Annotated in this window: 63 protein-coding genes and 2 tRNA genes (2 of these 65 cut by a window edge); 54 read left to right on the forward strand and 11 right to left on the reverse strand. The window is 35.1% G+C overall.

What is annotated here, in order from left to right:
* Positions 1-560, reverse strand: the 5' portion of a protein-coding gene (locus tag U8521_RS03100) for an RluA family pseudouridine synthase (RefSeq protein ID WP_334351843.1). It extends 355 nt beyond the left edge of the window; the window shows 560 of its 915 coding nt (coding positions 1-560); it begins with the start codon at positions 558-560; its stop codon lies off the left edge, out of view.
* A 90-nt stretch (positions 561-650) separates the two neighbouring features.
* On the opposite strand from U8521_RS03100, the gene U8521_RS03105 reads away from it, so the two are divergent.
* The 5 genes from U8521_RS03105 to U8521_RS03125 are packed head-to-tail and all read left to right on the forward strand — an operon-like array spanning position 651 to position 7,662.
* A complete protein-coding gene (locus U8521_RS03105) occupies positions 651-2,723 on the forward strand; it encodes a PBP1A family penicillin-binding protein (RefSeq protein WP_334333038.1) in 2,073 nt (690 codons plus the stop codon).
* Positions 2,724-2,732: 9 nt separating this feature from the next.
* Positions 2,733-3,074, forward strand: coding sequence for a YlbF family regulator (locus U8521_RS03110; protein ID WP_334333037.1), 342 nt, complete (start codon positions 2,733-2,735; stop codon positions 3,072-3,074).
* Positions 3,075-3,134: 60 nt separating this feature from the next.
* The gene (locus U8521_RS03115) at positions 3,135-4,295 is read left to right on the forward strand and encodes a metallophosphoesterase family protein (RefSeq protein WP_334351844.1); all 1,161 of its coding nucleotides are present in this window, start codon (positions 3,135-3,137) and stop codon (positions 4,293-4,295) included.
* 2 nt (positions 4,296-4,297) lie between these two features.
* Positions 4,298-6,724, forward strand: a complete 2,427-nt coding sequence (locus tag U8521_RS03120) for an ATP-binding protein (RefSeq protein ID WP_334351845.1) — start codon at positions 4,298-4,300, stop codon at positions 6,722-6,724.
* Entirely contained in the window at positions 6,721-7,662 is a 942-nt protein-coding gene (locus U8521_RS03125) for a 3'-5' exoribonuclease YhaM family protein (RefSeq protein ID WP_334333055.1), read from the forward strand. The genes U8521_RS03120 and U8521_RS03125 overlap by 4 nt, the downstream gene beginning before the upstream one ends.
* Positions 7,663-7,941: 279 nt before the next feature.
* Here the strand turns inward: U8521_RS03125 and U8521_RS03130 are convergent, their stop codons facing one another.
* From U8521_RS03130 to U8521_RS03140, 3 genes are all read right to left on the reverse strand, one after another.
* Positions 7,942-8,844, reverse strand: a complete 903-nt coding sequence (locus tag U8521_RS03130; protein ID WP_334333034.1) for a peptidylprolyl isomerase PrsA — start codon at positions 8,842-8,844, stop codon at positions 7,942-7,944.
* A 106-nt stretch (positions 8,845-8,950) separates the two neighbouring features.
* Complete coding sequence (locus tag U8521_RS03135; protein ID WP_334333033.1) at positions 8,951-9,244, reverse strand: hypothetical protein; 294 nt, start codon at positions 9,242-9,244, stop codon at positions 8,951-8,953.
* 1 nt (position 9,245) lies between these two features.
* A complete protein-coding gene (locus U8521_RS03140; protein WP_334333032.1) occupies positions 9,246-9,674 on the reverse strand; it encodes an HIT family protein in 429 nt (142 codons plus the stop codon).
* A gap of 90 nt (positions 9,675-9,764) precedes the next feature.
* Here U8521_RS03140 and U8521_RS03145 point away from each other — a divergent pair, with 90 nt between their 5' ends.
* The 3 genes from U8521_RS03145 to trmB are packed head-to-tail and all read left to right on the forward strand — an operon-like array spanning position 9,765 to position 12,380.
* Entirely contained in the window at positions 9,765-10,499 is a 735-nt protein-coding gene (locus U8521_RS03145; protein WP_334333031.1) for an ABC transporter ATP-binding protein, read from the forward strand.
* Positions 10,499-11,716 (forward strand): ABC transporter permease, encoded by a 1,218-nt coding sequence (locus tag U8521_RS03150; protein WP_334351846.1) that lies wholly within the window; start codon positions 10,499-10,501, stop codon positions 11,714-11,716. The genes U8521_RS03145 and U8521_RS03150 overlap by 1 nt, the downstream gene beginning before the upstream one ends.
* Positions 11,717-11,732: 16 nt before the next feature.
* Entirely contained in the window at positions 11,733-12,380 is a 648-nt protein-coding gene (gene trmB, locus U8521_RS03155; RefSeq protein WP_334351847.1) for a tRNA (guanosine(46)-N7)-methyltransferase TrmB, read from the forward strand.
* Between the two features lie 8 nt (positions 12,381-12,388).
* Here trmB and U8521_RS03160 read toward each other — a convergent pair whose 3' ends face one another.
* Positions 12,389-12,703: a hypothetical protein gene (locus U8521_RS03160; RefSeq protein ID WP_135371555.1), complete on the reverse strand. Its 315-nt coding sequence runs from the start codon at positions 12,701-12,703 to the stop codon at positions 12,389-12,391.
* A gap of 128 nt (positions 12,704-12,831) precedes the next feature.
* Here U8521_RS03160 and U8521_RS03165 point away from each other — a divergent pair, with 128 nt between their 5' ends.
* From U8521_RS03165 to U8521_RS03305, 29 genes are all read left to right on the forward strand, one after another.
* Entirely contained in the window at positions 12,832-13,158 is a 327-nt protein-coding gene (locus U8521_RS03165) for a thioredoxin family protein (RefSeq protein WP_135371554.1), read from the forward strand.
* Positions 13,159-13,180: 22 nt separating this feature from the next.
* Positions 13,181-13,813: a YtpR family tRNA-binding protein gene (gene ytpR, locus U8521_RS03170; RefSeq protein WP_334333028.1), complete on the forward strand. Its 633-nt coding sequence runs from the start codon at positions 13,181-13,183 to the stop codon at positions 13,811-13,813.
* Between the two features lie 8 nt (positions 13,814-13,821).
* Positions 13,822-15,153 carry a UDP-N-acetylmuramate--L-alanine ligase gene (gene murC, locus U8521_RS03175; RefSeq protein WP_334333027.1) on the forward strand — a complete coding sequence of 444 codons (1,332 nt, stop codon included), beginning with the start codon at positions 13,822-13,824 and terminating at the stop codon, positions 15,151-15,153.
* A gap of 58 nt (positions 15,154-15,211) precedes the next feature.
* Complete coding sequence (locus tag U8521_RS03180; protein ID WP_442886118.1) at positions 15,212-16,615, forward strand: MFS transporter; 1,404 nt, start codon at positions 15,212-15,214, stop codon at positions 16,613-16,615.
* Positions 16,616-16,786: 171 nt separating this feature from the next.
* Positions 16,787-19,441: a DNA polymerase I gene (polA, locus tag U8521_RS03185; RefSeq protein ID WP_334351849.1), complete on the forward strand. Its 2,655-nt coding sequence runs from the start codon at positions 16,787-16,789 to the stop codon at positions 19,439-19,441.
* Positions 19,442-19,452: 11 nt separating this feature from the next.
* The gene (gene mutM / locus U8521_RS03190) at positions 19,453-20,280 is read left to right on the forward strand and encodes a DNA-formamidopyrimidine glycosylase (protein WP_334351850.1); all 828 of its coding nucleotides are present in this window, start codon (positions 19,453-19,455) and stop codon (positions 20,278-20,280) included.
* On the forward strand, positions 20,277-20,870 hold the full coding sequence (gene coaE, locus U8521_RS03195) for a dephospho-CoA kinase (protein ID WP_334333023.1): 594 nt from the start codon (positions 20,277-20,279) through the stop codon (positions 20,868-20,870). The genes mutM and coaE overlap by 4 nt, the downstream gene beginning before the upstream one ends.
* Before the next feature lie 21 nt (positions 20,871-20,891).
* Positions 20,892-21,365 (forward strand): transcriptional regulator NrdR, encoded by a 474-nt coding sequence (gene nrdR, locus U8521_RS03200; RefSeq protein ID WP_135371547.1) that lies wholly within the window; start codon positions 20,892-20,894, stop codon positions 21,363-21,365.
* Between the two features lie 11 nt (positions 21,366-21,376).
* Positions 21,377-22,741 carry a DnaD domain protein gene (locus U8521_RS03205; RefSeq protein WP_334351851.1) on the forward strand — a complete coding sequence of 455 codons (1,365 nt, stop codon included), beginning with the start codon at positions 21,377-21,379 and terminating at the stop codon, positions 22,739-22,741.
* 2 nt (positions 22,742-22,743) lie between these two features.
* Complete coding sequence (gene dnaI / locus U8521_RS03210) at positions 22,744-23,652, forward strand: primosomal protein DnaI (RefSeq protein WP_334351852.1); 909 nt, start codon at positions 22,744-22,746, stop codon at positions 23,650-23,652.
* Positions 23,653-23,946: 294 nt separating this feature from the next.
* Complete coding sequence (gene thrS / locus U8521_RS03215) at positions 23,947-25,905, forward strand: threonine--tRNA ligase (protein ID WP_334333020.1); 1,959 nt, start codon at positions 23,947-23,949, stop codon at positions 25,903-25,905.
* Positions 25,906-25,961: 56 nt separating this feature from the next.
* On the forward strand, positions 25,962-26,945 hold the full coding sequence (locus U8521_RS03220) for a zinc-binding dehydrogenase (protein ID WP_334351853.1): 984 nt from the start codon (positions 25,962-25,964) through the stop codon (positions 26,943-26,945).
* A gap of 63 nt (positions 26,946-27,008) precedes the next feature.
* Positions 27,009-27,335, forward strand: coding sequence for a bacteriocin immunity family protein (locus U8521_RS03225; protein WP_334333018.1), 327 nt, complete (start codon positions 27,009-27,011; stop codon positions 27,333-27,335).
* A gap of 259 nt (positions 27,336-27,594) precedes the next feature.
* On the forward strand, positions 27,595-28,128 hold the full coding sequence (infC, locus tag U8521_RS03230) for a translation initiation factor IF-3 (RefSeq protein WP_135371541.1): 534 nt from the start codon (positions 27,595-27,597) through the stop codon (positions 28,126-28,128).
* Between the two features lie 13 nt (positions 28,129-28,141).
* A complete protein-coding gene (gene rpmI / locus U8521_RS03235; RefSeq protein WP_025084493.1) occupies positions 28,142-28,339 on the forward strand; it encodes a 50S ribosomal protein L35 in 198 nt (65 codons plus the stop codon).
* Between the two features lie 35 nt (positions 28,340-28,374).
* The gene (gene rplT / locus U8521_RS03240) at positions 28,375-28,731 is read left to right on the forward strand and encodes a 50S ribosomal protein L20 (protein WP_025084494.1); all 357 of its coding nucleotides are present in this window, start codon (positions 28,375-28,377) and stop codon (positions 28,729-28,731) included.
* Positions 28,732-28,805: 74 nt separating this feature from the next.
* Positions 28,806-29,333, forward strand: a complete 528-nt coding sequence (locus U8521_RS03245) for a YqeG family HAD IIIA-type phosphatase (protein ID WP_334333017.1) — start codon at positions 28,806-28,808, stop codon at positions 29,331-29,333.
* Entirely contained in the window at positions 29,320-30,435 is a 1,116-nt protein-coding gene (gene yqeH, locus U8521_RS03250) for a ribosome biogenesis GTPase YqeH (protein WP_334333016.1), read from the forward strand. The genes U8521_RS03245 and yqeH overlap by 14 nt, the downstream gene beginning before the upstream one ends.
* Positions 30,436-30,445: 10 nt before the next feature.
* Complete coding sequence (locus tag U8521_RS03255) at positions 30,446-30,760, forward strand: YhbY family RNA-binding protein (protein ID WP_334333015.1); 315 nt, start codon at positions 30,446-30,448, stop codon at positions 30,758-30,760.
* A gap of 16 nt (positions 30,761-30,776) precedes the next feature.
* Entirely contained in the window at positions 30,777-31,421 is a 645-nt protein-coding gene (locus U8521_RS03260) for a nicotinate-nucleotide adenylyltransferase (protein ID WP_334333014.1), read from the forward strand.
* Positions 31,408-32,010 carry a bis(5'-nucleosyl)-tetraphosphatase (symmetrical) YqeK gene (gene yqeK, locus U8521_RS03265; protein ID WP_334351854.1) on the forward strand — a complete coding sequence of 201 codons (603 nt, stop codon included), beginning with the start codon at positions 31,408-31,410 and terminating at the stop codon, positions 32,008-32,010. Before U8521_RS03260 ends, yqeK begins: the two co-directional genes overlap by 14 nt.
* Before the next feature lies 1 nt (position 32,011).
* Entirely contained in the window at positions 32,012-32,368 is a 357-nt protein-coding gene (gene rsfS, locus U8521_RS03270) for a ribosome silencing factor (RefSeq protein ID WP_334333012.1), read from the forward strand.
* Positions 32,368-33,096, forward strand: coding sequence for a class I SAM-dependent methyltransferase (locus U8521_RS03275; RefSeq protein WP_334351855.1), 729 nt, complete (start codon positions 32,368-32,370; stop codon positions 33,094-33,096). The genes rsfS and U8521_RS03275 overlap by 1 nt, the downstream gene beginning before the upstream one ends.
* Before the next feature lie 8 nt (positions 33,097-33,104).
* Positions 33,105-34,202: a nucleotidyltransferase gene (locus U8521_RS03280; protein ID WP_334351856.1), complete on the forward strand. Its 1,098-nt coding sequence runs from the start codon at positions 33,105-33,107 to the stop codon at positions 34,200-34,202.
* Positions 34,202-34,753 (forward strand): YceD family protein, encoded by a 552-nt coding sequence (locus U8521_RS03285; RefSeq protein WP_334333009.1) that lies wholly within the window; start codon positions 34,202-34,204, stop codon positions 34,751-34,753. Before U8521_RS03280 ends, U8521_RS03285 begins: the two co-directional genes overlap by 1 nt.
* Positions 34,754-34,876: 123 nt before the next feature.
* Positions 34,877-36,298, forward strand: coding sequence for an NADP-dependent phosphogluconate dehydrogenase (gene gnd / locus U8521_RS03290; protein WP_334333008.1), 1,422 nt, complete (start codon positions 34,877-34,879; stop codon positions 36,296-36,298).
* A gap of 197 nt (positions 36,299-36,495) precedes the next feature.
* Complete coding sequence (locus U8521_RS03295) at positions 36,496-37,182, forward strand: response regulator transcription factor (protein WP_135371531.1); 687 nt, start codon at positions 36,496-36,498, stop codon at positions 37,180-37,182.
* Positions 37,179-38,264, forward strand: coding sequence for a sensor histidine kinase (locus tag U8521_RS03300; RefSeq protein WP_334333007.1), 1,086 nt, complete (start codon positions 37,179-37,181; stop codon positions 38,262-38,264). Before U8521_RS03295 ends, U8521_RS03300 begins: the two co-directional genes overlap by 4 nt.
* Before the next feature lie 86 nt (positions 38,265-38,350).
* The gene (locus U8521_RS03305; protein ID WP_334351857.1) at positions 38,351-39,244 is read left to right on the forward strand and encodes a hypothetical protein; all 894 of its coding nucleotides are present in this window, start codon (positions 38,351-38,353) and stop codon (positions 39,242-39,244) included.
* Between the two features lie 235 nt (positions 39,245-39,479).
* Here the strand turns inward: U8521_RS03305 and yidC are convergent, their stop codons facing one another.
* The gene (gene yidC, locus U8521_RS03310; RefSeq protein ID WP_334333005.1) at positions 39,480-40,466 is read right to left on the reverse strand and encodes a membrane protein insertase YidC; all 987 of its coding nucleotides are present in this window, start codon (positions 40,464-40,466) and stop codon (positions 39,480-39,482) included.
* Between the two features lie 58 nt (positions 40,467-40,524).
* A complete protein-coding gene (locus U8521_RS03315; protein WP_135371526.1) occupies positions 40,525-40,800 on the reverse strand; it encodes an acylphosphatase in 276 nt (91 codons plus the stop codon).
* A gap of 65 nt (positions 40,801-40,865) precedes the next feature.
* On the opposite strand from U8521_RS03315, the gene U8521_RS03320 reads away from it, so the two are divergent.
* The 13 genes from U8521_RS03320 to U8521_RS03380 all read left to right on the forward strand — a co-directional run bounded on the left by U8521_RS03320 (position 40,866) and on the right by U8521_RS03380 (position 52,757).
* The gene (locus U8521_RS03320; protein WP_334333004.1) at positions 40,866-41,627 is read left to right on the forward strand and encodes a TrmH family RNA methyltransferase; all 762 of its coding nucleotides are present in this window, start codon (positions 40,866-40,868) and stop codon (positions 41,625-41,627) included.
* A gap of 295 nt (positions 41,628-41,922) precedes the next feature.
* On the forward strand, positions 41,923-42,969 hold the full coding sequence (gene pheS / locus U8521_RS03325) for a phenylalanine--tRNA ligase subunit alpha (RefSeq protein WP_334333003.1): 1,047 nt from the start codon (positions 41,923-41,925) through the stop codon (positions 42,967-42,969).
* A 4-nt stretch (positions 42,970-42,973) separates the two neighbouring features.
* Positions 42,974-45,376: a phenylalanine--tRNA ligase subunit beta gene (pheT, locus tag U8521_RS03330; protein ID WP_334351858.1), complete on the forward strand. Its 2,403-nt coding sequence runs from the start codon at positions 42,974-42,976 to the stop codon at positions 45,374-45,376.
* 53 nt (positions 45,377-45,429) lie between these two features.
* The gene (gene mltG, locus U8521_RS03335; protein WP_334333001.1) at positions 45,430-46,578 is read left to right on the forward strand and encodes an endolytic transglycosylase MltG; all 1,149 of its coding nucleotides are present in this window, start codon (positions 45,430-45,432) and stop codon (positions 46,576-46,578) included.
* Positions 46,579-46,682: 104 nt separating this feature from the next.
* Positions 46,683-47,159 (forward strand): transcription elongation factor GreA, encoded by a 477-nt coding sequence (gene greA, locus U8521_RS03340; protein WP_334333000.1) that lies wholly within the window; start codon positions 46,683-46,685, stop codon positions 47,157-47,159.
* A gap of 50 nt (positions 47,160-47,209) precedes the next feature.
* Positions 47,210-47,506 carry a HesB/YadR/YfhF family protein gene (locus U8521_RS03345; RefSeq protein WP_334332999.1) on the forward strand — a complete coding sequence of 99 codons (297 nt, stop codon included), beginning with the start codon at positions 47,210-47,212 and terminating at the stop codon, positions 47,504-47,506.
* 24 nt (positions 47,507-47,530) lie between these two features.
* A complete protein-coding gene (locus U8521_RS03350; protein WP_334332998.1) occupies positions 47,531-49,639 on the forward strand; it encodes a peptidoglycan D,D-transpeptidase FtsI family protein in 2,109 nt (702 codons plus the stop codon).
* An 88-nt stretch (positions 49,640-49,727) separates the two neighbouring features.
* Positions 49,728-49,877: a 50S ribosomal protein L33 gene (gene rpmG, locus U8521_RS03355; RefSeq protein WP_010019383.1), complete on the forward strand. Its 150-nt coding sequence runs from the start codon at positions 49,728-49,730 to the stop codon at positions 49,875-49,877.
* Positions 49,878-49,930: 53 nt separating this feature from the next.
* Positions 49,931-50,488 (forward strand): 5-formyltetrahydrofolate cyclo-ligase, encoded by a 558-nt coding sequence (locus tag U8521_RS03360; RefSeq protein ID WP_334332997.1) that lies wholly within the window; start codon positions 49,931-49,933, stop codon positions 50,486-50,488.
* Entirely contained in the window at positions 50,481-51,152 is a 672-nt protein-coding gene (locus U8521_RS03365) for a rhomboid family intramembrane serine protease (protein WP_334351859.1), read from the forward strand. Before U8521_RS03360 ends, U8521_RS03365 begins: the two co-directional genes overlap by 8 nt.
* Positions 51,145-51,378 carry a YqgQ family protein gene (locus U8521_RS03370; RefSeq protein ID WP_135371516.1) on the forward strand — a complete coding sequence of 78 codons (234 nt, stop codon included), beginning with the start codon at positions 51,145-51,147 and terminating at the stop codon, positions 51,376-51,378. Before U8521_RS03365 ends, U8521_RS03370 begins: the two co-directional genes overlap by 8 nt.
* Complete coding sequence (locus U8521_RS03375; protein ID WP_334351860.1) at positions 51,375-52,337, forward strand: ROK family glucokinase; 963 nt, start codon at positions 51,375-51,377, stop codon at positions 52,335-52,337. The genes U8521_RS03370 and U8521_RS03375 overlap by 4 nt, the downstream gene beginning before the upstream one ends.
* Before the next feature lie 12 nt (positions 52,338-52,349).
* A complete protein-coding gene (locus tag U8521_RS03380; RefSeq protein ID WP_334332994.1) occupies positions 52,350-52,757 on the forward strand; it encodes a rhodanese-like domain-containing protein in 408 nt (135 codons plus the stop codon).
* A gap of 46 nt (positions 52,758-52,803) precedes the next feature.
* On the opposite strand, the gene U8521_RS03385 is transcribed toward U8521_RS03380, so the two are convergent.
* Positions 52,804-52,998, reverse strand: a complete 195-nt coding sequence (locus U8521_RS03385) for a DUF3042 family protein (RefSeq protein WP_334332993.1) — start codon at positions 52,996-52,998, stop codon at positions 52,804-52,806.
* 87 nt (positions 52,999-53,085) lie between these two features.
* On the opposite strand from U8521_RS03385, the gene miaA reads away from it, so the two are divergent.
* The 4 genes from miaA to U8521_RS03405 all read left to right on the forward strand — a co-directional run bounded on the left by miaA (position 53,086) and on the right by U8521_RS03405 (position 56,694).
* A complete protein-coding gene (gene miaA / locus U8521_RS03390) occupies positions 53,086-54,012 on the forward strand; it encodes a tRNA (adenosine(37)-N6)-dimethylallyltransferase MiaA (protein ID WP_334351861.1) in 927 nt (308 codons plus the stop codon).
* Complete coding sequence (locus U8521_RS03395) at positions 54,005-55,258, forward strand: methionine gamma-lyase family protein (protein ID WP_334332991.1); 1,254 nt, start codon at positions 54,005-54,007, stop codon at positions 55,256-55,258. Before miaA ends, U8521_RS03395 begins: the two co-directional genes overlap by 8 nt.
* An 89-nt stretch (positions 55,259-55,347) precedes the next feature.
* On the forward strand, positions 55,348-55,479 hold the full coding sequence (locus tag U8521_RS03400) for a hypothetical protein (protein WP_281275481.1): 132 nt from the start codon (positions 55,348-55,350) through the stop codon (positions 55,477-55,479).
* Between the two features lie 231 nt (positions 55,480-55,710).
* Entirely contained in the window at positions 55,711-56,694 is a 984-nt protein-coding gene (locus U8521_RS03405) for a cation diffusion facilitator family transporter (RefSeq protein WP_334351862.1), read from the forward strand.
* A gap of 55 nt (positions 56,695-56,749) precedes the next feature.
* On the opposite strand, the gene U8521_RS03410 is transcribed toward U8521_RS03405, so the two are convergent.
* The 3 genes from U8521_RS03410 to U8521_RS03420 all read right to left on the reverse strand — a co-directional run.
* Positions 56,750-56,823, reverse strand: a tRNA-Arg gene (locus U8521_RS03410).
* Positions 56,824-57,011: 188 nt separating this feature from the next.
* A tRNA-Arg gene (locus U8521_RS03415) sits at positions 57,012-57,085 on the reverse strand.
* Positions 57,086-57,511: 426 nt separating this feature from the next.
* Positions 57,512-57,671 carry the 3' portion of a hypothetical protein gene (locus tag U8521_RS03420; RefSeq protein WP_334332989.1) on the reverse strand. Its footprint extends 41 nt past the window's final position, so the window shows 160 of its 201 coding nt (coding positions 42-201); its start codon lies off the right edge, out of view; its stop codon occupies positions 57,512-57,514.

Below are 57,671 nucleotides of genomic sequence, written 5' to 3' on the forward strand. Positions count from 1 at the left end.
TCTTGGGCAATCGGCAGATCGATTGTTCCTGAAGGAGGAATTGGTTTGTTAAGCTTAACTAAGGCTAAATATTGGCGATGCAAAGTTTTGGAACTCAATTGACGATTAAAAATTGGTACTAGATAAGGAGTCTTTGAGATTAATACTAAACCGGAAGTTTCCATATCGATCCGATGGACCATGTAAGGATGACCGTTTTTTAAATAGTGTTCCACATCATTCATGAGTGAATCCGATTCGTCAGCTTTATTGGGATGAGTTTTTTTCCCGGCGGCTTTGTTGACTACGATAATATCGTCATTTTCATAAGCTACATCGACTTTGTCATTCCCTGGTAAATAAGACTGTGAGCTTCGGGGTGGAAAATTAAAATTAAGGGTAATTTGATCGTTTTCATGGATGATCGTATTGAATGGTTGGTAAATTCCGTTTACCAAAACGTCGTGTTGGATTCTTAAAAAATGCTGCCATTTCTTTGGTATCAACCATTTTTGCAATAATTGCCGCAAAGTTAATTGGTCTTTTGATTGGGAATGGTATACGATATTTTTTTGATACATTAATTGTGGACTCCTTAAATATTAATGAGTAAATTAAAAAAAGTTTCGATAATGTGATAAAATTTGTTCTTATACAGAGGTATTTAAACGATGAATAATGACAACAGGTTTTGGGATTGGCTCAAACCGAAATTACAAATTGCTTGGACTTTCATTAAAAAATATTGGAAGAGATTCCAGATTACACGCTGGCTCATTCTTCTAATTTTAACAATGATTTTAGTTTTAAGTAGTTTCTGGACCTATAAAGCCAAAACTGCTAATGTTCAAAACTTGCAGTCATCACTCCAGACGAAAACAACAGTCTTGGATAAAGATGGTGACGATGCAGGTGAACTTTATGCTAACAAAGGTACTTATGTTAGTTACGATAAGATTTCAAAAAATATTCAAAATGCGGTTATTTCGACTGAGGATCGAACATTTTGGACTAATCCAGGATTTAGTATTAAAGGTTACGCTAGAGCAGCTCTTGGATACTTGATTCACCACGGCATCACTGGTGGTGGGAGTACTTTGACACAGCAACTAGCTAAGAATTCACTCTTGACCCAAAAGCAGACTCTTTCTCGAAAAGGAGAGGAGTTGTTCTTGTCGATTGAAATCAATCGAGTTTATTCTAAAAAAGAAATTCTAACGATGTATTTAAACAATGCTTATTTTGGTAATGGTGTTTGGGGTGTTCAAGATGCATCTGAGAAGTATTTTGGTAAAAATGCTTCAGAACTTAATCCAGCCGAGGGCGCAGTATTAGCTGCTATTTTAAAAGCTCCTAATAACTACAATCCAATCGATAGTATGACTAATTCAAAAGCTCGTCGTAATTTAGTGTTAGATTTAATGGTCGAAAATAATAAATTGACTAGTTCTCAAGCTTCATATTACAAGAATACACCAATCTATTTGAATGATAATTATTCTGGTAATAGTTCTTATAAATATCCTTACTTCTTTGATGCTGTAATTTCTGAAGCAGTTAACAAATATGGCCTTAAAGAAGATGATATTTTGAATAAAGGCTATAAGATTTATACGACACTGGATCAGAATATTCAAACGAAGATGCAAAACTCATTTGATAATAGCTATTTATTCCCGGCTAATGCTGCTGATGGAACGAAAGTTCAAGGTGCTTCAATCGCAGTTGATCCAAAAACTGGTGGTATTTTAGCTGTTATTGGTGGACGCGGTGAGCATACCTTCAGGGGATACAATCGAGCAACGCAAATGAAACGTCAACCGGGATCAACAATCAAACCACTAGCAGTCTATACACCTGCAATTGAGAATGGTTATAGTTATGATTCTGAGTTACCGAATGAAGTTACTAGCTTTGGGAAAAATAAATATACTCCAACTAATGCCGATGGAATTTACTCGAAGACGATTCCGATGTATAAAGCATTAGTTCAGAGTGAAAATGTTCCAGCCGTGGCACTTCTAGACAAGATTGGCGTCAAAAAAGGTGTCTCTTCGGTGGAAAATTTTGGTATCGATGTCCACAAAAATGACCGTAACTTAGCTTTGGCACTGGGTGGATTGGAGACTGGTGTTTCACCATTACAAATGGCACGTGCTTATACAGCTTTTGCCAATGAAGGTAAATTAGCATCGACTCACTTTATAACTAAAATCGTTGATTCAACTGGAACGGTGATTGTTAATAATACCAATACTTCTAATAAGCAGATCATTAGTAAAAATACTGCTAAAGAAATGACAAGTATGATGTTAGGCGTTTATAACGAAGGTACTGGTAAAACTGCAAAGCCTTCGGGATATTCAATCGCTGGTAAGACCGGTAGTACAGAGGTACCCGATACTTGGGGCTATGCTGGTACTAAAGATCAATGGATGATTGGTTATACGCCAGATGTTGTGGTTGCTAGTTGGATTGGTTTTGATTCGACTGATCAGAATCATTTCCTCCACAGTTACAGTGAAAATGGCGTTGCTTCACTCTTTAAGAATGAAATGCAAAATATTTTACCACAAACCAAGGGTACAAGTTTTGGAGTTAAAGATGCTTCAAGCTTGGCAAGTGCTAATCAAGATAAGTCTGACAGTAGTAACATAACAGAAACTATTGAAGATGGAGTAGAAAGTATTAAAGATAAGGCTTCAGAATGGTATAATGATATTAAGAATTTTTTTGGTCAATAGGAGGACTGTATGAACATTTACGATAGTGCCAACCAACTCGAACAAGATTTGAGAAAGACGACAGAAGTTTCTGACTTGAAATTAGCTTTTGAAGCAGTTAAAGCTAACGACCTAGCCTACAAGCTTTTCGATAAAGTTCAAAACAAACAATTTGAATTACAACAAAAACAAATGCAAGGTCAAGAAATCACAGATGATGATATCAAGGCAATGCGTGAGTTGACAGATCAACTTTCAAACTACAGCGAAATTCAAAACTTGATGGAAAAAGAACAAAAAATGAATTCCATGATGGATGAATTGAATAAAATCATTTCAAAGCCAATCGCTGAAATTTATCAAGATAAATAATAAGGACTTAGGGCTTAGGTATTTTGCTCAAGTCCTTTTCTTTTACGGAGGAGTTTTAGAATGAAATTTTTGCATGCGGCTGACCTGCATTTGGACACACCATTTGTTGGTATCAGTAATTTTTCTAAAGATTTACAAGCTAAATTAAAAGAGTCCACTTATGAAGCTGCCAAGAAAATCTTTCAAACCGCCATTGATGAAAAAGTCGATTTCGTCATCTTAGCAGGGGATATTTTTGATGATACGGATAGTTCTTTGAAGGCACAAATGTTTTTGAAGACTCAATTTGAACAACTGAACCAAGTTGGCATCAAGGTCTTTATGGTTTATGGAAATCACGATTACTATCGTAATAATTTTTCAGTCATTAAATTTCCTGATAACGTCTATGTATTCGGTGCTACTCCAGAAACGAAGTCAATCATAGTTAGTGATGGAAAAAAAGTTGGTGTTACTGGTTTTAGTTATACTCAGCAACATATCAATCAAAATATTGTTCGAGAATATCCAGATCGTGGAGAATTTGATTATCAAATTGGCATCTTGCATGCGGGTGTCGCTGATAACAATTATGCTCCCTTTACGGTCAGTGATTTGTTGACTAAAGGCTATGACTATTGGGCATTGGGCCATATTCACAAGCGAGAGGTCCTACATACTAATCCGACGATCGTCTATCCTGGTGATATCCAAGGTCGTAATCAAAACGAAACAACCCCTAAGGGCTTTTATTTGGTTTCAGTTACAGATGACAAAACTGATTTAAAATTTGTTCAGAGTAGTCTTTATACATGGACGAAAGTCTCGTTAACGGTTGATAGTAAGGATTCTATTGATTCATTGATTGCTAAAATAACTGACCTTTTGGCAAAACCACAATTGTTGACCTTAACAATCAATGATGCTCAAGAATTGCAACAGGATGTTTTAAAGACGATTGAAAGAAATGAATTATTGTTGCAGATTCTGCAACTTAAGACACCTGGTTTGTTATATAAAATCAATTTAAAATTTAATAAGAATTCCCAATTATCAGCTATTGACCAAAAATATTGGGATCAAGCCCAGGAGAAGGCAATTGATTTAGATAAGATCAAAGATTTTGACAGTAAACTTTATAGTTCAGATGTAATTCGTGAACATATTAATGAACCAGGTTTTTTAAAACATATAATCGAATTAACGAAAAATACAATTAATCAAAAATATACTGGAGAATAATCGTGAAATTAGTTAAAGCAAAAATATATGGCTTTGGTAAATGGGTCGATCAAGAGTTTGACTTCAAACAAGATTATCAAGTTATTTTTGGTTCCAATGAGGCTGGTAAAACAACCCTTTTAAACTTTATTAAAAGCATTCTTTTCGGTTTTGCTTCTGGTCGTGGGGAAAATAAATTTTTGCAGTATAAACCCAAGAACAGTAGTAAATACGGTGGTGAATTGGAGTTTCTTGATAACGATCAAAGTCATTGGTTAATCAAAAGAATTGAAGGAAAAGGTGATGGCGAAGTAAGTCTTTTTCACGATGACCAACCGGTTCCTGAAAGTTTAATTAAAGAGATAGTGGATAGTTTTACCAAAGATGACTTCGAAAATACTCACGTATTTGATGATAAGAATATTTTTTCAATTTATGGATTGGACGAAAATCAACTAGAGACTGAAATCATGTCTGTTGGAGCAGTAGGTAGTAAAGAATGGTTAGCAACGGCGGATAAATTTAATCAAGCTGCTAAGTCTATTTATAAAAAACGTGGTCAAAAACAACCCTTAGTGGCTAAATTAAAAGCACGTGATGACCTCTTGGCTGAAAAGGCAGAATTTGATAACCAACAAACTGCTTATAAAAAAGTTACTGAACAACTTTCAAAAACTCAAAATGATTTTGATACTAACAAAAAATTATTAGAACCGATCACTAAAAAAGAGAATAGTTTACGTAATTTAGATAAGAAATGGGTTCGTTATGAACAATTTCAGATGACTAGTCCCGTTGACGAAGAAGTTCAAATCAGTAGTGAAGATTGGGAAAACTTTTTAACTGATAATCAAGAACTTAGTACCTTGACAGAGACCTCAACAACAAATCGTGTGGCAACTTTAAACAATGTTGAAAAAGCAATTTTGAAAAATTATCGTCAGCATCAAAAACGTTTGGATTATATCCGCAATCAGAAATTTGAGTTGCAAAATTTACAATTTCATCGCGATGATATGAAATCTAAATTATTAAAGGTCGATACGCAAGTTGATCAGTTGTTTAAAGATAACCCTCAATTATCCGAAGATATGCAACCGCTAACAAGTCAAGAATTGGAGGATATTACTCCAGAACCGAACACTAAAAATTATAATCTACCATTGATAATTACCATTGCCGCCGTTGTTTTGATGTTTGTGACAAGTAATCCTTTGAAGATGATTTTTGCTGTTATCGCGATAGCTTGCGGCATTTGGTATTGGTATCAAGGACGCAATAAAAAATTGCAGAGTGATGGTAATTTTCCATTCTTACAACAAAAAGGTTATTTGAATTTAACGAGAGAGAACATTTTAAACTTACAAAGTACAGTTATCCAATTAGCAAATTTTCGAACTTCACAAAAGAATTTAGTCGATGGTATCGATTCAATTGAAGTGGATTTGAATAAGTGGCGTAATATTTTAATTGAATTGAATGTTTTAGATAAATCGTATAAAAAAGATAATTATAATGAACAAATTGAGAAATATTTCTCGAATTTAGATCAAATCAAGGCTCGAGCTGATTTGAACGAACAAAACGAATCAGCCACCCAAAAAATGACAGATAATCGTAATCAAAGATTACAAGCCATCAATGATGAGATCAATCAAATCGTTGCTAAATACCATTTGCCAAGTGTTGAATCTTTTGTCCAATTGCATACTAGACAAGTTAAGAATCAAAATACTATCAATCAAATTAAACAGGACAAAGCCTTTTTAGGGGATGATTTAAAGGATTTACAACAATATTCTAATCACGATGCGTTAGTTAACGATTTGAATCAAATAGTTGCTCAAAAGACACAATTAACTGAAAAGAATAATCAATTGAGTAGACAAATGGGTTCTTTAAAGGAACAGATGCAGCAGATATTTGACAATAAGCAGTATCAAAGAGTTGTTGATCAATTAGCTCAAAATAAAACTGATATTATTGAATATTACGATGATTGGTTAGCTAAAAAATTGGCTAGTAAATGGATCAAAGAGATGCTGAATATAGCGACAGAAAATCGTTATCCAAAGATGATTGCTCAAGCTACACAGTATTTTTCATTGTTGACGAATAAAAATTATAATCGAATTGATTTCAAGAATAATAGTATTGTTGTATGGAGCACAAATAATAATCAATTTGATGTTCATGAATTATCACAGGCAACAACGGTTCAACTGTATCTATCATTGAGATTAGCATTCGTGACCGAAATATCCGATTTGATCAAGTTACCAATTTTAATTGATGATGCTTTTGTTGATTTTGATATTACTAGAACAGATAATGTTTTAAAATTGATTGAAAAAATTGCCCAAACCAATCAAGTAATTTACGTTACAGCACAGAAACCAGCTAATATAGCTTCAGATCACATTTTAAATTTGGAAGGAGAGAACGAATAGTGGCCAAACATATTATTGATTTTAATAAGGGTGAAAATATGAGTTTGGAAGTTATTATCAAGCGTTCAGATTTTCGTCTTGCAAAGAATGGTAAGAATTTTTTATCACTGGTTTTTGAAGATAAATCAGGACAGATTCCCGGAAAGTATTGGGATGCCAGTCAAGAAGATGCACAGAAATTTCATGTTGGTGCGGTAGTTCAACTAGAAGGACGGCGTGATCTCTATCAAGGTAAACCACAAGTAAATATTACTCGCTTAGGCGTTTTGGATGAAAAGACAGTTGATATGTCACAATTCGTGCAAACAGCTCCCATGAAGCGTGAAGATATGGAAAACGAATTTGATGACGTCTTTTTACAAATCACTAATGGTGCTTGGAATCGGATCGTACGTTACTTGTTTAAGAAGTATCATGACCAGTTCTTTACTAGTGCTGCTGCCAAAAGCAATCATCATGATTTTCAAGGCGGTTTAGCTTATCACACATTAAGTATGGTGCGGATTGCTGAAAAGATTGCAGATTTGTATCCACAGATCAATCGTGCCTTATTGATTGCCGGTACTTGCCTACATGACTTCGGTAAAATCATTGAATTATCGGGTAGTTTGGATATTGAATATACCTTCGAAGGTAATATGCTAGGTCATATCACAATCGTTGATGAAGAAATTGTTAAAGCAGCGACTGATTTGAATATTAGTTTGGATAGTGAGGATATGATTCTTTTGAGACATATGATTTTATCTCATCACGGTTTATTAGAATACGGCTCGCCAGAACGTCCTAAATTACTTGAAGCTGAAGTATTACACAACATTGATATGATGGATGCTTCAATCAATATGATTACAAAGGCTTTAGATAAAACTGAGAATGGTAAGTTTTCTGAGCGAATCTTTGGATTAGATAACCGTTCATTTTATAAGCATAGCTAATGCCGTTTTCTTAGAACTGTTAGACTAAATCCTATTCTTTGAGTTTACCTTCTATAATTTTTAAGTTGATAGAAATGAAAAAGAGAATCTTACTAAAATCGCAGTAATTACTGCAATAAGTAGGATTCTCTTTTTTGTCGATATTGTTTTTGAGAAGAAAACGATGACTATTAAAAGGGTGTTAGAAATAGAAGTGTTATTTAGTTTATCGCGGAGGACGGCAGTTAGCGACTAATAAAAAAACCCTAGAAAAAATCTAGGATTCTTTTAATTTATTGATTATTTTTTACTTGATGAAGATGATGATACATAACCTGAAAGAACGTCTTTCAAATCGCTATCCTTGATAGAAACATCAGCTCTCTTCAAGACTTTAGAAATAACATTTTGCATAACTGTTGAATCTTGTAGCCATGAAGCATATAGCTTAGATTTTAGTTCTGATTCATGTTCTTTCATAGTACCCTTAGCAGGTTTCTTGAGAAGCTTGATAACACTGTAACCGTAACTTGTCTTAACAGGTGTAGTTGTGTAATCACCGACTTTATCTAGCTTGTATGCAGCTGTCTTGAAGTCAGTATCGATACTTGTTGAATCGTTATCAAAGGCAGCTAATTTACCACCCTTGTTCTTTGTAGCAGAATCTGTTGAGTATTCTTTAGCAAGCTTTGTGAAGTCGCCACCGTCTTGAAGTTTTTGAATAACTTCTTCGGCAGTTGATTTCTTACTTACGAGGATATGTGCAACAGTAATCTTAGGTTGGTAACTCTTCCATTCTTTCTTTAGTTGTTTGTCAGTAACTTTCTTGTTCTTCTTCAAAGCAACTTTTGTAAGAAGGTTAGTACGGATATTCTTCTTAAATTGAGCAGTTGTCATACCATTTTGTTGAAGAATTGAACTAAATGAAGAACCGTATTGACTCTTGTACTTGTTGTATTCTTTTGTAACTTGTTTTGTTGAAACGTCTTTACCATATTGGTCTTCTAGGGCCTTTGTGATAATCATTGTTTGAAGTGTTTGTTTACCTTGAGAAGAACTCTTCATTTCTTTGTAGTATTCTTCTTGGGTAATTTTTCCACCCTTCATTGTGGCAACAGTTTTATTGCCAGAACAACCAGCAACGACAGTTACCATTAACAGACCAGCAAGTGCCAAGATCCATTTAGTTAATCGTTTATTCATCTTTACACATCCTTAATTAATATATCTACAATTGAAAAGACTACCATAAAATGTTGTTAAAAGATTGTCATTTTAGGAAAAAATCACAAAAAATTCATATTTAAACTTAGTCTTTTTTGAATTTATCGAGATTTTCTTTCATTTCCGCAATTGAAGCTTGTAGTTCTTCAACGTCTGGTTTAATACTTCTAGAATAATTATTCAAGTCTTCAGAAATTCCAGAGATAACTTCAGGTACTTGAGCGGAGTTCTTTTGAAGATCGGCTAATATATCTTTAAAATCTTTTATATTCTGGAATATCTTGGTATCATAAACACTAGATATAGCGTCTTTTGATTGGACAAGATGAATTGCGACACCGGAAACGGCACCAATTACAAATCCACTAAAAAATTTCATTTTAATCCTCCAAGTTTTCCTTGATCTTGTCGGCACGTTTTTGAAGTTCCTCAGCACTAGCTAGACCAGTATTGTCACCCCAGTGCATTGAGAAGGCATCATCTTTGGAATAACGAGGGACTAAATGAATGTGTGAATGCATAACGCTTTGATAGGCAATCTCACCGTTATTTTGGCAAATATTCATCCCAATGATTTTAGGGTTAGAAGCTTTAATAGCACGGGCAATCATTGGTACTTTCTTGAAAACACGTTCTGCTAAATCTTCGTCATAAGCGAAGATATCCTTAACGTGCTTTTTAGGAACTACTAAAGTATGTCCAGGTGTAACTTGTGAAATATCAAAGAAAGCCTTGATATCGTCATCTTCGTAAATAGTAGTACTTGGAATTTCGTTGTTTATAATTTTACAAAAAACACAATCATCCATGTAAAAAATCTCCTTTCAAAATCAGCAATATATTTACTACAATGCTATCATATTAACATTATTAAAAACAGACAATAGGTGGTTTAATCCATGACTTTAGAAGTAAAAGAACTGACCGGAGGGTACGGTCAAGTAGCAGTTTTAAAGAAAGAGACGTTCACTGTTGAGAGTGGACAAGTCGTTGGTTTGATTGGTTTAAATGGAGCTGGTAAATCAACCACGATCAAACATATCATTGGGCTTTTGACGCCACGTGGTGGTCAAATACTGATCGATGGCATTAGTTTGCACGACGATGTAGAAAAGTATCGGAAGAAGATTGCTTACGTTCCTGAAATGCCAATCCTTTATCCGGAATTAACTTTAAGAGAACATATCGATTTAACGATCATGGCTTATGATTTGGATCATGATAAAACCTGGGAGAATGCTAATAAGTTGTTAAAAACATTTCGTTTGGACAATAAATTAGATTGGTTCCCTCAGAATTTCTCAAAGGGTATGAAACAAAAAGTGATGATCGTCTGTGCATTCATGACAGATGCGTCACTATTCATTATTGATGAACCATTTACAGGCCTAGATCCACTGGCGGTAAATGACTTGTTGAATATTGTTGAAGCTAAGAAGAAAGCTGGATGTTCGGTTTTGATGTCAACCCACATTTTAGCAACAGTCCAAAATCATGCGGACAAATTTGTTTTGATCAATCAAGGACAAGTGAGAGCTGATGGGACACTTGATCAATTGAAAAAGAAATTTAATATGCAAGCAGATACTAATCTTGATGATATTTATATCAAGATGTCACAAGAGGACTTATAATGACTGATCTTTGGCAAAAACGATTAAGAAGACATCAACTTAATCAATTTAAATATTTGCGTCTAATTTTCAACGATAATTTTGTTTTAGCATTTATCGTATTGATAGGAGCCTTAGGATTTTGGTATTCTAATCTTTTGGGTACGATTCATCATCAATTGATTTTAGGAAAACCGATTGTAATTTTAATTTTATTCTTGGCGGTTCAAATTGGTGGGATTGCTACATTACTGGAAGATCCTGACAGCACTTTCTTGTTAGTAAAGGAAAAGCAGTTTTATCGTTATTTCAGAGCGGCAAAGAATTACAGTGTCTTTATTCCAATTGTGACACTAGCCTTGGTCAATTTTTTACTATCAGCTTTTGCATCTCGGGCTGCTGGACTAAAAATAATTGACGTTGTTTTGATTGCTATCGGTTTGATAGTTTTCAAATTAGGCTTTTTGAATGTTAATTTCATGGCTCTATATGGTGAGAATCGTTTGGGTAGTTTGAATTTAAAGCTGTTTTCAAATATTTTATTACTAGTATCATTGATTATCTCAACTTATTTCTTTAGCGCATTGATGATAATCGTAGCGGTCATCTATTACTTATTCTTAAATGTGCGAGTAAAGCCATTAGAAACCAGTGGTCGTTTGCAATGGGAATATGCTATTGCCACTGAAAATCAGAGAATGTTTCGTATTAAAAGATTCTACAATCTTTTCACCGATGTTCCCGGTGTTAATAGTAAAATCAAGCGCCGAAAGTGGTTAGATGGATTATTTAATTTCATTAAACCTAAAAAGGCGAACACATATCTATTTTTATTTGCTCGTGGATTCGTTAGAAATAACGAATATATTGGCTTATTTTTACGTTTGACGATTATTCAAGCAATCATGTTGTGTCTGATCGACAGTTTCTATATTTCCTTGATAGTGGAAATGCTGTTTATTTACCTAGTTGGTTTCCAATTGAAACCTTACTTTAAAGAAGTAATGCAAAATTTAATGCAACGGCTTTATCCAATTTCTGGAAAAGAAAAGATTGCTTCATTTACTAAATTGAGTACCGTTATTTTGGCTATTCAATGGATCATTAGTGCTTTGGCTATTTTATATAAGTTTGGCTTGAGTACTAATAGTTTTATTATTATTATTGCTGGTTTTGCTGTCTTAGTGTTTGTAAATTACTTTTACATGCCAAGACAATTGAAAAAATATCTAGATTAATGGAGAATTTTGATTTATGAGATTAAGAAACAAACCTTGGGCTAAGGATATGATCAACGAAAACCTTGACCTAATTGCAGTGCAACCTGAAAATATGCAAGGTAAGTGGCAAAATCGCTTTGCCAAAACTCAACCTCTATTCATTGAAGTTGGTTCTGGAAAAGGAAAGTTCATAACTGAGTTGGCTCAAGAAAATCCACAAAATAATTATATTGCGATGGATGTTCAAGAAGGTGCAATTGCCTTAGTACTAAAAAAGCAAGTTGAGCTAAGATTGCCCAACTTGCAATTACTCTTGGCAAATGGTGCTGACTTGTCAGAATTGTTTGCGGAAAGTGAAGTTGATGGAATTTACTTGAACTTTTCTGACCCTTGGCCTAAAACACGTCACGAAAAGCGCCGTTTGACTTATAAGAGCTTTTTGAAACAATATCAATATATTTTAAAGGACGATGGTTATCTTCGCTTTAAGACTGATAATCAAGGCCTGTTTGAATATTCTTTGATCAGTATGAATAATTTTGGCATGAAGTTTGATGAAATCTCATTAGATTTACATAATAATGAAACAATGAATGCTCAAAATATTGAAACTGAATACGAAGAAAAGTTCTCAAAAAAGGGCTTCAGGATTAATTACCTGAAAGCCCATTTTGAAAATTAGTTTATTGATTATTGTACTTTTTTAATATTTAGTAATTCGCCTGTAATGGCATCAGCAATGAAGTGATATTGAGCAACGTCAAATTCGTCCATTGTCGTTACGCCACCAACGATTCCCCAAGTAGAACGTCCATTGACGTCAACACGTTGGTAGAATGGTTCAACCCAAGAACCAATGACTTTGCTATCTTCGCCCAAAACGGACTTAACTTTATCAATTATTTTTTCGCTATCTAGATGGTGTTTTACTAAAACTGTTGCACAAGCTCCAGCTACAAGTACAGAACCAGCAACGATTAATGAACCGATACCTTTTTTACTCATAAAAAATCACTCCTTGATTTCGATTTAATGATATATTACCACTATTATATATCATTCAAAGGTTCAAGAACATTTAATTGACCGTTTTAAAAATAAAAAGTATCTTATTGACAGAGGTGAAATTAATTATGAAAGAAATTGAAGATTATAATGTAAAAGATTGGCATGAAGCAGTAAAGGAAGGAAAGTATGTGCTATTTTTCCACGCTGACTGGTGCCCTGACTGCAAATTTATCGAACCAAAGATGCCTGAACTAGAACAAGAATATTCTGATTTTACTTGGATCAGTTTCAATCGTGACAACAACATGGAAGCTGCACAAGATTTATCAATTATGGGTATTCCTAGCTTTGTTGTTATTGAAAATGGCAAAGAAATTGGTAGACTAGTAAATAAAGATCGAAAAACTAAAGAAGAAGTTGAGACCTTTATTAACAGTGTAATTAACAAATAATTAATCAAGTGAGGGGAAAAACTTGCTATTAAGCTTTTATAATTCAGAAGTTTTGGGTGATATCTTAATTGTTGAGACAGCTACTGATGTCAAAACTCAAGATAGTGTTCAAAAAGATAATGTAGTACGTATTTTTAACGAAGAAAATGATGAAGCCATCGGTTTTAATTTCTTTGGTTTAGGGGAAGAATTGGGAATTCAAAATGATTCCGGTCAAGTCTTTCTAAATGAAAAGCAAGTGGCTATTTTAAACGATGCTCTTGCTAAAGCAGGTTTTTCTGACAAATTAGTTGCTGATGAAAGTCCTAAGTTTGTAATTGGACATGTGGATGAAATGAAAGCTCATCCTGATTCAGATCATTTGCACATTACTCAAACTGATGTTGGTTTGGATAAGCCAGTTCAAATTGTTTGCGGTGCTCCTAATATTGACCAAGGACAATTAGTTGTAGTTGCATTACCAGGTGCTGTTATGCCTACCGGTAAAGAAATTTGGCCAGGTGAGTTGCGTGGCGTAAAGAGTTTTGGGATGATTTGTTCTGCTCGTGAATTAGGTATTCCTAATGCACCACAAAAACGTGGTATTCTAGTACTTGATCATGGCCAAGCTGGTCAAGCATTTGATTTTGAAGAAGCAAAGAATTTGTTCAATTAGGAGCTATTATGGAAAAGACAGTTTATCATTTTGTTGGAATTAAAGGAACAGGAATGAGTGCATTAGCACTTATTTTGAAAGATTTAGGATATGAAGTTCAAGGATCAGATATTGATAAATACACATTTACTCAACGTGGACTTGAACAAGCAGGAATTAAGATTTTACCTTTCGATGAAAATAATATTCACGAAGGTTTAACTATCGTCAAAGGAAACGCTTTTAATGATGATCAAGTAGAAATCAAAAAAGCTAATGATATGCATTTACAAGTAATTACATATCCAGAACTAGTTGGTAAATTAGTTTCAGAATACACTTCAATCGGTATTGCCGGTTCGCATGGTAAGACTAGTACAACTGGTTTGTTAGCTCATACTTTAAGTGGAATTGCTAAGACATCTTACTTAATCGGTGATGGTACTGGTAAAGGTATCAAGGATGCAAAATTCTTTGTTTTCGAAGCCGATGAATATCGTCGTCATTTCTTAGCATATTCACCTGATTATTTAATCATTACTAATATTGATTTTGATCATCCAGATTACTTCTTTGGTGGAATCAACGATGTTGTTGATGCTTTTGAATCAGAAGCTAGAAAAACTAAGAAGGGTATTTTCATTTGGGGCGAGGATAAACATGCCAAGTCTATCCAAGCTGACACACCAATTTACACTTATGGTTTAAATGAATCAGATTATATTCGTGCAACAAACATCAAACGTACTGTTAAAGGTTCATCATTCGATGTTTCTATCAACGGTGAAAATATTGGGAACTTCCAAGTACCATTGTTCGGTGAGCACAATGTTTTGAATTCATTGGCTGTAATTGGTGTCGGTCATATGGAAAATCTAGATCATGCTTTGATTAATCGTGAACTTCAAACATTCAGTGGTGTTAAGAGACGTTTCAGTGAAAAGAAAGTAGCTGATCAAGTTATCATTGATGACTATGCTCACCATCCACAGGAAATCAAAGCAACGATTGATGCTGCTAGACAAAAATATCCTGATAAGAAAATCATTGCCGTCTTCCAACCACATACTTATACTAGAACCTTAGCCTTGATGGATGATTTTGCTAAGTCACTTGATTTAGCTGATGAAGTTTACTTAACAAATATCTTCGGTTCCATTCGTGAAGCCCATGGAGATATTACTAGTAAAGACCTTGGCAACAAGATTCACAAGGGTGGTAAAGTTCTAACACTTGATGACATGTCACCATTATTGGAGTATCATAATACCGTTATGATATTCATGGGTGCAGGTGATGTTCAAAAGTATGAAACTGCTTATGAACAATTATTGAGTACCTTGAATCCTAATCAACAATAAAATTTAAAATGAAGCTATGACAGAGCTAATTGTCATGGCTTTTTTTTGTGGAAGAGGTATTGATTTGAAAGATGTAGTATCAACACGAGTGAAATTATCGATTTTAGCGGTTGGATTATTATCATTTACCGGAATTTTGATTGAGACTTCGATGAATGTAACATTTCCAACTTTGACAAAAGACTTGGACGTCAGCTTGAATACTGTCCAATGGCTAACGACAGGGTATTTATTATTAACAACAATTGTTATGAGTACAACAGCCTTTATATTAAAAAAATTTGATCCATTAAAAATTTTTATATTTGCGACTTCATTGTGTCTAGTCGGTTCGATTATTTGTTTTTCTGCTCCAAATTTTTCGATTTTATTGATTGGAAGATTATTGCAAGCCATCGCTACAGGTTTATCGACTCCATTAATGTTCAATCTGATTTTTGAAGAAATCCCAGTTTCTAAATTGGGATTGTATACTGGTTTAGCTGGAGTTGTGATTTCATTAGCACCAGCCTTAGGACCCACTTATGGTGGGATCATTAATAAAGCCTGGACTTGGCGAGAAATTTTTGTTGGAGTAATTCCGTTAATTATTCTATTGGCTATTATTGGTTGGTTTTCTATCAGAGGGAAGGCCAGTGGTACCAAAGGAATATCCTTTGATTATTTGAGTGTATTGGGTTTAGCAATTATCTTCTCAATGATTTTATACACATTCAATCAAGCTGGAAGTTATAATTTTATTTCATGGCAATTTTTCTTAGCGGCTGTCTTATCGGTCATCTTTATCGGGTTATTTGCTTGGTATAATCATCAAAGTAAACGGCAGTTGATCGATTTTTCAATTTTAAAGTTACCAGTTTTAAGATTACGGTTATTTAGTTATTTCAGCCTACAATTTATTAATATCGGTTTATCGTTTGTATTGCCAATCTTTGCTCAAACAGCTTTGAAATTAGATTCAGCTCAGGCAGGTCTAATGTTACTGCCCGGTTCACTATTAGGAGCGATTTTAGGGCCTTATGCCGGTCATTTGTACGATAAAAAGGGTGCTACTTTTCCTCTATTGATCAGTGGTTTGTTAATAACAATAGGTTCAGCAATGTTTTGGTTTAAGAGTAATGATTTAAGTTTAATGAGTATTACCATAATTTATATTATTGTTAGACTTGGCTTTAACTTTGGCTTTGGTCCGTCACTTTCTGATGGTAGTATGCAAGTTCAGGGTCCAAAAAAATCAGATCAAAATTCGCTTTTCAGTATGATGCAACAATACGCTGGTTCATTAGGGACTAATGTGTTATCAGTTGTGATTTCAGCGGCAGCATTGACTAGTGGCTCAAAAAATGAAGTTCTTAATACTGTTTTAGGTGCTAAAAACGACTTTATTTTGTTAACTATTTTGTCATTATTGGTTTTAGTATCAGTAATTTATGTTCACTTCAAATATGAAAAAAATAATTAGAGATGCTGAATTTGAAAAAGAGACTAGGGTAATCAAAGTTTGATCATCCTAGCCTTTTTGTAGTCCTATTGTAATTGCATATTTAGTCGTTGGAAGTTTTTCTGAAACTGTTACAAAGGGCTCTGATTTGTTAAAATAGATGTAGTTAATTTCGGTTTTATTGGAGAAAATATGTCAGAAAATAAAAAATTACTTTTAATTGATGGAAATAGTGTTTCTTTTCGTGCATTCTTTGCCATGCATAATGTTTTAGATAAATTTGTCAATGGCGATGGAATTCATACAAATGCCTTGTATGCTTTTAATAACATGTTGGAAATAATTTTAAAAGATGAAAAACCAACACATGCATTGGTAGCTTTCGATGCTGGTAAAACGACTTTTAGAACAAAGATGTTTGATGAATATAAGGGCACACGGGCAAAGACGCCACAGGAATTGATGGAACAATTACCGTTGATTCAAGAGATGTTAAATTATCGCGGAATTAAAACGTATGAATTACCCGATTATGAAGCTGATGATATTATTGGTACTATGGCGCATAAAGCTGAGTTGGACAACATGGATGTCACGATCATTACTGGGGATCGTGATTTAACTCAATTAACGACTGATAAAATAACGGTTAAAGTGAATGTCAAAGGTGTTACCGAAACTGAGAGTTATACACCTGAACATGTCAAAGAAAAATTAGGAATCACCCCTAAGCAGATTATTGATATGAAAGGTTTAATGGGAGATTCATCTGATCATTATCCAGGGGTAGAAAAAGTTGGTGAAAAGACTGCCATCAAATTACTTGATCAATACGGTAGTGTTGAGGGCATTTATGAACACGTTGATGAGATGAAGAAGAGTAAATTAAAAGAACATCTAATCAACGATAAAGATAAAGCATTTTTGAGTAAAAAATTGGCAACTATCGATTTGAATGCACCAGTAGCACTAAATATTGGCGATTTGGAATATCATGGTGATAATCAAGAGCAATTGATGCAGTTTTATCAAAAAATGAATTTTAGAACATTTTTAGATCGAATGGATGTACCTCAAGATAGTGCTGAAGATTTGGCTAAAATTGAAGTTAATACTTTAGACGAACAAGCGATTGAAAAGATTTCTCAAAGTGATAAAACACATACGTTAGTTGTTGAAGGTTTTGGAAATAACTACCATATCGATCCAATCATTGGTATTTTAATTTCTGATGGCACAAATTTTTATGGAACCACTGATTTTTCAATTTTAGAAAATGATAAGTTAAAATCTTGGTTAAGTGATGGATCTAAAGAGAAATATCTCTTTGATAACAAGGCAACTATAGCGTTATTGCATCGTTATGGTTGTCAGCTTAATGGCGTAACGTTCGATATGCTTTTAGTTGCTTACTTACTTGATACTAATGATAATAAACAAGATATTGGTCTAGTAGCTAAAAATTATAATATTAATCTACCAAGCGAAGAAGAATTTTATGGTAAAGGTGTAAAGAAGGCTGTCCCAGAAGATAATGATATCTTATTGAATTTTCTCGCTCAAAAGGCGCAAGTTATCTTTGATTTAAAAGATAAAATGATGTCTGAACTAAAGGATAATGATCAAGATAGTCTTTACGATGAGATTGAATTACCATTGTCAATTGTTTTGGCGGAGATGGAGATCAAAGGGATCACAGTTGAAGTTCCTAAATTAAAGGAAATGGAAAATACTTTCGCCACAAAATTGAGTGAAATTGAAAAGAAAATCTATCAAGAAGCTGGCAAAGAATTTAATATTAATTCACCTAAGCAATTGGGTGTAGTATTGTTTGAAGATTTGAAGTTACCAGTAATTAAGAAGACAAAAACAGGTTACTCAACTTCAGTTGATGTTTTAGAAAAACTAAAAGATAAGTCGCCAGTTGTCCAATTAGTCCTTGATTATCGTCAGATTTCAAAAATTCAATCTACATATGTAATAGGCTTACAAAAATTTGTGCAACCGGATAATAAAATTCATACGATCTATCTTCAAACCTTGACTCAAACTGGTCGTTTGTCATCAATTGAACCAAACTTGCAAAATATTCCAATCAGAATTGATGAGGGAAAACAAATTAGGAAGGCTTTTGTACCCCAACATAAAGATTGGGAAATCTTCTCAGCTGATTATTCACAAGTAGAATTACGTGTTCTAGCTCATATTTCTGGGGATGAACATATGCAAGAAGCTTTCAATGAAGACTATGATATTCACGCTCATACGGCTATGAGAATCTTTGGATTGAATAGCACTGATGAAGTAACTCCAAATATGCGTCGTCAGGCAAAAGCTACAAACTTTGGAATTGTGTATGGAATTAGTGATTATGGATTGTCTCAAAATATCGGTATCAGTCGAAAACAAGCGGCGGCTTTTATTGAGTCATATTTTGAACAATATCCAGGTGTTAAAAAGTATATGGATGATATCGTTAAATACGCTCGTGAAAATGGATACGTTGAAACGATTATGCATCGCCGTCGTTATTTGCCAGATATCCATTCAAAGAATTTCAATGTTCGTAACTTTGCCCAAAGAACAGCTATGAATACACCGATTCAAGGTAGTGCTGCAGATATAATCAAAGTAGCAATGATCAATATGCAAAAGATGCTTGAAAAAGAAAAATTACAGGCTAATCTATTATTGCAAGTACATGATGAGATGATCTTTGAAGCACCAAAATCAGAAATTCCAATGTTAGAAAAATTAGTACCAAGTGTGATGGATTCAGCTGTCAGACTCGACGTACCGCTAAAAGTTGAAACAGCACATGGAAAAACTTGGTATGAAGCTAAATAGTAGGTGATAAAATGCCAGAAATGCCAGAAGTAGAGACGGTTAGACGTGGTTTACAAGCTCAAGTCAAAGGGCGTAAAATTACCCATGTCGAAATTCGTTATCAAGCTTTGATCACTGGTTCAGTTGATCAGTTCATTGAATTCACAACTGGAGCTGTGATTGAAGATATTGGCCGTCGTGCAAAATTTTTGTTGATTCATTTGAATAATGGATATACAATTATTAGTCATTTGCGAATGGAAGGTCGTTATCGAATTTCTGCTGACCCCAGTGCCATCGATAAACATTCTCATGCCATTTTTACTTTAGATAATGGTCAAAAAATGATTTATAACGATGTTCGTAAATTTGGTCGAATGCAGTTATGGCCTACGGATGATTTATCAAATAATAAATCAATAAAAAAACTTGGTCCTGAGCCATTGTCAAAAGAATTCACGTTTGATAATCTCAAGTCAAGGATTATGCGACATCGTAAGGATATTAAGACGGTGCTGCTTGATCAATCAGTCATGAGTGGGTTAGGCAATATTTATGTAGATGAAGTATTATGGAAAGTCAAGATTCATCCTGAAACTTCGGCTAATCATCTGACTGATACTGATATTCAAAAGATAATTGACGTTTCGAATCAAGAAATGAAACTTGCAATCGAATCAGGTGGATCAACTGTGCGTACTTACATTGATTCGACTGGTCACAAAGGTAATATGCAAAATAATCTAAAAGTTTACGGAAAAGAAGGAACACCTTGTCCAAGATGTGGGACCGAGATTCAAAAAATTAAAGTTGGCGGTCGTGGTACCCATTTTTGTCCAAAGTGCCAGGTAGTAAAATGAGTAAGATTTATGGTTTGACTGGAGGAATTGCTTCCGGTAAATCAACAGTTTTAAATTTATTTAGACAAAATAAATTCATTGTTTATGATGCAGATTATGTTGCTCGAGAAGTTGTTAAGCTAGGAACAATTGGTTTAGCACAGATCACAGAACAATTTGGATCATCTATTTTGTTAAGTGATGGGACTCTGAATCGAAAAAAATTGAGCTCAATCGTATTCAGTGATCAAGCACAACTTGAAAAGCTAAATCAGATTACGCGGCCTTTAATCAAAAAAGAAATTTTACAAACGGTTTCTGATGTAAAAAAGTCTTCACAGCCAGATATTTCAATATTTGAAATACCTTTATTATTCGAAGGTAACTATCAGAACTATTTTGATGGCGTGATTAGTTTATACGTAAAGCCGCAAATTCAATTGCATCGTTTAATGCAACGCAACGGTATTTCGGAGAAAGTTGCCTTAGAACAGATCAATTCGCAATTGTCGATGGATGAGAAAAAGCGTCGCGCTGATTTTGTGATTGACAATTCGGGTGATATGAACCATTTACAAAATGAATTTGATAAACTAGTATCGCAACTTTAATAAAGAAAAGAGGCTGGAATTTTGATTTGTCCACATTGTCATCATGATTCATCAAAAGTTATTGACAGTCGTCCCAGTGATGAAGGACGTGCCATTAGAAGACGCCGTGAATGCGAGAACTGTGGGACTCGTTTCACAACGTTTGAGAGATTAGAAAAAGCTCCACTATTGGTTATTAAGAAAAATGGTAATCGAGAGGAATTCAGCCGTGAAAAGTTACTTCGGGGCCTAGTTCGTGCTGCAGAAAAGCGTCCGGTTACTATGGACCAAATGAACGATATCGTTGATAAAGTAGAAAATGCGATTAGATCAACTGGTGAGAGTGAAGTTCGTTCACAAGTTATCGGAGAACATGTCATGAAGATTCTTTCTAAAGTTGACGATGTTACTTATATTCGTTTTGCTAGTGTCTATCGTGAATTTAAAGATATGAATGGTTTCATGGAAGAGGTTCAAGAAATGATGTCAAACGGTAAAAAAATTGATAAAAAGTAAGGAGAGTTTAAGTGTCCGCAAGTAATTTTGAATCAGATAAATTTACGCCACTAGTCGGCTATTGGTGTTTGCCTAGCGGTCATTTAAATGACGATGATCGTCATATCCTAACCGATTTGTATTTGCCGATTTTAGGGATTGAATCATTTAGTTTGTACCTATTGCTTTGGGAAAAAGTTCCGAATAAAGAATTGGTCTCACAAAGAAAAAGTCATGCTGATTTGATGAGTTTGTTAGGAATCGATTTGCGAAGATTTTATCAAGCACGGATCAAAGCTGAAGCATTAGGATTGATTCGTACGTATCAAAAAAAAGACGAAATCGGTCCCTATTATATTTATCAATTGATAGAGCCTTTAACGGCGGAAGAATTTTTTCAAGATGATTTATTAAGTATCTTTTTGTATGAACAAATTGGTGAAAGCAAATTTCGAGCTTTGGCCAAAAAATATTCACAATCAAAATCAATCTTAAATGGTTCTAATGAGATCACTAAGGATTTCTTAGAAGTCTTTAAATTGAATAATAATGATTTGATCAATACACCTTCACAAGTCGCCGATGTTCAAAGTGATTTTAATGGTGGCTCTGACAAGAAGAAAGTGACGCTCGATGCTGAAAAAGTTCCCCAATTAGACTGGGAATTCTTGGTTGATCGGGTTGACCAGTTATATAAGATCAGTGCAGATGATTTGTTGGAAAATCAAGAATTGATTTTAAGCCTACACGCTTTTTATGATATTGACGAGAATGTTTTGTCGAATTTAATTGGGAGCACTGCAAATATTGTCACGAATAAAATTGATCCAGTGCGCTTAAAAAAGGCCGTGCAAGCTCGATTTGAAAAGAACTCCAATATATCACTTCGCCAACAAGTTAATGAGGAAGTTGAAACACCAGCAAATGATAATAATCTTGATCGTTCAGAGCAATTATTGATCAGCCAAGCCAAGAAATTACGACCAGCTGAATTCTTAGCGGCAGAAAAGCAAAGAAGTAATGGTTTTCCAGGAACTGTAGAATCTAATGCGCTGAGAAAAATGGCGATGAAAGCAATTATGCCAACAGCAGTTTTAAACATTTTGGTGCACTATATTTTACAAACCTCGCCAACGTTACAATTGCCATTGATGGAAACCGTTGCTAATGATTGGCAGCAAAATAACGTTAAAACGCCAGAAGATGCTTTGAAACGAATCAATGACTTTCAGAATCGACCAAGAAATCCTAAACAACGCTACAATAAGCCTCGTCGAATTGAACAAGCAACCGATTGGAGCAAAGTGAAAGCTAAAGTTCCTAACAAAAAAAATCCGGCAACTGAAAAAAATGATTTGCAAGATCGCTTAAGAAAATTGAGAAATAAGGACAATTAAGTATGGAAAATTTAGGTAGTAAATTAGCAGAGTATTTGAATTCAAAAAGTTTGACGGAGGATTATCGCCGTCTGCTTAACAATGCCCTAAATGATCCCGATGTCCAAAAATTTTTGAAGGAAAATAGCGACAAGATCAATTCAGATGCATTGTCAGCCAGTGCTGCTAGTATTTATGAATTTTATAATAATAAGAATCATCATAGCGAATTGTCCAAAGGATATTATCCTAAATTGATTGTTAGCAATCACAATATCGAAGTAGCGTATTATCCAAATGAACGGACGCAGAATCGAGAAAAACGTAGCCAATACGAATCGAGTTTTGTCTTAATGGATATGGCGCCTGATATTAGAAATGCCAAACTTGATGATTACGATGGTGAAGGCCGTCAAGATGCTTTAGCAAAAGCTTTGGACTTTATCGACAATTATTTGAATTCAGATACTTTTACACCTGGCTTATTTTTAGCGGGGGATTTTGGCGTTGGAAAAACTTATTTACTCGGTGCAATTGCTAATGAGTTATTTAAGCATGATGTGAGAACAACTTTAATGCATTTTCCAACCTTTGCGATTGAAATGAAAGATTCAATTGGTCAAAATAACGTTTTAAGTAAAGTTAATAAAATCAAAGTAGCCGACATATTGATGTTGGATGATATCGGGGCTGATACGATGTCGAGTTGGATTCGGGATGAAGTTTTAGGAGTTATTTTGCAGTATCGAATGCAAGAAAATTTGCCAACTTTCTTTTCATCCAATTTTTCAATGCAAGAATTTGAACGACACTTATCTGTCAATCAACGTGGTGAAGAAGAGCCAGTTAAAGCAAAACGGATTATGGAGCGAGTTAAGTACCTTTCTCGAGAAGTAATTGTGACTGGAAAAAATAGAAGATTGAATAAATAACTTGCATTCTAGAATAATTAATGTTTCAATAAAGCCATGAAAGATAACACTTCGGTTCTATTCAGGGAGGGTACGATTACTGAAAGCTTACCCATTACTGGAGTTACCACTTCCATATAAAATTGTATAGTTGACGGTTACTTTATAACCAAATGAGTGAAAACTGTTTTTGTTATACAGTTTTAAAGTGGGTGGAACCGCGCAAATGCGTCCCTGAAGTATGTACATATTTGAAATATGTCTGTACTTCAGAGACGCATTTTTTGTTGTCTAATTTTAGGAGGAATATAGTAAATGTCAAAAATCAAGTTAACATTCCCAGATGATTCTGTAAAGGAGTTTGATGAAGGCACAACTACACTAGACGTTGCTAAATCAATTAGCACATCATTGGGTAAAAAAGCTGTTGCTGGTAAATTAAATGACACTTTAGTTGATCTTGAACGTCCTATCAAACAAGATGCAAAGATCGAAATCATTTCTGGTGAAGACAAAGAAGATGCCTTGAAGGTATTGAGAAATACAGCTGCTTTAGTTTTCAGTGCTGCTGCTAAGAGTTATAAAGCAGATCTTCACTTTGGTGAAAAACAATCAAACGATGATGGTTTTTACGTTGATACTGATAGTCAAGAAGGCCAAATCAGTGTTGATGAGTTAAAAGAAATTTCTGCTTTGATGAACAAAATCATCAAGAACAATGACAAGATTGAAAGATCAATGATGGACAAGAAAGAATTAGTTGAGATGTTCAAAGATGATCCATACAAATCATCATTGATCAATGCGATTGATTCAGTTCAAATCCCAGTATACACACTTGATGGATTCGTTGACTTTGGTTATGATGCTGTATTAAATAATCTTAAAGCTTTAAAGCACTTTGAATTGCTATCAGTTGCTGGTGCTTATTGGCAAGGTAAGTCAAGTAACCCAATGCTTCAAAGAATTTATGGTACAGCCTTCTATAAAGAAGATGGCCTAAAAGCTGATCTTAAGCGTCGTGCTGAAATTAAAGAACGTGATCACAGAACAATCGGTCGTGACCTTGATTTATTCTTCGTTGACCCAGAAGTTGGTGCTGGTCTTCCATACTGGATGCCAAATGGTGCAACAATTCGTCGTGTGATTGAAAGATATATCATCGACAAGGAAGTTGCTTGGGGTTATCAACACGTTTACACACCAATCCTTATGAACTTGAATGCTTATAAGACTTCAGGTCACTGGGCACACTACCGTGAAGATATGTTCCCACCAATGGATATGGGTGATGGTGAAATGCTTGAACTTCGTCCAATGAATTGTCCTTCACATATTCAAATTTACAAGCACCACAACCGTTCATACCGTGATCTTCCACTTCGTATCGCTGAACTTGGTATGATGCACAGATATGAAAAATCAGGTGCTTTATCAGGATTACAACGTGTTCGTGAAATGACTCTAAACGATGGTCACACATTCGTTGCTCTTGACCAAATTCAAGAAGAATTCAAACGTACACTACAATTGATGGTTGAAGTTTATAAGGACTTTGATATTAACGATTACACATTCCGTTTGAGTTATCGTGATCCTGCAAATACTGAAAAGTATTTCGATGATGATGAAATGTGGAACAAGTCACAATCAATGCTTAAAGCAGCCATGGATGATCTTGGCTTGAAGTATTACGAGGCTGAAGGTGAAGCTGCTTTCTATGGTCCAAAGCTTGATGTTCAAACAAAGACAGCCCTTGGTAATGAAGAAACATTGTCAACTATTCAACTAGACTTCATGCAACCAGAGAAGTTCCAATTGACATATGTTGGTTCAGATGGTGAAGATCACAGACCAGTTATGATCCACCGTGGTATTGTTTCAACTATGGAAAGATTTATCGCTTACCTAATTGAAATTTACAAGGGTGCCTTCCCAACATGGTTAGCTCCAACACAAGTACGTATCATCCCTGTTAACCAAAAACTTCATATGGATTATGCAAATGATGTTTTGGCAGAATTACGTGCTAAGAACATTCGTGCTGAAATCGATGACCGTGATGAAAAGATGGGCTACAAGATTCGTGATTCACAAACAATGAAGATTCCATACACAGTTGTTGTCGGTGATGAAGAAACTAAAGACGCCACAGTTTCAGTTAGAAAATATGGTGAAGAAGAATCAGTTTCAGAAAATGCTAAGATGTTCGTAAGTTCAGTTGTCGCTGATATTGCAAACTACAGTCGTAAAGATGTTACTGATAAAGATTAATTAATAGTAAAATGTAAATTCACAATGTGGGTTTACATTTTTTTTTGGAGGAAATTATGCAAGCTTTAACAATTGCTAAAAACGAAAATTCAATCGCAGACGTAAAAGTTTCTCAAGTCGAAATCCCTAAAATTTCTGATAATGAAGTTTTGATTAAAGTTTGTGCGGTCGGACTTAATCCAGTCGATTATAAATTGATCGAAAATCACCCCGATGGTTGGAATGATCCTCATGTTTTAGGATTAGATGCAGCCGGAATCGTTGAAAAAGTCGGAGATAATTGTGATCAGAAATTTTCCAAAGGCCAGAGAGTCTTTTTTCACGGAGATTTAGCTAAGGATGGAGTTTTCGCCGAGTATGCTAAAGCAAAGTCAAATGTTTTAGCGAAAATACCTGACAACGTTAGTTTTGAAGCAGCAGCAGCTATTCTTTGCAGTGGATTGACTGCCTATGCTTCGTTATTTAGAAAAATGAATTTAACCGGTAAAAAGACAGTCTTGATTCACGCCGGCGCTGGTGGAGTTGGTAGTATAGCTGTCCAGTTGGCAAAATATCTTGGTTTAACTGTTTTTACTACAGTCTCGACGAAAAAAATTGAATTTGCTAAAAAAATCGGTGCTGATTACGTGATCGACTATAAGAAAGAGGATACGACGGCAGTTATTCAAAAACTCACGCATGGTGTAGGAGTCGATTTAATCATCAATTTGGTCGGTGGAATTGAAGTGCAAAAAGATCTTGAGCGCCTGACTTATAATGGTGCTGTCGTGGATATTTTGAACACACCCGATCTGACCAATTATGATTTAGGTGCGAAAGGTCAAAGTGTTTTGAGTGTTAATCTAGGGGGAGCACATCACGGCGGCAATAAGGGCCAATTAAATGATTTAGCGACAATGGCCAATTCGTTAGTTAAGTTGGTCAGTCAAGGCGTGATTGACCCTTTGATTACTAAGGAAATAAAATTTGCTCAAATTCCTAGTGGTTTGAGATTGATCAAAGAACATCAAACTGAAGGAAAAATAGTAGCTATTTTGTAGAAAACAAATTTTTTTACATTTTTGAAATTTTCTATCTATAATAAGACTGAAGAAGGGATGATTATGGATGAAAAGAGTTCAAATCTAGTTAAAATTTTGAGTAAAATTTATTCAGATCAGGAGTTTAAAACAGATGCGTTGTTGAAAAAGACTGTCGAGGAATGTGCGCGTCCGTTGATGGGTAACAACGATGATAAGGTTTATTTTGAAGTTATCACAAAGTTGACTCATGGCTTTTCTAAGTATTATTCCGCCCACCATAAAAAAGTTCCTGATGGGATTTTAAAGGTTTATCAACAAATCAAAGTCGATATACCAAAAGGAAGTATCAACGCTGATAAGTTGAAACAATTAGCAACTGATACGAAAATGCCTTTTATGAGATTTTGAGTTGAAATGTTTGTTGTTACTAGTAAATTATGGTAGATTTAATGTATTGATTCTTTCAGGATAACGGTATTATTTTGGTAAATTGTATTGACAGAGCAATTTATTATAGTATACTTATTAACTGTTGAGATTAAGCAGAAGCGCCCGCTTCTCACCTATGCACTCGCCTCTAGGTTAATACGATTGCGTAAATACATAGTGGGCATGCTTATGCGGCCCACTTTTTTTGTGGGTTAAATTACTTCGGAGGTGACTACTCATAGCAAGAGATTTATTAATAAATGATCAAATACGTGCAAAAGAAGTACGATTGATTTCTGAAAATGGCGATCAAGTTGGTGTTAAACCAAAGGCAGAAGCACAACGTTTAGCTGATGCTGCAAATATGGACTTAGTTCTAATGTCACCAGGTGCAAAGCCACCCGTTGCCAGAATTATGGACTATGGTAAATATAAGTTTGATCTTCAAAAGAAAGATCGTGAAGCACGTAAAAAACAAAAAACCGTTAGTGTTAAGGAAGTACGTTTAAGTCCTACTATTGAGGAAAATGATTTCAATACTAAGCTTAATAATGCTCGTAAGTTTCTATCTAAGGGTGATAAGGTCAAAGTTTCTCTTCGCTTTAAGGGTAGAGCAATTACTCATAAAGAGATAGGTAAGGAAGTCTTAGACCGTGTCGGAGAAGCTACTAAAGATATTGCAAATGTGATAACTAAGCCTAAGATGGACGGTCGTAGTATGTTCTTAATGCTTGATCCAATTAATGCAAAAGATAACAAAAAGAAGAAATAGTGGAGGGATTTTCATGCCTAAACAAAAAACACACCGCGCATCAGCAAAGAGATTTAAGAAGACTGCTAATGGTGGTTGGAAGAGAATGCATGCTTACACAAGTCACCGTTTCCACGGTAAGACAAAGAAGCAACGTCGTCAATTGGCTAAGCCAGGTATGGTAAGTTCAAGTGATATGAAACGTATCAAACAAATGTTAGCTACATACTAATTATTTATTTTTTTTAATCAAAAGGAGGAGTCATTATGCCACGTGTAAAAGGTGGAACAGTAACTCGCAAACGTCGTAAGAAAGTTTTAAAATTAGCTAAAGGATATCGTGGTTCAAAACATATCACTTTTAAAGCAGCTCATACTCAAATCATGGTTTCATACCGTTATGCATTCCGTGATCGTCGCCAAGTTAAGCGCGACTTCCGTAAGTTATGGATTGCTAGAATCAACGCTGCTGCTAGAATGAACGAAATCAGCTACAGCAAATTGATGCATGGTTTGAAGTTAGCAAATGTTGACATTAACCGTAAGATGTTGGCTCAAGTCGCTATTGAAGATCCAAAGGCATTCACAAGTTTAGTAGATACAGCTAAAAAAGCTTTAGCTTAATTGTAAAAACAAACGTAATTTGGATAACCCAAATTACGTTTTTTTACTAATTGAGCGGATAATGAGGATTAAAAATGTTTAAACCATATATTATGCTTGATAAAATTACCGATATTGAAGTCAGTGACTTAAAACAATTAGGTATTACTACGATTATGACTGACCTTGATAACACACTTTTACCATGGAACAGTAATGAATACGACCTCTCATTAAGAAAATGGCTCAATCAAATGGCAAAGAATCAAATTGAGGTTATGATCGTTTCTAACAATAGTTATGAACGTGTTGAAAAAGCTGTCCATGAACTCCCAGTTAGTATCGTCGCTCGGGCGGTCAAACCACTTCCATTTGTTATCTTAAATCATCTTCATAAAGAACATATTGACCCAGATAGTGTCTTGTTCGTTGGCGACCAAGTCATGACAGATGTTTTAGCCGGTAATATGGCCGGTCTAAAGACTGTTTTGGTTAAGCCACTAGTAGAAACAGATGCTAAAAAGACGCGCGTAAATAGATTTTTTGAACGTCCAATTTTAAAAACAATGCAAAAACGTGATAAGAATTTGTACTGGAAGGATTCATTAAATGACAGAAATTGATGAAAAGTTGTACTGTATAGGTTGTGGGGCAAAACTGCAGACTGAAGATAAAGACAAGCCTGGTTTTGTTCAAGCATCGACCTTAAAGAAATATCTTGAAGATGATTCTAAAGAATTATTATGTAAAAGATGTTTTAGACTTCGTAACTATAATGAAATCACGGATGTTGATGTGTCCGATGATGATTTTTTGAAATTGTTAGATTCAATTTCAGAAAAAGATGCTCTAGTAGTTAATGTAGTCGACATTTTTGATTATGAAGGCAGTGTGATCCCTGGATTGCAACGCTTTGTTGGTGATAAAAAGATTCTAGTTGTTGGTAACAAGGTGGATCTTTTACCTCACTCAGTCAATCAAAATCGCCTTTTGAATTGGTTACAACAAAAGAGTAAAGAAAATGGTATTAAATCAACTGATCAGATTTTAGTTTCAGCTGTTAAAGGAACTAATATTGATGAATTGATGGAAATGATCGAAAAATATCGTGATGGTAAAGATGTCTATGTTGTTGGAACGACTAATACTGGTAAATCGACCTTGATCAATCGTATTATCAGTTCTAACTCGGATATTAAGAATTTGATCACAACTTCTAGATTCCCAGGAACAACTTTAGACCGAATCGATATTCCTTTAGACGATGGCCATAATTTGATCGATACACCAGGAATTATTCACAATTATCAATTGGCACATTACTTGAATGCTAAGGATTTGAAAGCTATTACGCCTAAAAAGCCACTGCGTCCAGTAACTTTCCAACTACGTGATGGCCAAACTATTTTTGTTGGTGGTTTGACTCGGTTTGACTTTCTAAATGATAAAACAAATGTTACTTTCTACGTCAACCAGGGCTTGCCATTGCATAGAACGAAGACACAAAACGCTGACCAATTCTACGCTAAACATTTGGGTGACATCTTGAATCCTCCTAGCGATATCAAAGATTTCCCTAAATTGAAGCAACAAATCTTTTCAGCTCATGAGAAATCAGATATTGTTATTTATGGATTAGGTTGGATTACGATTCCGGCTGGAACAAAAGTTATGACTTATGTTCCTGATGGGGTTCACGTCTCAATTAGAAACGCTATTATTTAAGGAGCTATTAATGATAATTAAAGGAAAAAAGAACCGCTATTTGAGAAGTCAAGCTGCTGTTATGAAGCCAGCTCTACAAGTTGGTCGTGAAGGTATCAGTGAAAACTTACTCAATCAATTTGAAATTTTGATCAACAAATCTGAATTGATCAAGATTTCTTTGTTACAAAATACGATGGTAGAACCACAAGACTTGATCGATGCGCTAAGTGAATTTGACGACCAAGTAATTCACGTTCAAACAATTGGATCGAAGATGGTTTTCTACAAGAAAGCACCTAAAATCAAAAATCGTAAATACTCAATTGAATTAGAGAATATGTAATTAAAAGTGATGAAAAATGGATACTCAAAAACAATTATTAACTAAAGCAAAATTGGAATTTCACAGTAATTTACCAAAGAAGCATGTTGGTATTTTGGGTGGAACGTTTAACCCAATTCATTTAGGACACTTGTTGATTGCTGAACAAGTATATGAACAACTCTGCCTTGATAAGGTGTTGTTTTTGCCAGATAAGATTCCACCTCATCGTGGTGTCGAGAAAACAATTCCTTCAATTAATAGTGATGACCGAATCAATATGATCAAATTAGCTATTCGAGATAATATGCACTTTGATCTTGATTTAACTGATATTAAACGTGGCGGCGTTAGCTACACTTTTGAGACGATTAAATTGTTAAAAGAGTATAATCCTAATACTGAATACTACTTTATTATTGGTGGAGATATGGTTGAAAATCTTCCTAAATGGTCACATATTGATGAGTTGATGCAGATGGTTCATTTTGTAGGTGTTTGTCGCAAAGGCTTTGAGAAAAAGTCTAAGTACCCAATTCTATGGGTGAATACACCAGTAATTGAAATTAGCTCTAGTATGATTCGTGAACGGGTCAAAAAAGGTAAGTCAATCAAGTATTTAGTTCCAGATGATGTTGCTTGGTACATTAAAGACAGGGGGCTTTACAATGACCGAATTTGATTATAGTAAAATTAAGCCGGGAATTGATCGTGACGAAATTTTAAAACGTATGAAAAATAGTTTGAGTGATTTTCGTTTCACCCATTGTTTGCGAGTCGAAGAAGTTAGTCAACAGTTGGCTCAAAAATTTGGTGGCGATGTTTTGAGAGCTGGATTGGCTGGTCTTTTGCACGATTATGCCAAAGAACGTAGCGATGCAGAATTTATTAGTGTAATCAAGGAAAAGCAACTTGACCCAGATTTACTGAAGTACAATAATGCAATTTGGCATGGTGTCGTCGGAGCTGAAATTGTCAAAGATGAACTCGGTATTTATGATGAAGATGTCTTGAATGCTATTCGTAGACATACGGTTGGCTCAACCAAAATGACTCAAGTCGATAAATGTGTCTTTGTAGCCGACTTTATTGAACCTAAAAGAGATTTTCCTGGCATTACAGAAGCTAGAGAATACGCAAAAAAATCACTTGATTCAGCAGTGGCTTATGAATTAAAACATTCATTAGCACATTTGATCGATCAAAATAAAGAAATTTATCCAGAAACATTTATTAGTTATAATTATTGGATTACAAAAGGAGATTTATAATTTGGACTCAAAAAAAATAATGGAAGTTGCTGTTAAGGCAGCTGACGAAAAGCACGCTAATGATATTAAAGTTTTGAATATCAGTGAAGTAAGTATTATGGCTGATTACTTTGTCATCATGGATGCTAGTTCTCAACGTCAAGTCGATGCGATTGTTCAATCGGTTTTGGACAAAGCAGGTGAAAATAAAATTGACGTTGGACACGTTGAAGGAAATCGTAACTCTGGTTGGGTTTTGATTGACTTACATGACGTAATTATTCACGTCTTCACTTCAGAACAACGTGACTTTTATAATTTGGAAAAACTTTGGTCAAATGCGACAGAAGTTGATATTTCCAATTTGGTAACTGAATAATGATTTATAATTCATTTGCCAGTGTTTATAGTGAATTGATGGATGACACACTTTACAATAAGTGGGCTGATTACGTTCAACAACAAGTTCCAACTGATCAAAAGCTTTTAGATGTCGCTTGCGGAACCGGTGATCTGACAATTTTATTAGCTGATAAATATGATGTCACTGGAACTGATTTGTCAGAAGAAATGTTAAAGATTGCTCAAAAAAAAGCTAATAAAGCTAAGAAGAAGATTCCATTTGAACCTAGTAATATGATGGATCTCTACAATTTTGGCCAATTTGACGTAATAACTTGTTTTGATGATTCGATTTGTTATTTAACAGATGAAGACGAATTAGCTATCGCTTTTGATCAAGCTTATCAACATTTGAATACTGGAGGGAAATATTTATTTGATGCTCACTCTTTGTATCAAATGGATGAAGTTTTCCCAGGCTATATGTTCAATCACCGCACAGAAGATTCTGCGTTTATGTGGAATAGTTATGAGGGAGAGTATCCTCACAGTATTGAGCATGAACTGACTTTCTTTAATTGGAATGATAAGATTCAAGGCTATTCGGTCAATACTGAGTTACATAAGGAGAGAACTTATCCGATTGAAACTTTTAAGTTGATTTTGTTCGACATCGGTTTCAAGAATATTCAAGTCAGTGCAGATTTTGGCAATTCGGCTGTTCAAGATGATTCTAATCGTTGGTTCTTTGCCGCAGAAAAATAGAGGTAGTTATGAAAGTTTACGGTTTTATCGCTGAATTCAATCCATTTCATAATGGACACAAGTTATTTATTGATAAAATTAAACAAAAATATCATCCCGATGTTTTAATTGCTGTAATGTCAGGCAATTTTGTACAACGGGGTGATTTTGCCGTCTTAGATAAATGGAGTCGGGCTAAAGTAGCAATAGAAAATGGAGTCGATTTAGTAATTGAATTGCCATTTGCTTATGCGGTTCAATCGGCACAATATTTTGCTGAAGGCGGAGTTTCATTATTGAATGCTTTATCAGTTGATAAAATCGTCTTTGGATCTGAGCATGAGCTTGATTTCCAAAGTTTAGCTAAAAAAACTTTACAGTTAGATGAGCGGTTTCAACAAGACTATTCTCGGAGTTCAGCGGCCAACTTAACTGATTTTTATCGTTATAACGGCATCGATGTGACGCACGATCCAAATCAACTGTTGGGATTGAATTACGCTCGAGCAATCGTTGGAAATAACTATGACATAGGGATTGAGACGGTTGTTCGTCAGCGTGATGGATACAGTGCCACGTTGATCCGACAACTTTTTTCTGAGAACAAGGATTTTTCGAAGTTGGTTCCTCTAGAAACTTTGTCTGATTTTCAAAAGGGAACATCGGTTTCTTGGGATGATTTTTTTAACTATTTAAAATTTCAAATTTTAAGTCATTCTGAAACTGAATTACGACAAGACTATCAGATGGTTGAAGGATTAGAATATAAATTAAAAAAAGAGCTTGATTCGAGTCAGAATTTCACGGAATTCATTGAACGAGTCAAATCAAAGCGTTATACTATGGCCCGACTCAGACGTTTAATGGTTTATACTTTGTTAAATGTCAAGGAGTCGGAAATAAAAAATGTTTATCAAAATCCTTATTTGCGAGTTTTAGGTTTTGATCAAGTGGGGCAGAAGTATTTGAACGTCTTGAAACAAAATGATCAAAAGTTTATCACGCGAGTAGGGAAAAGAGAGAAAACTGCTTTAGAATTAGAACTGCGGGCGGATTCTATTCGTCAATTGGTTGATTTTTCTGAGCAGAATTTTGGAAGAATACCTTACATGAAAGGGGTACATTAATGCTAAATTGGGATGTTCAAGACGTTCGTCGCTATAAAGACAAACCTTTTGAATTCAAAGAAACACTTGATTTAACTAAGGAGATGCAAAATCGAACAGATGAGATTTTGAAAATTGCTCCGGTTGAAGTCGCTGGTCAACTTTTTAATGATCATGGTTTAGTTATTTCTGATGTTAAAGTTGAGACAACCTTGACGGTGCCTTCAACGCGTAGTTTGTTGCCAGTAGATTTACCAATTAACATTAGAATCAATGAAGCTTACAACATTGATAATGTCTCAGATGAAGAATTGGAAGATTACAACGTAGTTATTCCAATCGATGATGACAATCCAACAATCAATGTCTATGAATCAATTATTGATAATATTTTGTTGAGTATACCAACAAAAGTTTTGACTGAAAAAGAAGAAACTGAAAATATTATGCCTTCAGGTAAGAACTGGAGTGTTATTTCAGAGGATGAATTCAATAAGCAAAAAGAAGATGAGCATGTTAATCCAGAATTTGCCAAATTAAAGAATCTATTTAATGATGACAGCAAAGATTAATTAGCTTACCTACATTTTTTTATATTTTTATACAAAAATTTGATTAAAAAGGAGCTTTTATGCGCTCCTTTTTTATTTTTTTGTTAAGATTAGTATGTGAACAAAAATCGGAGGTAATTATTAATGGCAAAACCACAAATTGGTGTTATTGGTATGGCTGTTATGGGAAAGAATCTTGCCCTAAACATTGAAAGTCGTGGATATGAAGTTGCTATCTACAACCGTACAGGTTCAAAAACTAAAGCAGTTGTTGAGGAACATCCAGAAAAGAAATTAGTTCCAAGTTATACAATTGAGGACTTTGTAAACTCACTAGAAAAACCTCGTCGTATTTTGATGATGGTTAAAGCTGGTGCAGGTACAGATGCTGTTATCAAGCAATTGTTGCCTTTACTAGATAAAGGCGATGTCTTGATCGATGGTGGTAATACATTCTTTGAAGATACTATGAAGCGTAACGCACAATTAGATAAATCAGGAATCAACTTTATCGGAATGGGTGTATCTGGTGGTGAACTAGGTGCCTTGAACGGTCCTTCATTGATGCCCGGTGGTCAAAAGGAAGCTTATGATTTAGTTGCTCCTATTTTGGAACAAATTTCAGCTAAAGCTGACGAAGATGGTGCCCCATGTGTTACATATATCGGACCAAATGGTGCCGGTCACTATGTAAAGATGGTTCACAACGGTATCGAATACGGTGATATGGAATTGATTTCCGAAAGTTACAATATGTTGAAGCATTTGTATAACAATGATGTTGAAAAGATTGCTGATATTTTCAATGATTGGAACAAAGGTGAACTTTCAAGTTATTTGATTGATATCACTGCTAAGATCTTGACTAGAAAAGATGATGAAGGCTCAGATGACTACATTGTTAACAAGATTTTGGACCGTGCTGGTAACAAGGGTACTGGTAAATGGAGTTCACAAAGTGCTTTGGAATTAGGTGTTCCACAATCACTAATTACTGAATCAGTTTACTCACGTTACATTTCTGCATACAAGGATGAACGTGTTAAGGCAAGTAAAGTTTTACCTGCTCCTACAAATGTGCCTGATGTTAATAAAGAAGAATTAGTTGAAAAAATCCGTAAGGCATTGTACTTCAGTAAGATCATTAGTTATGCTCAAGGATTTGCACAAATGAAGGCAGCTTCTGATCATTACGACTGGGATCTACAATATGGTAGCATCGCTCAAATCTGGCGTGCTGGTTGTATCATTCGTGCACAATTCTTACAAAAGATCACTGATGCTTATGATGAAGATCCAAAACTAGATAATCTATTGTTGAATGACTATTTCAAGAAGATCATTGAAGAATATCAATCAGATGTACGTGACGTTGTTAGTTACGCTGTTCAAGCGGGTATTCCTGTTTCAGGCTTTATGGCTGCCGTTTCATACTATGATCAATATCGTTCAGAAGTTCTTCCTGCAAATATGATTCAAGCACAAAGAGATTACTTTGGTGCTCATACTTATGAGAGAAATGACAAGCCAGGAATCTTCCATTATACTTGGTATAAGGAACAATAATTGGAATAATTATTTCAAATTGGGGCGAATTATTCGCCTCTTTTTTATTTTCCAAAAAAATAAAAATAAAAGCTTGTCTTCTTTTAATTTTTGCTATATGTTAAAATCATTAGTGCGTTGCTAAACCTATGGCAAATTCAAATTAATGATTAAGCAATAATTAAAGATAATTTAATATTTATGTATGGGAGAAGAGTATGGCTAAAATACTTGTTATTGAAGATGAAGAGAACATGGCAAAGTTTGTTCAACTTGAACTTCAACATGAAAATTATGAAGTAACCGTTGAAAGAGACGGTCGCACTGGACTAGATGCAGCATTGTCAGAAGACTGGGATTTAATCTTACTTGACTTGATGTTGCCAGAATTAAACGGTATCGAAGTTTGTCGACGTGTTCGCCAGGAGAAGAACACACCAATTATTATGATGACAGCACGTGATTCGATCATTGATCGTGTTTCTGGTTTGGATCACGGAGCAGATGATTATATCGTCAAGCCTTTTGCTATCGAAGAATTGTTGGCTCGTATTCGAGCTTTGTTGAGACGCATCGATTTGGATATCGATGTAACGAGAAATAATGATCAAGTTCTCAAGTATAAGAATTTGGTTATTGATAAAACTACTCAAACTCTAAAACGTAACGGTGAAGTAATTGATTTGACACGTCGTGAGTACGATCTCTTGAGCGTATTGATGGAAAATGTTGGAACTGTTCTTAGTCGTGATGATTTATTAGAACGTGTTTGGGGTACGGGTTCTTCAACTGAAACTAATGTTGTTGATGTGTACATCAAATATCTAAGAAATAAGATTGATCGTGCTGGTGCGCCAAGTTATATTTCAACCGTTCGTGGTAAAGGATATGTGATGAGACGATGAGAATTTCCATTAGATTCAAGTGGACGGCAATAATTTCAATTGTTATTTTGATGGCTTACATTTTTGTAGCTATCTTAGCGATGCGAACCGTGCAACACGTGGCGTCGGTTAATGAAATCAATACTTTTTCAACAAAATTAATTGTTGGTGGAGTAGTGGTTTTCATAATTGGAGTCTTGTTAAGCTTTTTTGCGGTGACATCAGTTTTGAATGATTTGAAAAAAATCAATAAGACGATTGACGATTTAAACAAAAAACCAGATTCTGATTCACGAATTAAATTGCGTAAACGTAACGATGAAGTGTATGATCTGACCGTCAATATCAACAAAATGCTTGATCGCATGCAAGCTTATACGAATCAACAAAAAGAGTTTGTCGAAGATGTTTCTCACGAATTGAGAACGCCTGTCGCAGTGCTGGAAGGACATTTAAGTATGTTGCAACGCTGGGGTAAAGATGATCCTGAAGTTTTGAATGATTCAATCAACTCATCTTTACAAGAGTTGAAACGAATGCAGTCATTGATTCAAGAGATGCTTGATCTGACAAGAGTTGAACAAATTGATAGTGCTTATTTGGAACAAACAACTGAAGTGAAACCATTATTTACTCAAGTTTATAATGACTTTAAAATGTTACATCCGGATTTTGTGATCAATTTTGATGATGATATTCGTGAAGGTAGTCAAGTAAAGATCTACCGTAATCACTTGGAACAAGTTCTAGTGATTCTGTTGGACAATGCTTTTAAATATTCAACAGAACGTAAGGAAATTAATTTTGCTGCTTCAACTAATTCAGCTTTACTAGAAGTAGTTGTGCAAGACTATGGTCTAGGAATTGCCAAAAATGACCTTAAACGAATTTTTAACCGTTTCTATAGAGTTGACAAAGCACGCTCTAGAAAGCGTGGAGGAAACGGATTAGGGCTTTCTATCGCCAAGCGATTGATTGAGATATACCATGGAAGCTTGGAAGTGGAAAGTGTTGTCGGTTCAGGAACAGTCTTTAAGATAGAATTGCCGATAATTCAAGAAGATGAAACTGACGATGAAAATGAAACAAAGAAAAATAACTAAAAAAGTAGATCTTAATTTGTTGATCTACTTTTTTTTCGTGTTTGTTAAAGGTATATTATTAGTAATCTCATCGAGGGGGGAGCTTGTTGAAAAAAATCAGATTACTGATCTTATTGGCATTAGTTTTCGTCATTAGCGGCTGTTCAAAAGTTAGTACTAGTAATGATGAAAAGTCAGTCTCAAGTGACGAGACCACGAATAAGACTGTCGAATATACAAGTTTAAGTGATTCAGAAAAAAATGAAATGACTTTTGAATTTACCAGAAATAGTTCGGCTTCAAATGTGGATTTAAAGGTGATCAATCGGACCAATAAAAATGTTAGATTAGTATTCTCTGACATCATGTTAATTCACGGCCAAAATAATAAAATTAGCGCCTCAAAACGAGGTAAGATTTCAATTAAATCTAACAGTACTAAAAAAATTAAAGGTTTATTCACTAATTTAACAATTACTGATTTTAGAACCGTTGGATTGTTTGTTTATCGAAACAATAAAAATAAATTAGCATACAGTGAAATTAATAAATTGACGTCACGCTCTTCTAATTTGACAAAATCAACATTGAAAAAGAGTTATAAGTCAAAAGCTAAGAAAAAGACGTCAAAGACTAAAGAGATCGATAAAACTAACGAAGTTACATCAAGTGATACTGATACTAGTTCTAATACAGATACTGATCCAAGTACCAATTCAAATACTACTCAAACAAATGACAATAGTTCTAGTTCAACCAGTGTTAACAGTTCACAGGATGCTATCAATTTGGTCAAGGGTCAAAATGATCAATCGAGTGACAGTAAATATTCAGTCGTTGTCAATCCTTCAAGTGGCAGTGATGATACGGTTAAAGATAAAAATGGTGATTCAGTATATTGGATACACAGCAATACAGGAGATTCCAACTCTGACAGTAGTGGGGATGATTGGACAATTTATCCAAACGGTTATGTAGTGCATTCAAAACCATCGATGTAGGATATTTCCATTATTTTTCTGCCTCAAATAGAATTAGTATTTTTAAAGAAGCAGATTCAATCTGGAATAACTTCATTACAAGAGAGAGCTTGGGACATAAACTTTGTGCTTAAAACAAATAGACCGTGGTAATCGTTCTTTGATTACCACGGTCTATTTGCTTTAATGCTCGAGAGTTGACCAGGTCCTGTCCTGCTCTCTAGTTGAAATGAGTCGCTCTTGTTTCACTCTCTGTTTATTTCTTGTTTTTATTTTGTTGTTGTCTCTTCTTGTTTAACTCACGAATACTTTCATGAAACTCTTGCTTTTCAGCTTGTTTAGCACTGTTAGCAGGTGAAGCAGAACTTGCACCACCAAGAATACCATCAAGCATCTCTTGAGTAACAACGATTTTGACTGGATTCTTAGCAAGATCTTCATCAGTTTTCTTTCTGATCTTAGGTGTAATGATGTAATTAGTAATTAATTGTTGAATTACGATTACGACACCACCAACCAAGAAATACAAACCTAAAGCAGCTGTAGAAATCATTGAAATGAAGAATGTCATCATTGGACTCATGAGAATCATTGTCTGCATTTGTTTTCTCTGTTCAGGAGCAACGATTTGTAGAGACATCCAACCTTGAACTACATAGAATAAAGTAGCCACGATTGCGATGAGGATACTTGGTTTACCAAGTGGAATACTCATAAATGTTGCGGTACCGATTTGTTTAGAATATTGTACGGCTTGATAAATACCAACCAAAATTGGCATTTGAAGTAGTAGTGGCAAACAGCCCATACCACCAGTTAGACTCAAATTATTTTTCTTATAGACGTCCATCATCAAAGCACTGATTTGTTGTTGAGCTGCAGGATCTTTAGCCTTTTTTTGAGCTGCTTGGATCAGCTTCAATTGAGGTTGTACAGCACGCATTTTTTCTTGTTGTGTTGTGGACTTGTACTGTTGATTCAATGATAAAGGTACAAGTACGATACGAACAATGAAAGAAATGATGACGATTCCCCAAGCATAAGCGTTAGTACCACCAATCATTTGCGCTGTCTTGAGGATTAAATTTTGAAACGGAGTTCCAAGCCATTTGTAGATAAAACCGTATGGCCCACTAGTTGGTGCGTGTAAATTTGTTGTTGATTGAGCACACCCCGTCAAAACTAGTGTCAGTACGACAACTAATGACAGTACTGATAGATATTTGACGTATTTTTTCTTCAATTAAATAAACCACCCTTTTAATGTATATACAGTAATATACGTTAACTAATTTGACGTTTCAACCAATCACTGTGAATTTCTTGTAATGTTGCAAGTCGTCAGAAAAAGTATAGTCCAATTTGTTAACTTTTCCAAAGGGTGATGGTGAAGATTTAACCCGATTTAAGAAAATATAAAGAATTTTTTGTTCAGCTTCAGCTTCAATCGAGACCGAACCATCTAGTTCATTCTTGATCGTACCTGTGACGCCTAAATCAACTGCAACTTGCAAGGTCGAATAACGAAAACCAACGCCTTGAACTAAACCATCAACGTTAATTGAAAGATGTTTCACTACTGATCACCTCAAATCATCTTATGTGTTAATATTTATATTATAGAACAAGAGGGATGGGACTTATGAAATATATTGAATCTAAAAAAAATGATGAAATCAAGCAATTAAAGAAATTAGCTCTAACAAAAAATATTCGTAAAACGGGAACCTATGTCGTAGAAGGTTTTCATTTAGTACGTGAAGCTGATCAATATGAACAAGAATTTGTAAAATTATTAGTTACAGAGAAGTACACTGAAGATCGTCTAGTAAAAAAATATCATGACATTGCCGTTTCAATCTCGGAAGATGTTGCTAAAGAATTATCAGAAACAAAGACACCTCAAGGAATTTTTGCAGTTTTAAAAGTTAATAATACGGATAAACTTTCTGCAATTAATGGCAAATGGGTCATGTTAGATGACGTTCAAGACCCAGGTAACGTCGGTACAATCATTCGAACAGCTGATGCTGCTGGTTACAACGGCGTGATCACAAGTTTAGATACAGCTGATTTCTATCAACCTAAAGTTCAACGTTCCATGCAAGGAAGCCAATTCCACTTACCAATTTATCGGATGAATATCAATGATGCAATAACTTTGGCAAAGGAATCTGATTTAACGATCTATGGTTCAGAAGTTAATGACCAAGCTAAACCATACAATGAATTGGCCAAGAAAGATAGTTTTGCTTTGATCATGGGTAACGAAGCTCATGGTGTTAGCCAAGACGTTTTGAATCAAGCTGATGAAAATATTTATATTCCAATCCTCGGTCAAGCGGAATCGCTTAATGTTGCTGTGGCTGCCGGAGTATTGATGTATGGATTACAAACTTTGTAAAAACTTGCGAAACTTTTGAGATTTTGTATAATGAGTCATATGAAAATAAAATTAAACTTTGATGAAAAATAGTAATCACGGATTTCATGACAGGAAGAGTCGGCGACTGAGAAGACTTAATGAAAGAAATGACGAATTCACTTTCTGAGTTTAAAAGTTGGTCACTATATAACCGCTTGAGTGCATGTCTTGAACATGAACTAGGGTGGTACCGCGAGTCCTCGTCCCTTATTTTGGGATGAGGATTTTTTTAGTGTTCAAAATCTTCGAGAATAAAGCAGTGCAGGAGGAAAATATGTCATTAGATGATAAGTTAAAAAGCTTAAGAGAAAATGGTATCGATGAAGCAAAACGTGCCGAAAAACTTCAAGAATTAAATGATTTACGAGTTAATTTGCTAGGTAAGAAAGGTCCTATTACTAAGGCTTTACGTGGAATGAAAGACGTTCCCGCTGAAAAGCGTCCTGAAATTGGTACTTTAGCTAATAATGTTAAAAAAGATATTCAAGCAGCTATTGAAGAAAAGATGACTGAATTAAATGAAAAATTAGTTGCTCATCAACTTCAAGAAGAAAAAATTGATGTTACTTTGCCTGCAACTAAGCAAGTTCAAGGTACTAAACATATTTTGAATCAAACGATCGAAGATATCGAACAATTCTTTATTGGATTGGGTTATGAAGTAGCACCAGGTTATGAAGTTGAAGAAGATCACTACAACTTTGAAAGATTGAATATCCCAAAGGATCATCCAGCACGTGACATGCAAGATACTTTCTATTTGTCAGATGAATTGTTGATGAGAACACAAACCTCTGCACAAGAAGGACGTGATATGGAAGCCCATGACTTTTCTAAGGGTCCTTTGAAGATGATTTCACCCGGAGTTGTTTACCGCCGTGATGACGATGATGCAACGCACTCTCATCAATTCCACCAAATTGAAGGCTTGGTAGTTGATAAGAACATTAGTATGGCCGATCTTAAAGGAACACTAGAAGCACTTTGTCGTCACGTCTTTGGTGATGAACGTGAAATTCGTTTCAGACCAAGTTACTTCCCATTTACTGAACCTTCCGTTGAAGTTGATGTTTCTTGCTTCAATTGTGGTGGAGAAGGTTGCCGTATTTGTAAGTACACTGGTTGGATCGAAGTTTTAGGTGCTGGACTAACTCATCCCAATGTTTTGAAGATGTCAGGAATTGATCCTAATGAATATAGTGGAATGGCATTTGGCCTTGGCCCAGAACGTTTTGCCATGCTTAAATATGGAATCAATGATATTCGAGACTTCTACCTAAATGACGTCAGATTCCTAGAACAATTCAAAGGAGTAAATTAAGATAATGAAAATTTCGATTGATTGGTTAAAAGAATTCATCCCGGTTACACACACAGTTGAGGAAATGGCTGATAAAATTTCTTTGACAGGTATCGAATCAGGACCTGTTAATTTAGGCGAGGAATTGACTGGCTTGGTAGTCGGACATATTACTAGCGTGACACCACATCCGGATTCAGATCATTTAAAAGTTTGCCAAGTTGATGTTGGTGAAGACGAGGATATTCAAATTGTCTGTGGTGCTCCAAATGTGGCCAAAGATCAATACGTTATTGTGGCAAAACACGGATCACACTTGCCAAATGGCGTTAGAATCAAGCGTGGTAAATTGCGTGGACAAGAGTCAAACGGGATGATTTGTGGTCTTGATGAAGTTGGTGTTCCCGCTCAATATATGCCTAAAGAATTTGAAAATGGTATTTATGTTTTCGACCAACCACAAACACCAGGTCAAGAAGTATATGATTTGTTAGGTTTAAAGGATCAAATGATCGACATTGATATCACACCTAATCGTGCAGATACTTTGGGTATGCGTGGTGCTGCTTGGGAAATCGGTGCTACTTACGATGAAAAACCTAGTTTTAAAAAGCCTGAATTAGATGATACTAAGGTCAAGGATTCTAATGATTTGTCAGTTAACGTTGAAGAAAAGGATTTAGTACCTGATTATCTAGTTCGTGAATTAAAAGACATTACTGTAGGTAAGAGTCCTCTTTGGATTCAAAGAAGACTTTGGAATCAAGGCATTCGTCCAGTAAACAGTGTGATCGATGCGGCTAATTACGTTATGATTGAATATGGTCAACCAATTCAAGCTTATGATTTGGATAAGTTGGCTGGCGAATTAACGGTCAAAAAAGCTCACGATGGTGATAAATTACAATTAGTCGATGAAGATAAAGTTTTGAATCACAATGATTTAGTCGTTACTTCGGGTGACAAAGTGCTTGGCCTAGCAGGAATTGTTAATGGAAAGCTAGCTAGTGTGGATGAAAATACTAAAAACGTTGTTTTAGAAGCTGGTGTATTTGATGGGGCTAGTGTTAGAAAGGCCGCCCAAAGACATGACCTTCGTGACGATGCTTCTAACCGCTTTGAAAAGGGCGTTGACAATGGGATCGTTTCAGAAGCTCTGGTTCGTGCAACTTCTTTAACAGATCAATTTAGTTCAGCCAAAGAAATTTCAAACGAAATCGCCGGTAATTTCACACAAGCAAAACCAACAGTGATCAATGGTAGTATCAAGCATATCAATCATTTGATGGGATTAAATTTAGCAACTGAAGAAATTGTAAAGATTTTAGATCGTCTTGGTTTTGAAACTAAGGTAGAGGGCGACAAGTTAACTGTCACTGTACCAACACGTCGTTGGGATATGGAAATTGAAGCCGACGTCGTAGAAGAAGTAAACCGTATTTATGGCTATGAAAACTTACCAAATACTTTACCTGCTGGAATGGAAACTCGTGGTGGATATAGTAAGAAGCGTGAGTTCAGTAACAAGCTACGCGATTGTTTATTGGGTGAAGGTATGGATGAAGTTATCAACTATTCACTTTTGAGTAAAAAAGAAGTTGACGATTTTAATACGATTCATTCTGAATACACGAAGTTGTTGCATCCAATGACAGAAGATCATGAATATCTTCGTAATAGTTTGATTCCTGGACTAGTTCGTAATGTTGCTTATAATCAAGCTAGAAATGAAAATGATCTCAGAATTTTTGAACAAGCTAGAATCTTTAATCGTGAAAAAGGGGTTGCTCGTCCACAAGAAATTGAGTACATTGCTGGAGCAATCAGTGGAAATGTTGTCGATGCTTCTTGGAATACTAAGGCACAAAAGGCTGATTTCTATTATCTCAAAGGTATCGTTGATGAATTATTGAGTTTCACTAATGCTGATGCTAAATTTGAGTATGTTGCAACGAGCGACTATACCAATTTGCATCCTGGTCAAACTGCCAAGATCTTGGCAAATGGTCAAGTGGTTGGTTTGATTGGAAAACTCCATCCTAAGTATCAAAAGAGTCAAAGTGTTGATGATACTTTTGTCTTCGAATTAAACATCGATGCCTTATTCAATTTGAATCCTAGAAATGTCCAATCACAAAGTGCACCTAAGTATCCAAGCATTAGTCGTGACCTAGCAATTTTGGTCAAGAGTGATGTTGAAAATGGTGAAATCATAGATGATATTTATGCTAATGGGGGCAAATATCTGAATGATGTAACTATTTTCGATGTTTATGAAGGTAAAAATATTAAGACTAACTATAAATCACTGGCATACCATTTAGAGTTTTTGAACCCTAATGATACGTTGACTGATGAGGAAGTTGAAAAAGCATTCTCTCTAGTTAAAGACAGTTTAGTTCAAAAATTTAATGTGGAAATTAGATAATTATTCCGTAACTAATGGTATAATTCTAATAAATTAACTCGGGAGGCTGTGTCTTGAGCCAAAAGGATGAAAAAAAAGAAGCATTAAAGCAAGAGTCGGATGACAAAATTAGAACTCGTGCCAATGAACGTTCAGTAGCAAATCATATTGCTTACTGGATTGTTGGCGTGATTGCGGTTTTGGCCGTTGTTGTAGCGATAATTGGCTTTAATTATGTGAATAGCTCACTCCAACCATACAATGCGAATAGCAAAGAGGATATTGTTGTTAACATTCCAGTTGGATCTTCAAGTAAAGATATTGCGAAGAAACTGGAAAAAGATAAGGTTATTAAGAGTGCAACAGTTTTCAATTTTTATATAAAGGCACAAAATTACACTAATTTTCAAGCTGGATATTATACTTTCAAACAGTCTTGGGATTTGAGTTCAATTGTTAAGCAGCTTCAAAAGGGCGGTAGTGCTCAACCAACTGGGACGGCATCAAATACAGTGCTAGTTCGTGAAGGTGTCACAATTGATCAAATTGGTACCCAGATTGCCAAGAGTACTAAGTATTCGAAGAAACAATTCTTGGCTTTGATGAAGAATGAAAAGTATATGAAAGAGCTTCAAAAGAAGTATCCTCAATTACTTGATTCGACTATGAAGAAAAAGAATGTTCGTTATCACTTGGAAGGTTATTTATTCCCTGCAACGTATAATGTATACAAGGGATTTAGTTTGAAAGAGATAGTTAATCAGATGGTTGAGAAGGAAAATGATGAATTAACACCATACTACTCAACTATTAAAGAAAAAGGCTATACAGTCCAAGATATTTTGACTTTGGCTTCGTTAGTTGAACGAGAAGGTGTTACAAAGGCAGATCGTAAGAAGATTGCTGGAGTCTTCTTTAATCGTTTAGCTATTGATATGCCACTTCAGTCAGATATCTCAGTTATGTACGCTCTAAATACGCATAAGACTAAATTAACTAATAAAGATACCAGTGTAAAATCACCTTATAACTTGTATAAGAATACTGGGTTTGGACCTGGACCTTTCAACACCCCAAGTCTCCAGTCAATTGAGGCAACATTGAATCCATCAGATAGAAGTCAAAACTATCTTTACTTCTATGCTAACTTGAAGACTGGTAAGGTTACATATTCACATACACTTGAAGAACATGAGAGTGGTTATGCAAGTACCGGACAATAAGGTATAATTGAACAATAATAAAATGTCATCTAATCTTGGTTGATTAGATGACATTTTAAAATTAGAATATTAATAAATGATTTTGAAACGAGGAAGTTATAAAAATGGCAGATAAAAGTTATCCTATGACAGCTGAAGGTAAGAAAAAGCTGGAAGAAGAATTAGAAAATTTGAAGAAAGTTAAACGTCCAGAAGTTATCAATCGTATTAAGATTGCTAGAAGTTTTGGTGATTTATCAGAAAATTCTGAATACACTTCAGCTAAGGATGAACAAAGTGTGGTTGAATCACGTATTTCAACTATTATCGATATGCTTCACTATGCTAATGTTATTGATACTGATGAAGTAGCTAGTGATGAAATTTCAATCGGTAAAAAAGTTACTGTTCAAGAAGATGGAGAAGAACCTGACGTTTATACAATCGTTGGTGCTGCTGAATCAGATCCTGATGCTGGTAAAATTTCAAATGATTCACCGATTGCTAAAGCCTTGCTCGGCAAGCGTGTTGGTGATGTTGTAACAGTTGAAACACCTGTTGGCAGCTACGATTTAACTGTTAAGTCCGTTGAAGTTGCGTAATGAATACGTTTTCTGTTATGTTTACCGTATAAAATATTGAGGTGAATGTTATGAAAATAGAATTGACGGATGAAGCAACAAAGTGGTTTGAAGAAGAATTAGACTTGGTACCTGGGGATGGGATCCATTTCTATGGTAAGGTCTATGGTAAAACAATGGTTCACGATGGCTTCTCAATCGCTATGCGTAAGGAAAAGCCAGTGAATCCAGAGTCCAGTACAGTAATCAATGGGATTACTTATTTCATTACTGATAGTGATACTTGGTTTTTTGAAAGATATGACTTATTAGTAGAATATGACCCTAAACTTGATGGACCAAAATATATTTTTAAATCTAATGAATAACTATTCGCTTTTTTGAAGGGTAATATGAGAAGAATACTAGATATAATCAAGAAGAGAACAGGTAGTCAGGCACGGTCTACTATTCCATTTAGGTTAAATTTGCTGTTCTTTATCGTCTTTGTTTTATTTGCAATGTTAGTTGGCCAACTTGCATATCTCCAAATAGTTTATGGTGGTAAGTTCCAAGCTGAGGTTGATCGAACGGATAAGACAGAAATGACAGGCAGTGTTCCTCGTGGAATGATTTATGATTCAAAGGGTAGACTCTTGGTGGGTAATTCAACTGAAAATGCTATCACATATACTAAGAGTGGTAGTGTTAAATCGAGTGATATCTATCAAATCGTTAACCGACTTACCAAATATTTAACAGTCGAAACAACAAACTTGAGTAGTCGAGATAAAGCAGATTACATTTTAGCTAAACCTGGTATGTCGACGAAGGTTACTAAACAAATGCCTAAGTCATATCGTGTTGATTCAAATGGTGATTCGCTCTCGACTAATAAAGTTTACGCTAATGAAGTTAAATATATCGAGCAACAAGGTATTCATTTGAATGATAAAGACCTTCAAAGGGCAACTTTATTCAAAAAAATGAGTTCGGCCTATTCACTTTCAACAGTCTTTTTGAAAGATAAAGATCTAACAGCTCGAGAAATTGCTGAAGTTAGTGAACATTTAACAGAATTACCCGGTGTAAGTATTGGTAGTAACTGGGAAAGAGAATATCCACAAGGTAAATCAATTGAAAGTATCATTGGTGGAGTATCAACCGAACAACAAGGTATTCCTGATAGTGAATTGAATACGATGTTAGCTTCTGGATATTCACGAAATGATCGTGTCGGAACTAGTTACCTAGAAAAGAGTTATGAATCAATTCTTTCTGGTACCAAGAGTATCCGTGACGTTCAAGTTGGTTCAAATAATCAAATTAAGAAAAGTAAAGTAGTTTATAAAGGTCAAAAGGGTGGAAACCTTAATTTGACGATTGATTCAAAGTTCCAGAAACAAGTTCAAAGTGCTTTGGAAGAACAATACAGTGCTGCTAAATCAGCTGGTATTACACAATATTCTGATGGTGCTTATGTTGTGGCAATGAATCCAAAAACTGGTGCAGTTTTGGCGATGGCCGGAATTCACAATAACCCTCAAACAGGTAAAACGACTGAAGATGCTTTAGGTGTAATCAATCGGACGTTTGTTATGGGTTCTGCAGTTAAGGGTGCGACAGTTTTAGGTGCGATGATGGATGGCGTTATTTCACCATCAAATAACACCTTAGCTGATAATCCGATTTACTTACCAGGTACACCGGTTAAGAAATCTGTTTATCCAATTGGTACCTTTAGTAGTTTGAGTGCAGTTCAAGCACTACAATTTTCATCTAATGAGTATATGATGGCACTAGCTATGAAAGAAGCTAATGCAAAATATACACCACACTCATATATTCATATGGATTCAGATATTTTCTCTAAATTGAGAGGTTACTTTAATCAATTTGGTTTAGGTGTCAAAACTGGTATTGATATTTCTGGTGAAACTACCGGTATCGAAGGTGCAACCACTAATAGTGATGGTGCGTTAAAGACTGGTTCTGCACTGGATTTATCTTATGGTAACTATGACGCCTATACATTGATTGAAATGGCTCAATATATCTCCACGATTGCTAATGGCGGTTATCGTATGAAACCATACGTTGTTCAATCGATTCAAAAGACAAAGAACGATGGAACGAAAGGTGCGTTGACATCCGTTACTAAGCCTTCTATTTTGAATAAGGTTGGTTTTACTCAGGATGAATTAAACGTTGTTAGAAAAGGTATGTACGCAGCTGTTCATGGTAGTGGTTATTGGACAACAGCAACTCGTTTAGCTGATATTTCGCCTTCAGTTGCTGCTAAAACTGGTACAGCTCAATCTTTCTATTACAATCCTGAAAATCCTTCATCCGATCCACCAGAAACAATCACAACTAGTTTGGTAACATTTGGACCGTATGAAGATCCTAATATTGCAATGGCTATCGTCTTTCCTAATCTAACTTCTGAAAAGGGAAGTTATGCCCAATTACTTGCAAAAGAGATCTATACGGACTACTTTAAACTTACAGGACAGAAATAATCCTAATTTGACCTTTTAAAATATCCGAAAAAATGATATATTTAATTAGTTGAATTTAGTTAAGTATTTATGAAAGGATGTTCCAAAGATGAGAGTTAATATAACAATGGAATGTACTTCATGTCATGAACGTACATATCTAACAAGCAAGAGCAAACGTAACAATCCTGATCGTCTTGAACTTAAGAAGTATTGTCCACGTGAACGTACTGTTACATTGCATCGTGAAACAAAATAAACAACAGGTTAAAATCCCTGTTGTTTTTTTTTACTAGGACTGGGAGTGATTAGTTGGATAAAGTAAGCTTTAGAAAAAAGCAAATTGATTTGGTCAGTCAGTTTATGAAATCTGATAAGGCTCAAAAAGAGATCAATAATATTTATTTTCAGCTTTTTAACGATTTAGATTTTCAAAACGCTCCGACAATTGGAATTACTTTGAGTATGAATGATGAAATACCAACTTTTCCAATTATTAATCAAGCTTTTGAAATGGGGAAAGAAGTCTATGTTCCAAAAACTTTTCCGGATTATTCAATGACTTTTGTTAAATACACTAAAGATACTGAATTGACCGAAAATACTTTTGGGGTGAGAGAACCTAAAGAATATGATAATAATTTGATGGATCCACCAGATTTGTTGATTGTTCCTGGATTGGCTTTTTCGGCTGATAAAGATCGTTTAGGTTTTGGTACTGGTTATTTTGACCGTTACCTTGCTAAATATCCCACTAAAACGCTTGCTTTAGCTTTGTCACAACAATATTATTCCCAAACCCCATGGCCGGTTTACGTTTTAGATAAACCAGTCGATAAGATTATCACTTCGGGTAATGAAAATGTTTAATAGACGAAGTAACGCATATGTGACGTGGATTCTTTTAATTATTACCATTGCGGTTTTTCTTCTTGAAACGTTAATGGGTGGCTCACAGAACATTAATACACTAATGATGTTAGGTGCAAAAACTAACAACAGTATTCAAATCGGTCAGTGGTGGAGATTAATTACACCAATATTTTTACATATTGGCATCTTCCATATTTTCATGAATGGGTTTACACTGTTATATGTTGGTCAAATATTAGAACCCATGGTTGGTCATTGGCGCTTTTTAGTAATTTATCTCTTGAGTGGTATTACTGGTAATTTGGCTAGTTTTGCTTTTGGGGACAGTAATGCTATCTCAGCCGGTGCTAGTACATCCTTATTCGGAATGTTTGGTGCCTTTTTGGCATTAGCTATGATTTACCGTGAGAATCGTTTTTTAACTGAATTAGGAAAAAGCTTTTTAGGGTTAATTGTAATTAATTTATTAATGGATCTGACTATGTCAGGAATTGATATTTGGGGTCATTTGGGTGGTGCTGTCGGCGGATTTTTGTTGGCGTACGCCTTAAGTTTACCCGGTATCAAACGTCCAAAAGTTTACATTCGAATATTGGCTTTAGTATTAGTTGTAGCTGTTTCTTACTATATGTATGCAAAAGGTATGATAGTTTATGGATGATAGAATGAGTTTTACGACTCTTTATGACGTTCAACAACTACTGAAAAGATTTGGAACTTATGTCCATGTTGGTAAACGCATCTGGGATATAGAGTTAATGTTCATAGAAGTTAAACGCTTGTATGAGAGTCAAATGATCGACAAAAAGACTTTTATTAGTGCTCAATTGGTCTTAAAACGGGAGCATAGAAAAGAAGAAGAGAAAGAAAAGGACAGATCAAAGTGACAGACAAAAAGTTAATCGGTGTTGACCTTGGTGGTACAACAATTAAATTTGCTATTCTTACTAATAAAGGTGAGATTCAACAAAAATGGAGTATTGAAACAAATATTCTTTCAGATGGACAATTGATTATTCCTGATATCATCGATTCAATTAATCATCATATCAAAATGTATGATATGAATATCGATCAATTTGACGGAATTGGTTTGGGTTCACCTGGTACAATTGATCATGAAAGAGGTACGATCAAAGGTGCTTTTAACCTTAACTGGACTGATGAAGTTTACCCAGTTCGTGATATTCAAAAAGGTACAGGTCTTCCTGTAGTAATTGAAAATGATGCTAATGTTGCAGCTCTTGGTGAAAGATGGCAAGGTGCTGGTAACAATGCTGACGATGTTGTTTTCGTAACACTTGGAACAGGTGTTGGTGGTGGTATCATCGCTAATGGTAAGTTGATTCAAGGTCAAAATGGTGCCGCTGGTGAAATTGGCCACGTTACAGTTGATCCTAATGGATTCATGTGTACTTGTGGTAAGAGAGGTTGTCTAGAAACAATCGCTTCAGCAACAGGTATCGTTCGTGTTGCTAGAGATCGTGCATCAGAATATGCTGGTAGTTCAGAACTTAAAGCTACGCTAGATGATGGACAAGATATCTCAGCCAAGGACGTTTTCGATTTAGCTAAGAAAGACGACGATTTAGCACTTATGGTTGCTGATTACGTTTGTGATTCACTTGGATTTGTTCTTGGTAACATCGCCAATACTTTGAATCCTAAATATATCGTTATCGGTGGTGGTGTTTCAGCCGCTGGTGAATTCTTGTTGAACAAAGTTGATAAAGCTATGCGTGCTAACGAATTTGCTACTATCAAAGACTCAACTGAATTAAGACTTGCTAGTCTTGGTAACGGTGCAGGTGTTATTGGTGCTGCTTCATTGATTAAAGTTGATTAGGGGTTTGTGTTAATGCAAGTATTAAATGCAGTTTTGTACGTTATTGTCATTGGTTTTATTGTTTATTGGGTTGGCTCATGGTTGTACTACTGGTTCAAAGGTAGACAAATGGGTGGCTCAATTGATCAAAAGACCTTTGAAAAAACAATGAGAAAAGCTCAAATTGTTGATTTGAGAGAAAAAAATGTATTCGATGCAAAACATATCCTTGGAGCAAGAAACCTCCCATATACGCAATTAAAGTACAATGAGAGCGAATTGCGCCCAGATCTTCCAGTTTATTTATATGGAGATAGTAAGAATATTTGTGTTCGTGCTGCTATCAAATTAACAAAGAAGTATGGCTTTACTGATGTTAAGTGGTTAGAGGACCGCTTCAGTGATTGGGAAGGTCAAACTAAAAAGACTACTAAATTATAAAAAAATGCTGTGCAGAAATTAATCTGACACAGCATTTTTTTATTTATTAACCTTGGTGAGCTTGTAGGCTCTTACGGTTAGCGCGTTTGCGATTTTCTTCGACACGTTCATTTTCTGCATTTTCAGGTTCGATGACCTTCTTCTTGAATGCATGCAATGCACCGTAAACTGCAGTAGCTGTTGTTAATGAACCAACAAGGAAGCCTTTAACAAAACGTAAATGTTTTTGATTTTTTGCCATAATAATTTTCCTCCTGTCTTTAGTTCTCATTATGGCTTATTTCCTTTAAAATATCTATAAAAGACTAATATTAAGTGGGGTAATTTTTTGAAAAAAGTTATTGCAATCGTTGGACCGACCGCTGTAGGTAAAAGCGCTTTAGGTTTAAAATTAGCAAAAAAATATAATAGTGAAATTATTTCTGGAGATTCAATGCAAATATATCGTAATTTGGATATTGGCACTGCTAAGGATTCTCCTGAGGAGTTAAAAGCTGTCCCACATCATCTAGTTGATATTTGTGATCCAGATATTCGTTATACTGTAAAAGATTTTCAAGTACGTGCAAAAAAAATTATTACTGATTTGAATGATCAAGGCAAAGTGCCTTTTGTGGTCGGTGGAACAGGATTTTATTTGAGTTCCTTGATCAATAATTTAAATTTAGGTGGCAAAGCTGACAGCGATGATAAATTACGTCAAAAATTGCAGACCATGGCTGATAACGGAGAAATTTTGGATTTACAACAGAGACTTAAATCAGAAGATCCATTAGCATATGAAAAAATTGATGTCGAAAATCCCAGACGTTTGATTCGAGCAATTGAAGTTTTTGAAACCACCGGACAATCAATTGCCGATCAACGTAATGGTGATCAATGGGCTGAATTTTATTTAATTGGTTTAACTGATGACCGTCCTAGGTTATATGAAAGAATCAATCAACGTGTCGATAAGATGATTAAGATGGGGTTACTTGATGAGGCTAGATACGTTTTTGACCATCGAGAGAGTTTTGTTCAAGCAAAAAATGCTATTGGCTATAAAGAATTATTTCCTTACTTTGAAGGAAAGAGTACACTTGAAAATTGTTTAGATGAAATCAAAAAGAATTCACGGCATTTTGCTAAACGTCAATTTACATATTTCCGTAATCAGATGGATGTTGATTGGTATAATATTAGTGATGATAATAATTATCAAAAAAAGATTGAGGATAATATTGAAAAATTTGTAGGAGGTCACAATGACTAAATGGGATGCAACTTTTCCAGATAAATTAAAAGAGGTAATCAAAGAGACTGATAAGATGATTGCTCCAAAGCTTGCTGAAATTGATGAACAAGTTTTAGACAATCAAGAGAAAGTTTTATCAGCTTTTAGAAAAGAAAGTATTGATGAAAGCAGTTTGCTCGGTACAACTGGATATGGAGATGACGATCGCGGTCGTGATCAACTTGAAGCAGTTTACTGTGATGTCTTTAAAACAGAGGCTGCATTAGTTCGTCCACAGTTTGTTTCCGGAACACACACGTTGGCAACTGCGCTCTTCGGGATGTTAAGACCAGGAGATAACCTTCTATACGTTACAGGTGAGCCTTACGATACGATGCAGGAAGTAATTGGTACAGCTGGTAACAAACGTGGTAGCTTGATCGATTATCAGATTGGCTTTGATTATGTTGAAATGAACGGCGATAAAGTTGATTTTGACTTGATGAAAAAGAAAATCAAAGAACAAAATCCTAAAGTTATCGGAATTCAAAGATCACGTGGCTATTCGACTAGAAAGAGTTTGACAGTTAGTGAAATTGCTGAGATCATCAAGCAAGTCAAGACCGTTTCCGATGCAATCATTTTTGTTGATAACTGTTATGGAGAGTTTTCAGAGACAATCGAACCAACTGAAGTGGGTGCAGACATTATGGCTGGTTCTTTGATTAAAAATGCAGGTGGTGGATTGGCAAAAGTTGGTGGCTATATCGTCGGCAAGAAGGATCTAGTTGAATTAGCCAGCTATCGTTTGACTGCCCCTGGTATCGGTGATTCAGAAGGTCCAACAATTGGACGTTTAGCCGAAATGTTCCAAGGATTCTTTTTAGCTCCTAGAGTGACTGGTAACGCAATTAAAGGCGCTATTTTTGAAGCAGGTATTTTTGAAAAAATGGGCTTAAACGTTTCACCTAAGTGGGATGCTGACCGGACAGATTTGATTCAAACCATTGAATTTAATGATCCGGATAAGATGGTTAAATTTGCCGAAATGGTTCAAAAATTCTCACCAATCGATTCTAATGTCTTGCCAGTTCCTAGTGAAATGTCAGGTTATGAAGATAAAGTCGTGATGGCAGCTGGGACTTTTGTTTCCGGAGCAAGTATTGAATTTTCTTGTGATGGACCAATGCGAGCACCTTACATTATTTACATTCAGGGTGGTTTGACATACGAGCATGTTAAGATTGCTATTTCGAATGCATGTAAAGAATTATTCTTCAAATAGAAAAATAATTATATTTTTTGAGCTGATTCTATTGTATTTTCTGCGCCGGGGTGTATAATTGGGTCTTAAATAATTTGGAGGTAAACAATATGAGATATAAAGTAACTTTAGATACTAAGCGTCAATTGTTTACCGTATTCGATAAGAAAAACACTCGGGTTTCTGCATGCGGTAAGTCAATTGAAGAAGCTATGAATAAATTATTGAAGTTGAGCGCATAGGATTTATTTCCTATTGATCATCTTTAACAAATTTTATTTTAAAATAACAATTCAATTACAAATTGTTTAAAAAACAAAATTTTTAGTTTAATGATGATATATTAAATGAGCAACGAAAGTTGCAATTCTATCCTCAACGATAAATGGGAAAAGATCTCTTTCAGTTTGAAAGGGGTCTTTTTTGTATTTTTTTATAGAAGAAGTATGCTTGAATTAAAAGAGGTAAGTTTTATGCTAGAAAAGCAAAAACACCTTCAAGAAGAACAAATACAGTGGCGCAAGTTACAGCATCAAGAATTACATAAATTACATAGTGCTCAACAGCATTTGTGGTTCAATGTTGGTGCTTATTTATTAATTTCAATTATTGAATTTTATTTAGCAATTGTTGGTCATTCACAAACATTGCGAGCTGATGCTTTGAATAATTTGGCGGGAATTATTTCAGCCGTGTTATTGTTGATCGGGATTTTTATAGCTCGTGATATTGACGATGACGATCTGATGGGAGAAGCATTGCCAGAAGATCCATTAAAAAGTGGCAAAAGATTACAACTGACAAGATTTCATTATGAAACGGTCTTTACATTGATCACCGGTATCATCATGATTGCAATTGCTTTAGACGTTATGTTTAAAGGTATTGGCAGTTTGTTGGATCAAACGAATCAAGAGATTCCCCAACCGATAACTTTACTCGGAGCAACAATAGCCATGATCATTATGTTGGTTGTTTGGTGGTTTAATAAAACTGGTGGCCGTAAATTACAAAATGCGGCTTTAACGGCAGCCGCTAAAGATAGTTTTAGTGATGCCTTGACTAGTTTTGGAACTATGGTTGCAATTGGCGGAGCTCTATTATTCAAGTTAACTTGGTTAGATGGTGCCGCTAGTATCATTGTGGGTATTTTTATTTTGGCATCCGGAATCAATATTTTTCGTGAGAGTAGTTTAAATCTAGCTGATTATTTTGATCCTAAAGTCGAAGGTCAATTTAAACAAGCGATTGAAAAATGGCCGGAAGTTCAGTCGGTCGAGGATATCAATGCACAATATAACGGTAATATGGTTACTTTGGATGTGGTGATTGCTGTCGATCCCCATATGGAAGTTAAGGACAGTTATCGCTTAGGCGAAAAAATAGAAGACCAGATGAGACATAAGTTTGGAATCGTTGATACAGATGTGATGGCGGTTCCAGCGGTGAATAAATAAAAAAGACTCATAAAAGTTGAATTAACAACAATTATGAGCCTTTTTTGAATGATTATGTCACAGGTGAGATTCGAACTCACGACCTACGGTTTAGAAGACCGTTGCTCTATCCAACTGAGCCACTGTGACATCACTCGTACTATTATAGAGAAAGTGAGGATAACTTGCAACGCTTTATTTAAAATATTTTTGTTTAATATCAAAATTACATTAAACATTGTGCAATTAATCACAATAAGTTAAACTCTCTTTAAGGGAGAAATAAAAAAATCCATAAAAGTTGAATTAACAACAATTATGGATTTTTTGAATAATTATGTCACAGGTGAGATTCGAACTCACGACCTACGGTTTAGAAGACCGTTGCTCTATCCAACTGAGCCACTGTGACATCACTCGTATTATTATAGTTAAACGTCTTATGTGATGTCAATGTAAATTTAAAAAAAGCATAAAAAAAGGTCCACTTTTTTAAAAAGTGAACCATCCCTAATAATAATTTACTGAATAACATTATTTTCCAAACAAGAAGGGTTTGTTCTCAGCCTCTAATTCGCAAAGAACTTCTCTATCTTGAATGGTTGTGGTTTTTTCGGCTTTTAATAATGATTTGATCCAATTTGTCAATTTCATAATTTTCATCTCCGAAATAATAGCAGCTTTTAATGTCATCAGCATCTGGACAAAAGCTCGCAGGTAAGGCTTCCTTTAACCTTATCTACAGCTGAATTATATCAGAAAAAATAAAATTAACATAAATATATGTCTTATTTTCAAAAAAAAATTTCATTTTTTCAAATGTAAAGGCATACATATTTTAAAATTGATTATTGAGGGATTGGGTAAGTTCCTTTCGACGTCCTTCGATGATTTCTTGTAACTCCTCAAGGTCATCTAATGTGGACTTTTTGCGGATAAAACTTCTCGCTGAAGAGCGCATGGCAATATAGTTAGCGCGCTCGCGGTGATTCTTATGC

It is taken from the genome of Companilactobacillus miaonis (genome assembly GCF_036913615.1).
GTDB lineage: Bacteria > Bacillota > Bacilli > Lactobacillales > Lactobacillaceae > Companilactobacillus.

Bases quoted from the DNA above. Each gene is read 5' to 3' on its own strand.
- U8521_RS03105 (WP_334333038.1), top strand. From the start codon at position 651: ATGAATAATGACAACAGGTTTTGGGATTGGCTCAAACCGAAATTACAA.
- U8521_RS03110 (WP_334333037.1), top strand. From the start codon at position 2,733: ATGAACATTTACGATAGTGCCAACCAACTCGAACAAGATTTGAGAAAG.
- U8521_RS03115 (WP_334351844.1), top strand. From the start codon at position 3,135: ATGAAATTTTTGCATGCGGCTGACCTGCATTTGGACACACCATTTGTT.
- U8521_RS03130 (WP_334333034.1), bottom strand. From the start codon at position 8,844: ATGAATAAACGATTAACTAAATGGATCTTGGCACTTGCTGGTCTGTTA.
- U8521_RS03135 (WP_334333033.1), bottom strand. From the start codon at position 9,244: ATGAAATTTTTTAGTGGATTTGTAATTGGTGCCGTTTCCGGTGTCGCA.
- U8521_RS03140 (WP_334333032.1), bottom strand. From the start codon at position 9,674: ATGGATGATTGTGTTTTTTGTAAAATTATAAACAACGAAATTCCAAGT.
- U8521_RS03145 (WP_334333031.1), top strand. From the start codon at position 9,765: ATGACTTTAGAAGTAAAAGAACTGACCGGAGGGTACGGTCAAGTAGCA.
- U8521_RS03150 (WP_334351846.1), top strand. From the start codon at position 10,499: ATGACTGATCTTTGGCAAAAACGATTAAGAAGACATCAACTTAATCAA.
- trmB (WP_334351847.1), top strand. From the start codon at position 11,733: ATGAGATTAAGAAACAAACCTTGGGCTAAGGATATGATCAACGAAAAC.
- U8521_RS03160 (WP_135371555.1), bottom strand. From the start codon at position 12,703: ATGAGTAAAAAAGGTATCGGTTCATTAATCGTTGCTGGTTCTGTACTT.
- U8521_RS03165 (WP_135371554.1), top strand. From the start codon at position 12,832: ATGAAAGAAATTGAAGATTATAATGTAAAAGATTGGCATGAAGCAGTA.
- murC (WP_334333027.1), top strand. From the start codon at position 13,822: ATGGAAAAGACAGTTTATCATTTTGTTGGAATTAAAGGAACAGGAATG.
- polA (WP_334351849.1), top strand. From the start codon at position 16,787: ATGTCAGAAAATAAAAAATTACTTTTAATTGATGGAAATAGTGTTTCT.
- mutM (WP_334351850.1), top strand. From the start codon at position 19,453: ATGCCAGAAATGCCAGAAGTAGAGACGGTTAGACGTGGTTTACAAGCT.
- coaE (WP_334333023.1), top strand. From the start codon at position 20,277: ATGAGTAAGATTTATGGTTTGACTGGAGGAATTGCTTCCGGTAAATCA.
- dnaI (WP_334351852.1), top strand. From the start codon at position 22,744: ATGGAAAATTTAGGTAGTAAATTAGCAGAGTATTTGAATTCAAAAAGT.
- thrS (WP_334333020.1), top strand. From the start codon at position 23,947: ATGTCAAAAATCAAGTTAACATTCCCAGATGATTCTGTAAAGGAGTTT.
- U8521_RS03220 (WP_334351853.1), top strand. From the start codon at position 25,962: ATGCAAGCTTTAACAATTGCTAAAAACGAAAATTCAATCGCAGACGTA.
- U8521_RS03225 (WP_334333018.1), top strand. From the start codon at position 27,009: ATGGATGAAAAGAGTTCAAATCTAGTTAAAATTTTGAGTAAAATTTAT.
- rpmI (WP_025084493.1), top strand. From the start codon at position 28,142: ATGCCTAAACAAAAAACACACCGCGCATCAGCAAAGAGATTTAAGAAG.
- rplT (WP_025084494.1), top strand. From the start codon at position 28,375: ATGCCACGTGTAAAAGGTGGAACAGTAACTCGCAAACGTCGTAAGAAA.
- U8521_RS03245 (WP_334333017.1), top strand. From the start codon at position 28,806: ATGTTTAAACCATATATTATGCTTGATAAAATTACCGATATTGAAGTC.
- yqeH (WP_334333016.1), top strand. From the start codon at position 29,320: ATGACAGAAATTGATGAAAAGTTGTACTGTATAGGTTGTGGGGCAAAA.
- U8521_RS03255 (WP_334333015.1), top strand. From the start codon at position 30,446: ATGATAATTAAAGGAAAAAAGAACCGCTATTTGAGAAGTCAAGCTGCT.
- U8521_RS03260 (WP_334333014.1), top strand. From the start codon at position 30,777: ATGGATACTCAAAAACAATTATTAACTAAAGCAAAATTGGAATTTCAC.
- yqeK (WP_334351854.1), top strand. From the start codon at position 31,408: ATGACCGAATTTGATTATAGTAAAATTAAGCCGGGAATTGATCGTGAC.
- U8521_RS03275 (WP_334351855.1), top strand. From the start codon at position 32,368: ATGATTTATAATTCATTTGCCAGTGTTTATAGTGAATTGATGGATGAC.
- U8521_RS03280 (WP_334351856.1), top strand. From the start codon at position 33,105: ATGAAAGTTTACGGTTTTATCGCTGAATTCAATCCATTTCATAATGGA.
- U8521_RS03285 (WP_334333009.1), top strand. From the start codon at position 34,202: ATGCTAAATTGGGATGTTCAAGACGTTCGTCGCTATAAAGACAAACCT.
- gnd (WP_334333008.1), top strand. From the start codon at position 34,877: ATGGCAAAACCACAAATTGGTGTTATTGGTATGGCTGTTATGGGAAAG.
- U8521_RS03295 (WP_135371531.1), top strand. From the start codon at position 36,496: ATGGCTAAAATACTTGTTATTGAAGATGAAGAGAACATGGCAAAGTTT.
- U8521_RS03300 (WP_334333007.1), top strand. From the start codon at position 37,179: ATGAGAATTTCCATTAGATTCAAGTGGACGGCAATAATTTCAATTGTT.
- U8521_RS03320 (WP_334333004.1), top strand. From the start codon at position 40,866: ATGAAATATATTGAATCTAAAAAAAATGATGAAATCAAGCAATTAAAG.
- pheS (WP_334333003.1), top strand. From the start codon at position 41,923: ATGTCATTAGATGATAAGTTAAAAAGCTTAAGAGAAAATGGTATCGAT.
- pheT (WP_334351858.1), top strand. From the start codon at position 42,974: ATGAAAATTTCGATTGATTGGTTAAAAGAATTCATCCCGGTTACACAC.
- greA (WP_334333000.1), top strand. From the start codon at position 46,683: ATGGCAGATAAAAGTTATCCTATGACAGCTGAAGGTAAGAAAAAGCTG.
- U8521_RS03345 (WP_334332999.1), top strand. From the start codon at position 47,210: ATGAAAATAGAATTGACGGATGAAGCAACAAAGTGGTTTGAAGAAGAA.
- U8521_RS03350 (WP_334332998.1), top strand. From the start codon at position 47,531: ATGAGAAGAATACTAGATATAATCAAGAAGAGAACAGGTAGTCAGGCA.
- rpmG (WP_010019383.1), top strand. From the start codon at position 49,728: ATGAGAGTTAATATAACAATGGAATGTACTTCATGTCATGAACGTACA.
- U8521_RS03365 (WP_334351859.1), top strand. From the start codon at position 50,481: ATGTTTAATAGACGAAGTAACGCATATGTGACGTGGATTCTTTTAATT.
- U8521_RS03370 (WP_135371516.1), top strand. From the start codon at position 51,145: ATGGATGATAGAATGAGTTTTACGACTCTTTATGACGTTCAACAACTA.
- U8521_RS03380 (WP_334332994.1), top strand. From the start codon at position 52,350: ATGCAAGTATTAAATGCAGTTTTGTACGTTATTGTCATTGGTTTTATT.
- U8521_RS03385 (WP_334332993.1), bottom strand. From the start codon at position 52,998: ATGGCAAAAAATCAAAAACATTTACGTTTTGTTAAAGGCTTCCTTGTT.
- U8521_RS03395 (WP_334332991.1), top strand. From the start codon at position 54,005: ATGACTAAATGGGATGCAACTTTTCCAGATAAATTAAAAGAGGTAATC.
- U8521_RS03400 (WP_281275481.1), top strand. From the start codon at position 55,348: ATGAGATATAAAGTAACTTTAGATACTAAGCGTCAATTGTTTACCGTA.
- U8521_RS03405 (WP_334351862.1), top strand. From the start codon at position 55,711: ATGCTAGAAAAGCAAAAACACCTTCAAGAAGAACAAATACAGTGGCGC.